This is a genomic window from Kitasatospora sp. NPDC127121, from assembly GCF_042677305.1.
In the GTDB taxonomy this organism is placed as follows: domain Bacteria; phylum Actinomycetota; class Actinomycetes; order Streptomycetales; family Streptomycetaceae; genus Kitasatospora.
Map to the genome: position 1 here is coordinate 1 of NZ_JBHXTQ010000047.1, position 57671 is coordinate 57671.

46 protein-coding genes and 1 pseudogene (1 of these 47 running past the window's edge) are annotated in these 57671 nt (G+C 72.1%); 30 read left to right on the top strand and 17 right to left on the bottom strand.

The features are described from left to right. Positions 1–50 precede the first annotated feature (50 nt). Together ACFVHI_RS22650 and ACFVHI_RS22655 are read right to left on the bottom strand one after the other, a co-directional pair. Positions 51–593 carry an alkyl hydroperoxide reductase gene (locus tag ACFVHI_RS22650; protein ID WP_380342067.1) on the bottom strand — a complete coding sequence of 181 codons (543 nt, stop codon included), beginning with the start codon at positions 591–593 and terminating at the stop codon, positions 51–53. Positions 594–596: 3 nt separating this feature from the next. Next, positions 597–1148, bottom strand: a complete 552-nt coding sequence (locus ACFVHI_RS22655) for a peroxiredoxin (protein ID WP_063347991.1) — start codon at positions 1146–1148, stop codon at positions 597–599. Positions 1149–1340: 192 nt separating this feature from the next. On the opposite strand from ACFVHI_RS22655, the gene ACFVHI_RS22660 reads away from it, so the two are divergent. After that, complete coding sequence (locus ACFVHI_RS22660) at positions 1341–2291, top strand: LysR substrate-binding domain-containing protein (RefSeq protein WP_063347990.1); 951 nt, start codon at positions 1341–1343, stop codon at positions 2289–2291. A gap of 20 nt (positions 2292–2311) precedes the next feature. Here ACFVHI_RS22660 and ACFVHI_RS22665 read toward each other — a convergent pair whose 3' ends face one another. Beyond that, on the bottom strand, positions 2312–2935 hold the full coding sequence (locus ACFVHI_RS22665; RefSeq protein WP_063347989.1) for a TetR/AcrR family transcriptional regulator: 624 nt from the start codon (positions 2933–2935) through the stop codon (positions 2312–2314). Between the two features lie 155 nt (positions 2936–3090). Here ACFVHI_RS22665 and ACFVHI_RS22670 point away from each other — a divergent pair, with 155 nt between their 5' ends. Further along, positions 3091–5277 carry an MMPL family transporter gene (locus ACFVHI_RS22670; protein WP_380342072.1) on the top strand — a complete coding sequence of 729 codons (2187 nt, stop codon included), beginning with the start codon at positions 3091–3093 and terminating at the stop codon, positions 5275–5277. A 68-nt stretch (positions 5278–5345) separates the two neighbouring features. Here ACFVHI_RS22670 and ACFVHI_RS22675 read toward each other — a convergent pair whose 3' ends face one another. From ACFVHI_RS22675 to ACFVHI_RS22685, 3 genes are all read right to left on the bottom strand, one after another. Beyond that, complete coding sequence (locus ACFVHI_RS22675) at positions 5346–7223, bottom strand: SpoIIE family protein phosphatase (RefSeq protein ID WP_380342075.1); 1878 nt, start codon at positions 7221–7223, stop codon at positions 5346–5348. An 80-nt stretch (positions 7224–7303) separates the two neighbouring features. Continuing rightward, on the bottom strand, positions 7304–8068 hold the full coding sequence (locus tag ACFVHI_RS22680) for a class I SAM-dependent methyltransferase (RefSeq protein WP_079135650.1): 765 nt from the start codon (positions 8066–8068) through the stop codon (positions 7304–7306). Between the two features lie 471 nt (positions 8069–8539). Further along, positions 8540–11515 (bottom strand): BTAD domain-containing putative transcriptional regulator, encoded by a 2976-nt coding sequence (locus ACFVHI_RS22685; RefSeq protein WP_079135649.1) that lies wholly within the window; start codon positions 11513–11515, stop codon positions 8540–8542. Between the two features lie 215 nt (positions 11516–11730). Here ACFVHI_RS22685 and ACFVHI_RS22690 point away from each other — a divergent pair, with 215 nt between their 5' ends. Further along, a complete protein-coding gene (locus tag ACFVHI_RS22690) occupies positions 11731–12015 on the top strand; it encodes a hypothetical protein (RefSeq protein WP_380342079.1) in 285 nt (94 codons plus the stop codon). A gap of 246 nt (positions 12016–12261) precedes the next feature. Here the strand turns inward: ACFVHI_RS22690 and ACFVHI_RS22695 are convergent, their stop codons facing one another. Next, the gene (locus ACFVHI_RS22695) at positions 12262–12480 is read right to left on the bottom strand and encodes a hypothetical protein (protein WP_063347984.1); all 219 of its coding nucleotides are present in this window, start codon (positions 12478–12480) and stop codon (positions 12262–12264) included. Positions 12481–12677: 197 nt separating this feature from the next. Here ACFVHI_RS22695 and ACFVHI_RS22700 point away from each other — a divergent pair, with 197 nt between their 5' ends. Beyond that, positions 12678–13436 carry a GntR family transcriptional regulator gene (locus tag ACFVHI_RS22700; RefSeq protein WP_063347983.1) on the top strand — a complete coding sequence of 253 codons (759 nt, stop codon included), beginning with the start codon at positions 12678–12680 and terminating at the stop codon, positions 13434–13436. 84 nt (positions 13437–13520) lie between these two features. On the opposite strand, the gene ACFVHI_RS22705 is transcribed toward ACFVHI_RS22700, so the two are convergent. Further along, on the bottom strand, positions 13521–15188 hold the full coding sequence (locus tag ACFVHI_RS22705) for a fumarate hydratase (RefSeq protein WP_063347981.1): 1668 nt from the start codon (positions 15186–15188) through the stop codon (positions 13521–13523). A gap of 205 nt (positions 15189–15393) precedes the next feature. On the opposite strand from ACFVHI_RS22705, the gene ACFVHI_RS22710 reads away from it, so the two are divergent. Both ACFVHI_RS22710 and ACFVHI_RS22715 read left to right on the top strand, forming a co-directional pair. After that, a complete protein-coding gene (locus ACFVHI_RS22710) occupies positions 15394–16119 on the top strand; it encodes a DUF1707 domain-containing protein (RefSeq protein ID WP_380342132.1) in 726 nt (241 codons plus the stop codon). 313 nt (positions 16120–16432) lie between these two features. Further along, on the top strand, positions 16433–16816 hold the full coding sequence (locus ACFVHI_RS22715; RefSeq protein WP_380342135.1) for a WhiB family transcriptional regulator: 384 nt from the start codon (positions 16433–16435) through the stop codon (positions 16814–16816). Between the two features lie 87 nt (positions 16817–16903). Here ACFVHI_RS22715 and glpX read toward each other — a convergent pair whose 3' ends face one another. Then, positions 16904–17944, bottom strand: coding sequence for a class II fructose-bisphosphatase (glpX, locus tag ACFVHI_RS22720; protein ID WP_063347979.1), 1041 nt, complete (start codon positions 17942–17944; stop codon positions 16904–16906). A 236-nt stretch (positions 17945–18180) separates the two neighbouring features. On the opposite strand from glpX, the gene ACFVHI_RS22725 reads away from it, so the two are divergent. Beyond that, on the top strand, positions 18181–18696 hold the full coding sequence (locus ACFVHI_RS22725) for a DUF4245 domain-containing protein (RefSeq protein WP_063347978.1): 516 nt from the start codon (positions 18181–18183) through the stop codon (positions 18694–18696). Positions 18697–18847: 151 nt separating this feature from the next. On the opposite strand, the gene ACFVHI_RS22730 is transcribed toward ACFVHI_RS22725, so the two are convergent. Beyond that, positions 18848–19450 carry a malonic semialdehyde reductase gene (locus ACFVHI_RS22730; RefSeq protein ID WP_063347977.1) on the bottom strand — a complete coding sequence of 201 codons (603 nt, stop codon included), beginning with the start codon at positions 19448–19450 and terminating at the stop codon, positions 18848–18850. A gap of 114 nt (positions 19451–19564) precedes the next feature. After that, positions 19565–19822, bottom strand: coding sequence for an exodeoxyribonuclease VII small subunit (locus ACFVHI_RS22735; RefSeq protein ID WP_063347976.1), 258 nt, complete (start codon positions 19820–19822; stop codon positions 19565–19567). Between the two features lie 178 nt (positions 19823–20000). Here ACFVHI_RS22735 and ACFVHI_RS22740 point away from each other — a divergent pair, with 178 nt between their 5' ends. Further along, the gene (locus tag ACFVHI_RS22740) at positions 20001–20495 is read left to right on the top strand and encodes a GNAT family N-acetyltransferase (protein WP_380342086.1); all 495 of its coding nucleotides are present in this window, start codon (positions 20001–20003) and stop codon (positions 20493–20495) included. 69 nt (positions 20496–20564) lie between these two features. Here ACFVHI_RS22740 and xseA read toward each other — a convergent pair whose 3' ends face one another. After that, entirely contained in the window at positions 20565–21785 is a 1221-nt protein-coding gene (gene xseA, locus ACFVHI_RS22745) for an exodeoxyribonuclease VII large subunit (RefSeq protein WP_063347975.1), read from the bottom strand. A gap of 172 nt (positions 21786–21957) precedes the next feature. Then, positions 21958–23313 carry an APC family permease gene (locus ACFVHI_RS22750; protein WP_380342090.1) on the bottom strand — a complete coding sequence of 452 codons (1356 nt, stop codon included), beginning with the start codon at positions 23311–23313 and terminating at the stop codon, positions 21958–21960. Positions 23314–23400: 87 nt separating this feature from the next. Between ACFVHI_RS22750 and ACFVHI_RS22755 the strand changes: the two genes are divergently transcribed. Both ACFVHI_RS22755 and ppgK read left to right on the top strand, forming a co-directional pair. Beyond that, a complete protein-coding gene (locus ACFVHI_RS22755; protein ID WP_063347973.1) occupies positions 23401–24375 on the top strand; it encodes a 4-hydroxy-3-methylbut-2-enyl diphosphate reductase in 975 nt (324 codons plus the stop codon). 167 nt (positions 24376–24542) lie between these two features. Further along, complete coding sequence (ppgK, locus tag ACFVHI_RS22760; RefSeq protein WP_063347972.1) at positions 24543–25289, top strand: polyphosphate--glucose phosphotransferase; 747 nt, start codon at positions 24543–24545, stop codon at positions 25287–25289. A 22-nt stretch (positions 25290–25311) separates the two neighbouring features. On the opposite strand, the gene ACFVHI_RS22765 is transcribed toward ppgK, so the two are convergent. Continuing rightward, positions 25312–25950, bottom strand: coding sequence for a DUF6542 domain-containing protein (locus ACFVHI_RS22765; RefSeq protein ID WP_380342094.1), 639 nt, complete (start codon positions 25948–25950; stop codon positions 25312–25314). A gap of 254 nt (positions 25951–26204) precedes the next feature. Here ACFVHI_RS22765 and ychF point away from each other — a divergent pair, with 254 nt between their 5' ends. Then, entirely contained in the window at positions 26205–27278 is a 1074-nt protein-coding gene (ychF, locus tag ACFVHI_RS22770) for a redox-regulated ATPase YchF (protein WP_063347971.1), read from the top strand. Positions 27279–27421: 143 nt separating this feature from the next. Here the strand turns inward: ychF and ACFVHI_RS22775 are convergent, their stop codons facing one another. Continuing rightward, positions 27422–28087, bottom strand: a complete 666-nt coding sequence (locus ACFVHI_RS22775) for an HAD-IA family hydrolase (protein WP_380342098.1) — start codon at positions 28085–28087, stop codon at positions 27422–27424. Between the two features lie 57 nt (positions 28088–28144). Next, positions 28145–29292 (bottom strand): annotated as a pseudogene (locus ACFVHI_RS22780) (dihydrofolate reductase family protein). A gap of 160 nt (positions 29293–29452) precedes the next feature. Between ACFVHI_RS22780 and ACFVHI_RS22785 the strand changes: the two are divergent. The 19 genes from ACFVHI_RS22785 (at position 29453) to ACFVHI_RS22875 (ending at position 56003) form a co-directional block, all read left to right on the top strand. Beyond that, a complete protein-coding gene (locus ACFVHI_RS22785; protein ID WP_063347967.1) occupies positions 29453–30271 on the top strand; it encodes a methyltransferase domain-containing protein in 819 nt (272 codons plus the stop codon). Positions 30272–30497: 226 nt separating this feature from the next. After that, positions 30498–31850: a DUF4190 domain-containing protein gene (locus ACFVHI_RS22790; RefSeq protein ID WP_380342101.1), complete on the top strand. Its 1353-nt coding sequence runs from the start codon at positions 30498–30500 to the stop codon at positions 31848–31850. 162 nt (positions 31851–32012) lie between these two features. Then, complete coding sequence (locus ACFVHI_RS22795; RefSeq protein ID WP_380342104.1) at positions 32013–32207, top strand: SPOR domain-containing protein; 195 nt, start codon at positions 32013–32015, stop codon at positions 32205–32207. A gap of 10 nt (positions 32208–32217) precedes the next feature. Then, complete coding sequence (locus ACFVHI_RS22800) at positions 32218–32634, top strand: NUDIX domain-containing protein (protein ID WP_063347964.1); 417 nt, start codon at positions 32218–32220, stop codon at positions 32632–32634. Positions 32635–32813: 179 nt separating this feature from the next. After that, positions 32814–35567 carry a SpoIIE family protein phosphatase gene (locus tag ACFVHI_RS22805; RefSeq protein WP_380342108.1) on the top strand — a complete coding sequence of 918 codons (2754 nt, stop codon included), beginning with the start codon at positions 32814–32816 and terminating at the stop codon, positions 35565–35567. Positions 35568–35821: 254 nt separating this feature from the next. Then, the gene (locus ACFVHI_RS22810) at positions 35822–38431 is read left to right on the top strand and encodes a SpoIIE family protein phosphatase (protein WP_380342111.1); all 2610 of its coding nucleotides are present in this window, start codon (positions 35822–35824) and stop codon (positions 38429–38431) included. Between the two features lie 102 nt (positions 38432–38533). Continuing rightward, positions 38534–40393, top strand: coding sequence for an ABC transporter family substrate-binding protein (locus tag ACFVHI_RS22815; RefSeq protein ID WP_380342114.1), 1860 nt, complete (start codon positions 38534–38536; stop codon positions 40391–40393). Positions 40394–40665: 272 nt separating this feature from the next. Continuing rightward, positions 40666–42570, top strand: coding sequence for a translational GTPase TypA (gene typA, locus ACFVHI_RS22820; RefSeq protein ID WP_063347962.1), 1905 nt, complete (start codon positions 40666–40668; stop codon positions 42568–42570). Positions 42571–42999: 429 nt separating this feature from the next. After that, positions 43000–44637, top strand: a complete 1638-nt coding sequence (locus tag ACFVHI_RS22825) for an ABC transporter substrate-binding protein (RefSeq protein ID WP_063347961.1) — start codon at positions 43000–43002, stop codon at positions 44635–44637. 140 nt (positions 44638–44777) lie between these two features. Continuing rightward, entirely contained in the window at positions 44778–45704 is a 927-nt protein-coding gene (locus ACFVHI_RS22830; protein ID WP_063347960.1) for an ABC transporter permease, read from the top strand. Then, positions 45697–46641, top strand: coding sequence for an ABC transporter permease (locus ACFVHI_RS22835; RefSeq protein WP_063347959.1), 945 nt, complete (start codon positions 45697–45699; stop codon positions 46639–46641). The genes ACFVHI_RS22830 and ACFVHI_RS22835 overlap by 8 nt, the downstream gene beginning before the upstream one ends. Before the next feature lie 19 nt (positions 46642–46660). Beyond that, positions 46661–47713 carry an ABC transporter ATP-binding protein gene (locus tag ACFVHI_RS22840; RefSeq protein WP_063347958.1) on the top strand — a complete coding sequence of 351 codons (1053 nt, stop codon included), beginning with the start codon at positions 46661–46663 and terminating at the stop codon, positions 47711–47713. Then, positions 47706–48722 carry an ABC transporter ATP-binding protein gene (locus ACFVHI_RS22845; RefSeq protein ID WP_063347957.1) on the top strand — a complete coding sequence of 339 codons (1017 nt, stop codon included), beginning with the start codon at positions 47706–47708 and terminating at the stop codon, positions 48720–48722. Before ACFVHI_RS22840 ends, ACFVHI_RS22845 begins: the two co-directional genes overlap by 8 nt. A gap of 172 nt (positions 48723–48894) precedes the next feature. Beyond that, complete coding sequence (locus ACFVHI_RS22850) at positions 48895–50517, top strand: ABC transporter substrate-binding protein (RefSeq protein ID WP_063347956.1); 1623 nt, start codon at positions 48895–48897, stop codon at positions 50515–50517. A 117-nt stretch (positions 50518–50634) separates the two neighbouring features. Next, entirely contained in the window at positions 50635–51561 is a 927-nt protein-coding gene (locus tag ACFVHI_RS22855) for an ABC transporter permease (RefSeq protein WP_063347955.1), read from the top strand. Between the two features lie 76 nt (positions 51562–51637). Next, positions 51638–52552 (top strand): ABC transporter permease, encoded by a 915-nt coding sequence (locus tag ACFVHI_RS22860; protein WP_063351165.1) that lies wholly within the window; start codon positions 51638–51640, stop codon positions 52550–52552. Positions 52553–52568: 16 nt separating this feature from the next. After that, a complete protein-coding gene (locus tag ACFVHI_RS22865; protein WP_063347954.1) occupies positions 52569–53621 on the top strand; it encodes an ABC transporter ATP-binding protein in 1053 nt (350 codons plus the stop codon). Next, positions 53611–54795 (top strand): ABC transporter ATP-binding protein, encoded by a 1185-nt coding sequence (locus ACFVHI_RS22870; protein ID WP_079135646.1) that lies wholly within the window; start codon positions 53611–53613, stop codon positions 54793–54795. The genes ACFVHI_RS22865 and ACFVHI_RS22870 overlap by 11 nt, the downstream gene beginning before the upstream one ends. A 158-nt stretch (positions 54796–54953) precedes the next feature. Further along, on the top strand, positions 54954–56003 hold the full coding sequence (locus ACFVHI_RS22875) for an ABC transporter ATP-binding protein (protein WP_063347953.1): 1050 nt from the start codon (positions 54954–54956) through the stop codon (positions 56001–56003). 23 nt (positions 56004–56026) lie between these two features. Here ACFVHI_RS22875 and ACFVHI_RS22880 read toward each other — a convergent pair whose 3' ends face one another. After that, positions 56027–57671: the 3' portion of an ABC transporter family substrate-binding protein gene (locus tag ACFVHI_RS22880; RefSeq protein WP_063347952.1), read on the bottom strand. The gene runs 68 nt beyond the window's last position; 1645 of the gene's 1713 nt are visible here — the last part of the coding sequence; its start codon lies beyond the right edge, outside the window; it ends in the stop codon at positions 56027–56029.

Sequence of the window (57671 nt, forward strand, 5' to 3'; positions counted from 1 at the left end):
CTCCCGGACATGGTGTCCGGGAGGGCCCGTCGGCGTTGGTGCGGGGTCCGTCAGGCGCCGGCGGCGGCGAGGGCGGCCTCGGAGTCGAGGACGCCCGCCACGGCCTGGAGGACGGCGGCGATCTTCATCGAGGCCTGGACGACCTCGCGCTCGACACCGGCCTTGCGCAGCACGGCCTCGTGCGAGTCGAGGCACTGGCCGCAGCCGTTGATGGCCGAGACGGCGAAGCACCAGAGCTCGAAGTCGACCTTCTCGACGCCCGGGGTGCCGATGATGTTCATCCGCAGACCGGCCCGCATCGTGCTGTACTCCTTGTCGGAGAGCAGGTGCAGCGTCCGGTAGTAGACGTTGTTCATCCCCATGATCGCGGCCGCGCCCTTGGCGGCGGTGTACGCCTCCGGGGAGAGGTTGGCCTTGGCCTCGGGCTCCAGCTCACACAGCACGGCGGCGCTGCGGGTGGCCATCGCGCAGGACAGCACGGTGCCCCAGAGCTGCTGGGCGGGGAGGTCGGAGTTGCCGATGACCGAGCCCAGGTTGAGCTTGAGGTCCTTGGCGTAGTCCGGGAGGGCGGCCTTCAGGTCGTCGAGGGCCATGGGTCAGCCCGCCAGCAGGGCCTGGGCGTCGAGGGTGTCCTCGCCCTTGGTCCAGTTGCACGGGCACAGCTCGTCGGTCTGCAGGGCGTCCAGCACCCGCAGGACCTCCTTGGGGTTACGGCCGACGGAGCCGGCGGTCACCATGACGAACTGGATCTCGTTGTTCGGGTCGACGATGAACACCGCGCGCTGGGCGGTGCCGTCGGCGCCCTCGACGCCGCAGGCGCGCATCAGGTCGTGCTTGACGTCGGCCAGCATCGGGAAGGGCAGGTCGCGCAGGTCCTTGTGGTCCTTGCGCCAGGCGTGGTGCACGAACTCGGAGTCGCCGGAGACGCCGAGGATCTGGGCGTCGCGGTCCGCGAACTCGTCGTTCAGCTTGCCGAACGCGGCGATCTCGGTCGGGCAGACGAAGGTGAAGTCCATCGGCCAGAAGAAGACGATCTTCCACTTGCCCTCGTAGGACTTGTGGTTGATCTCGGCGAAGGCGTTCGCGGCGTCCAGGTCGACGCAGGCGTTGAGTTCGAACTCGGGGAACTTGTCACCGATCGTGAGCACGTTCGCTTCTCCTGAAGTGAGACTGAGGGGAGTTTTGTCCGGATTCCGGACACGTCCTACGGTTCCACATCGTGGACTGATCAGGGAAATAGCTACACTTGATGTGTCTGATCGGAGATGGCTATCAGTACCGAACCGCCCACGTCGCGGCCCCGCCCCCGCAGGGGTGCCGCCGCCAAACCCGAGGCCGCTGTGGCGAGCGCCACAGTCCGCAGCCCCCGGGCGCCGACCGTCGCCCAGCTCAAGGCCTTCCTCGCGGTCGCCGAGCACCGGCACTTCCGGGAGGCCGCCGCCGCCACCGGGACCAGCCAGCCGGCCCTGTCCGGGGCGGTCGCGGCACTGGAGGAGTCGCTGGGCGCGCAGCTGGTCGAGCGTACGACGCGCAGGGTGATTATCACCCCCCTGGGTGAGCGCGTGCGCGAGCACGCACGCCGGGTGCTCGCCTCGCTGCAAGCCCTCACCGAGGAGGTCGAGGCCGCCCGCCGCCCGTTCACCGGGCCGCTGCACCTCGGCGTCATCCCGACCGTCGCGCCCTACCTGCTGCCCACCGTGCTGCGGCTGGTCCGCGACCGCTTCCCGGAGCTGGAACTGCACGTCCACGAGGAGCGCACCCCCGCGCTGCTGGAGGGGCTGGCCGCCGGGCGGCTGGACGTCCTGCTGCTCGCGCTCCCGGCCGGCGGCACCTCGCCGACCCGCGACATCCCGCTGTTCGACGAGGACTTCGTCCTGGTCACCCCGCCCGACCACCCGCTCGCCGGGCGGATCGACGTCCCGCGCGACGTGCTGCTCGACCTGGACGTGCTGCTGCTGGAGGAGGGCCACTGCCTGCGCGACCAGGCCCTCGACATCTGCCGTGAGGTCGGCGCCGATCCCGGGGGCTCCACCACCCGCGCGGCCGGCCTGTCCACCCTGGTCCAGCTGGTCGCCGGCGGCCTCGGGGTGACGCTGCTGCCCGCCACCGCGCTGGACGTCGAGGCCGGCCGCACCGACCGGCTGGCCGCCGTCCGCTTCGCCGCCCCGACCCCCGGTCGCCGGATCGGGCTGGCCACCCGCCCGGGCTCGGCCCGCAGCGCCGAGTACGAGCGCTTCGCGGCCGCGCTGCGCGAGGTGCTGGCTGAACTCCCGGTCCGGATCGCCTCCTAGCGGCCTGCGGCCTTACGGGGTTACGGCTTCGCCGGGGCGCCGAGGCAGAGTCCGACCGTGGTGGCCACCAGCAGGTCCAGGGCCCGCAGGGTGCCGTGGTCGGGCTGCTCGCCGGGCGCGCGCAGGGCCAGGTAGCGGTCGGTGAGGCCGTCGAAGCCGGTGAGGAAGTGGACGGCGATCTCCTCGGCGGGCGTGGCCAGTTCGAGGCCGTGCGCCTCGGCGAGGGTGGTGAGCATCTCCGCCGCGGTGCGCTCGATCCCGTGCTGGAGCGCCCGCATGATCTCCTGGAGGTCCGGGTCGCGCATCGCCAGCGCCGCGAACTCGCTCAGCAGCAGGCAGCGCCCGTCCGTGCCGGTCGAGCTCTCCCAGAGCGCGTGGACCAGTGTGGCGACCTGCTCGCCGAAGGAGCCGTCGCCCGGGTAGGCGGCGCGGACGTGGCCGATGAACTCGGCGGTCAGCTGCTCGACGACGGCCCGGTAGAGGTCCTTCTTGGTGCCGAAGGTGTAGTGCACCGTCGCCTGCGCCACGCCCAGCTCGGCCGCGATCGCCCGGGTGCTGCCGGCGGCGACCCCCTCCCGGGTCATCAGGTCGAGGGCGGCCTGGACCAGTTGCGGTCGGCGTTCGGAGGCGGGGACATGAGCCATCCAGCCAGGGTATCGCCATGGTCGGACAACTGCGTCGAGAGATTCTGTCGCTCGATTCTGTCGACTAACTTTGTCGCCTGACAAGGTTGCGCGTACGGTGGACCGCGACCTGTTCAGGCACCTGCCTGTCCGACGATCTGACCGAGGGGTCACCCATGGCCGCGTACCTCTACCGACTGGGCCGCTACTGCTTCCGGAGACGGCGGGCGGTGCTGGCGGTCTGGATCGCCGTGCTGATCGCGATCGGCGGGGCCGCGGGTGCCTTCGCCGGCAAGACCAGCGACGAGTTCAAGGTGCCGGGCACCGAGGCGCAGACCACCCTGGACCGGATCAAGGACACCTTCCCGGAGCAGGGCCACGGCTCCGCCCAGGTCGTCTTCGCGGCCCCCGCGCCCGGCGGCGCCACTACGCCCGAGGCGGGCAGGGCGGTCAGCGAGACGGTCGCCCGGATCGCCGCCGTCCCCGGCGTGGCCGCGGTGCCCGACCCGTACGCCACCCACGCCGTCTCACCGGACGGCCGGGTCGCTATCGCCCTGGTCTCCTTCGACCACAAGCTCGCCGACGTCACCGACCAGCAGCGCGAGGCCGTCAAGGCCGCCGCCGAACCGGCCCGCGCGGCCGGGTTGGACGTCGCCTTCGGCGGCGACGCGTACAACCGGATGGCGCAGGTCGACGGCGGCGAGGCGATCGGTCTGGCCATCGCCGGGGTGGTCCTGGTGATCACCCTCGGCTCGTTGGTCGCCGCCGGGCTGCCGCTGCTGACCGCCCTGGTCGGGGTCGGCGTGGCGATGGCCGCGATCATGGCGCTGTCCGGCTCGTTCGAGATCATCACCACCGCGCCGGTGCTGGCCCTGATGGTCGGTCTCGCCGTCGGCATCGACTACGCGCTGTTCATCCTCTCCCGGCACCGCCGCCACCTGGACGAGGGCCTGGAGCCGGACGAGGCCGCCGCCCGCGCCACCGCCACCGCCGGCAGCGCCGTCGTCTTCGCCGGCCTCACCGTCGTCGTGGCGCTCGCCGGGCTCGCCGTCGCCGGCGTCCCCTTCCTGACCGTGATGGGCCTGGCCGCCTCCGGCGCCGTCGTGGTGGCCGTCCTGGTCGCGATCACGCTGCTGCCCGCGCTGCTCGGCTTCGCCGGCCGCGCCATCGACCGGCTGCCGGTCTGGAAGCGGGCGCTGCGCACCGGCGGCCGCACCACCCTGGGCGAGCGTTGGGGCCGCTTCGTGGTCCGCCGCCCGCTGGCCGTGCTGCTCGTCGGACTGGCCGGACTGGGCCTGCTCGCGGTGCCCGCCGCCAGCCTCCAGCTCGGCCTGCCGGGCGGCGGTTCGCAGGCCGCCGGCACCGATGCGCGCAAGGCCTACGACCTGGTCGGCGAGAGCTTCGGGCCGGGCTTCAACGCGCCGCTGGTGGTCGTCGTGGACGCCGGGGGCGCGCCGCAGCCGGAGCAGGCGGTGCAGGGGGTGGCGGCCAGGCTGCAGACCCTGCCGGGCGTGCGGACACTGCTGCCCCCGGCCGTCGACCAGGCCGGTCGCACCGCCCTGTTGACCGTCATCCCGCAGACCGGACCGGACGACGCCGGCACCAGGACACTGGTCAACGAGATCCGCGACCAGCGCGCGCCGCTCAAGACCTCGACCGGCGCGGACATCGCCGTCACCGGCACCACCGCCGCCAACATCGACGTCTCCACCAAGCTCGGCCAGGCACTGCCGCCGTTCCTCGCGGTGATCGTCGGCATCGCGGTGGTGCTGCTGGCGCTGGCGTTCCGCTCGGTGCTCGTCCCGCTCAAGGCGGTGGCCGGCTTCCTGCTCAGCATCACCGCCTCGCTCGGCGCGGTGGTCGCGGTCTACCAGTGGGGCTGGCTGGACGGCCTGATCGACGTGCCGAAGGTCGGGCCGGTGGTGAGCTTCGTGCCGATCCTGCTGATCGGCGTGCTGTTCGGGCTGGCGATGGACTACGAGCTGTTCCTGGTCTCCGGGATGAAGGAGCAGTACGTCCACGGGAAGGCGCCGCGGGACGCCGTGGTGGCCGGGGTGCGCGGCGGCGCCCGGGTGGTCACGGCGGCGGCGCTGATCATGGTGTCGGTGTTCGGCTCGTTCGTCTTCGGCCACGACCCGATCGTGCAGCCGATCGGCTTCGCCCTCGCGGTGGGCGTGCTGGTGGACGCCTTCGTGGTGCGGATGGCGCTGGTGCCGGCCGCGATGGCGCTGTTCGGCAAGGCCGCCTGGTGGTTCCCGAAGCGGCTGGAGAAGGTCGTGCCGCGGGTCGACATGGAGGGCGAGCAGCTGATCGCGCGGCTGGAGCCGGCGGAGCAGCCGGCGAAGGAGCCCGCCGGGGTCTGAACCGCTCCCGGGCGCCCGCAGCCACCCGTCGAGCCGCGGCAGCCGTGGCTCGACGAGCGGCCGGGCGGTTACGGCAGCCGCGACTCGACGGGCGGCTGGGGCAGTCGCTGCTCGAACCAGACGACCTTGCCGGTGCCCAGCCGGGTGGCGCCCCAGCGGTCCGCGCACCGGGCCACTATCTGCAGGCCGCGACCGCGTTCGTCCTCCGGCCCGGTACGGCGCGGCCGCGGCAGCAGCGGGCTGTCGTCGCCGACCTCGCAGCGCAGCCGGGTGGTGCGCACCAGGCTCAGGGTGACCGGGCGGGTCGCGTGCTGGACGGCGTTGGTCACCAGCTCGCTGATCATCAGCTCGGTCGCCTCGCTGAGCTCGCCGAGCCCCCAGCGGCGCAGCGTGTGGGCGGCCAGCCGGCGGGCCCGGCCGGGCGTCTCGTTGCGCGGCTGGAGGTACCAGTGCGCGACGTCCCCGGCCGGGATGCCGTCGAAGCACGCGCCCAGCAGGGCGATGTCGTCGCCGCGGTCGCCGGGCGGCAGGATCCGCAGCGCCTCCTGGCACAACTGCTCGGGGGACTGCCAGCGGGCGGCGGCGATCCGGGCGCGGAGCACCTCCAGGCCGTCGCTGATCGGGCGGCTGCGGGTCTCCACCAGGCCGTCGGTGAACAGGAGCAGGGCCGAGCCGGGCGGGGCGGGCAGCTCGACCGAGTTGAAGTCCACCCCGCCGACCCCGATCGGGGCCCCGGAGTCCAGTTCCACCAACTCGGCGGTGCCGTCCGGCCGGACCAGGACGGGCGGGACGTGCCCGGCGTTGGCCAGTACCACCCGGTTGGCGATCGGGTCGTACACCGCGTACACGCAGGTCGCCAGGTGCTGTTCGCGGCCGAGCCGTTGGGCCTGCTCGTCCAGGTGGTAGAGCACCTCGTGCGGGGGCAGGTCGAGGGCGGCCAGGGTCTGGGCGCTGGTGCGCAGTTGGCCCATGATGGCGGCCGAGGTGAGCGAGTGGCCCATCACGTCGCCGACGATCAGGGCGACCCGGTTGCCGGGCAGTGGCACGGCGTCGTACCAGTCGCCGCCGACCTGCGCGCCGCGCTCGCCCGGCAGGTAGCGCTGGGCGAGGCGCACGCCGTGCGGCTGCGGCAGGCGCAACGGCAGCATGCTGCGCTGGAGTTCGTTGGCTATCTCCCACTCGCGGGCGTACCGCAGGGCGGTGTCCACCGCCAGCCCCGCCTGGGTGGCGAGGTGCGCGGCGGTCGCGGTGTCGGCGGCGTCGAAGGCGGGCCGGCCGGTGCGTTCAGGAGGGCGGCGGATCAGCACCAGCAGGCCGAGCACGGCCTTGCGGCCGCGCAGCGGCAGGGCCAGCACCGACGTGCCCGCGGCCAGCCGGGCCAGCCCGCGGGTGCCGTACAGCTCACGCAGCAGTGCCTCGGTGCGTTCGGCGCCGGGCGAGCCGAGCACCGCGGACTCGGCGGGGCGGCGGCTCAGCAGGGCGTGCGCGAGCGCCCCGCCGCGGGTCACCGGGGTGGCGGGGCCGGTGTCGGCGGTGGAGCGGGAGCCGTACCGGGAGCGGTGCCGGTCGTCTGCTCCGCTGGGCCGGCCGCGCCGCCCGATCCGGGTGCCGGTGCTGTGGTGGATCCGCAGCTCGTCCGGGAAGCCGGGCTCGCGCTCGACGTTGGGCAGCGGATCGCGCAGGTGGACCACGGCGGCGTCGGCCAGCGTGGGGACGAGCACCCGGCCGATGTTGCGCAGCGTCGCGGACAGGTCGAGCGCGCTGTTGATCCGCCGGGTGGCCAGGTCGAGGTAGCCGAGCCGGCCGGCCACGTCCTCGCGCTCCGGGCGCGCGGTCGGTTGGTGTGCCGGTGCCGGCACCGGTGCTGAAGCTGGTGCCAGGGGCAGGCCGCGCTGGCCCGGGACGGCAGGCGGCTGTCCGCCCTCGGTCTTGAGCTGGTCGCGCACGGCTGCCTGTCCTGGATTCGGTGTGGTCTCTGTGGTGGTCTGCGGTGTCCTGCTGGCGGGCCCTGCTGCCGTCCGGTGGGTCAGCCGACGCGTCGACAGCACAGGAACAGCTGTTCCTCCGGCGGCAGCGTGGTGCTGGCCGGCGCGTACGGATGCCCCGAGCACTCCTCGACGGTGAAGCCCGCCGTGACGAGAACCCGCTCCAGATCCTCCCTCAGGTACCCACTGATCCGCAGCTCTCTGCCAAGGAACGGAAGCGGAACGTGATCCAGATCCGCCTCGACCATACCGAGCGCCAGCAGTCCGCCCGGCCGGAGGAGTTCGCGCAGCCGTGCGAGCACGGTCGGGATCTCGTCCTGCGGTAGCAGGATCAGCGAGAAGAACGCGGTGACGGCGGCGAACCCGTCCTTGCCCAGCGGTCCCAGTCCGGGGGCGTTCCAGACCTGCCCGGCGCGCTCGGTGGCCAGATCGAACAGGTCGATCCGATGGAACTCCGGCGGGTGTTCGCCCGGGAACCGGGCCTGCCGGGCCAGCGAGAGCATCACGTCCGAGAGGTCTATCCCGGTCACCCGCAGCCCGCCCGCGACCAGCTGCCGGACCGTCGGGTCCCCGGTGCCGCAGCCCACGTCCAGCACCCGCGCGCCGGGTTCGAGCTCGGCCAGCAGCTGCCGTCCGCAGGCCAGCTGCCCGTCCTTGGCCGGGAACGCCTCGCCGTACCCGGCGCCGATGGTGTCGAAGGCGACGGCTTGCAGGGCACGCGCCGCCCGGCGCCGCCGCACGTCGGGCCCGTCGTCTCCCGCGTCCTCGTCGACGGGGAACGAGTCGGATATCTGTCCGGTCGTCACGATTGAGAGGCACCCTTCCACCCGTGGCCTCCGGCCGGCTGCACGCGGCCGCACGGGAGCGGGATGCCGTCCGCCCCGGCGCCCGTCCTGCCTCGCCGGCCCACACGTTGCCGGCAGACACTCGTGTGTGTACTGGCATCTGAGAATATGCGTGATCTCTGCGCCATGGGGTCCCTTTCCAGCCAACTCGTCATGCTTGGGCCGGTGTGGACGGGGTTGCGGAAGCACGACGGTGCGGGCGGGGGTGGTGCGCGCGGGCTCCGCGCGCCGCATGGCGCGCCGTGGTGGAACGGCTGAGCTGCGGTTTCGCCGGGCCGAGGGCCGGCCGTCGGGCGTTTATCGAACGTCAATCGCCGGAGTGCAGAGTGGAGTCCAGCGCCGGGGAAGCGTTGAGGGCGCTCCCGCAGCCGGGGGGCTGCGGGGGCGCCGACGCGCACAACGGGGGTAGGGGCTCTGCCGGGGGGCGGAGACCTACGGCGCTGGGGAAGATGGGGGAGGCTCGGTGTGCTGTTGGGAAATGAGGTCCGCCACGGGGGAGGCCTCCGGCACACCGAGCCGCGTGAAGATCGCGTGCGCCTCGCGCAGGCAGGCGAGCGCGCGGGCGGGCTGCGCCAGCGCCAGTAGCGCCTCGCCGAGGGTGGCGTTCGCGAGGCCCTGGCAGTAGGCGGCGTCCAGTTCCTGGGCGATCACGAGCGACTCGCCGGCCGCCTCGGCCGCCTCGGCGTGCTGTCCGGCGGCGAGCAGGGCGGAGGCCAGGCGGGCGAGGGTGTAGCCCTCCCAGAGCGGATTCTGCTGGGCCTGGAACAGCTGGTGGGCCTCTCGCAGGTAGCCCACCGCCGCCCTCGGCTCGTCGGTGGAGGCGAGCACCACACCGGTCTGGTACAGGGTGTCGGCGAGGCAGGGGCCGTTGCTCGACGTCCGGGCCGTCGCCACCGCCTCGATGACCGAGCGGACAGCGGTCTCGGTGTCTCCCAGCTTGAGCTGTGCCCGCGCCATGTTGCCGAGCAGCCGGGCTTCGTTGATCGGAACGCGGACCACCCGGCTGATGCCCAGGGCCTGCTCGAAGAGCGGGATGGCCTCGGCGGGGCGGTTCGTCAGGCTGAGGATGATCCCCAGGTCGTTGCTCGCCGCCGACCGCAGGATCGTCATGTCGTCGGAGCGCTGAAGGCTCAGGCTCTTGCGGAGCGACTGTTCGGCGCCCTGGAAGTCATTGGTGATCGACTGCAGTGTGCCGAAGGCGAAGTGCACCCGGGCCAGGGCGGCAGCGTCTCCGTAGGCGGCGGCGTTGCGCTCGGCGGTCACCAGGAACCGGCGCATCCGGGAGCCGTGCGTGGGATCCGTGACCAGGCTGTTCAGGACGATCAGCAGGTCGACGGCCGGGCGCAGCACGAAGTCCGGTCCTCGCACGGCCGCCTCGACGGCGCTGAGCAGGAAGGTGATCTCCGTCCGCAGCCACTGCCGGGCGTCCTGGCTCGTCGGCAGGTCCAGGCCTGACGAGCCCAGGGGGTTGAGCGGTTCCGGGAGCTGGTCGTCGGGCTCGATCACCTGGGCCGCGTTGCGGACGGTCGGGATCAGCAGGTCGAGCAGGCGCAGCACCGCCCGCTCCTGCTCCGTGGTGTCGCCGATCCGCTCGTTCTGCCGCTGGGCGTAGAGCCGGAGCAGGTCGTGGTAGCGGTAGCGGCCGGGGGTGAAGCACTCCAGCATGTTCGCCTCGACCAGCGCTTCGGCGAGGTCCTCGGCGGTGTACTCGTTCGCGCCGAGCAGCGCCGCGGCGGCGGGCAGCGGGATGTCAGGGGAGTCGATCAGGGCGAGCAGCCGAAAGGCGCGGGCCTCGTCCGCCGAGAGCTGGCCGTAGCCGAGTCCGATGGTGGTCTCCACGGCGAGGTTGCCGAGTTGGAGTTCGTCCAGTCGCCGCCGCTGGTCGGCTAACCGTCTGGCCAGGTCGGAGACGCTCCAGCGCGGACGGCTGGCCAGCCGGGCGGCGGCGATGCGGACGGCGAGCGGCAGGAACCCGCAGGCGGTGACCACCTGCATGGCCGCCTCCGGTTCGGCGGCGACCCGCTGCTCGCCGACGATGGCCGAGAACAGCGCCAGCGCTTCGTTCGGGGTCAGCTCCTCGACGTCGAACAATTGCGCACCCGGGATGCCGGCCAGCCGGGAGCGGCTGGTGGCGAGCACGGCGCAGCCGGAGACGCCGGGGATCAGCGGCCGGATCTGCTCGGCGTCGCGCGCGTTGTCGAGCAGGATGAGCATCCGCCGGCTGGCGAGCAGCGACCGGTAGAGGGCGGCGCGCTGTTCGAGGGAGTCGGGGCTGTCGGTGACGCCGAGCGCGTGCAGGAAGTCGCCCAGGACGGCCACCGGGTCGGCCGGCGAGGTGCCGGCGCCGCGCAGGTCGACGTACAGCTGCCCGTCCGGGAACTCGCCGCGGACGCGGTGGGCGACGTGGACGGCGAGGGTGGTCTTCCCGACCCCGCCGATACCGGCCAGCGAAGTCACCACCACGGCCTGGCCGGTGGCGTTCATCAGGACCGTCGAGAGGTCGCTCACCAGGTCGGTGCGGCCGCTGAAGTCCGATACGTCGGCCGGGAGTTGGGCGGGCGCCGGGGGAGCGGCCGGACCGTCCTCGCGGCTCACCGGGGCCGGTACGGCCGGGAGGGCGAGCGTCGGGTCCGCCGCCAGGATGCGGGCGTGCATCGCGGACAGGCCGGCACCGGGTTCGACCCCGAGCTCCTCGATCAGCAGCTTGCGGGTGTCGGTGTAGACGCCGAGCGCCTCGGCCTGGCGCCCGCAGCGGTACAGCGCCAGCATCAGCAGCTCGCTCAGGCGCTCGCGCAGCGGGTGTTCGGCCGTCAGGCTGTTCAGCTCGCCGACGATCTCGGCGTGCAGGCCGATGTCGAGGGCGACGGCGCACAGCTCCTCGGCGGCGGCCACCTGTCGTTCGGCGAGCCGCAGCCGCTGGGTGTCGGCGTAGGGGCCGGGGATGCCGGTGAGCGGTCGGCCGCTGAACAGGTCCAGCGCCCGTGCCAGCAGCCGGTGCGCCTCGTGCTTGTCGCCCGCGGCCCGGGCGGCCGCGGCCTCGGCGGAGAGCCGTTCGAAGACCGTCAGGTCGAGGGCCTCGCCCGGGATGCGCAGCGCGTAGCCGTCGGCGACCGAGATCAGCAGCTCGGAGGGCCGGCGCACCTCCCGCCGGGGCTCGATGACGGAGCGCAGGCGGGAGACGTAGGTGCGCAGTGCCGCCACCGCCTGGGCCGGGTGGCGCTCGCCCCAGAGCGCGTCGACCAGGTCCTGTGTGGTGACCGGGCGTCCGGAATGCAGCAGAAGGGTGGTCAGAACTGCCTGTTGCTGGGGGGATCCGAGGGAAAGGGGCTTGCCGTCGAGCCAGGCCTGGACCGGACCGAGGACTTGGAAGCGCAGCGCAGAGGTCTGCGGCGTCTCCCGAAACTCCATGAAAGTCCCCCGATGGCCTGTGGTGTCGATTCCGTGAAAGGGCGCTCGGCGGTCCGCCGTGGTGCTTCAGCTTAGGCGGACGCCCGACTCTGCCGGACGGCAGCGCAAGCCGCACGGTGTTTATCGGACATTTAATCAACCCTACGATACTGTCCGCACGCCCGTGCCACGGAGGTCGGGCGAGACACATTTGATGACCGAAAGGCGGCCGCCCAATGGCCAACGACCAGAGCGAGACCCCGGTGGCGTCGGCGCCCGAGAACGCGGCGACGACGGATGCCCCGGCCGTCGCTGTGGAGGCGGGCAAGGCTGTCGAGGGCGCGGTGGCCGCGTCCTCGAACACGACCGAGTACACCGCGCCGTCCGACGCGCAGAAGGCGGCGATCGAGAACGACCTGTTCGGGGACGAGGCCGCGCACGTGGTGGAGCCCGTCGCGCCGGCCACGGGCGGGCCGGGCAAGCGGTACGAGCCGGAAGGCATGATCTCCGGCCACCCGTAAGCCGGTCCGGCCGTAGGCCCCGTGCCCCTCGTGTCCCGGTCCGGGCACGGGGGCGCTGTGGGTTTTGGGCGTTCCCCATTCGGCACCGGTGCCCGCCCGGTGGCCGAATCCAGCCCGTGGTGCACTCATGGTGACCGGCGATATCCGTAACGTGCCCGACGGTGGGTGCGGGGCGTTCCGGAATTCCGGATTCACTCGGGGGGATTGCGGGTGGGAATGCTGCTGTTTGCGTGCTTTTTGCCGCAATTAGCGCGGAAGATCGTATTCGGCTGAATCGCGGGGCCCGGGAACGGGCGAGACCCGTCCGGGTTCGGCGGTCCATTCGAGGCCGCCGCCCTCGGGGCGCAGGTAGTGCTCCCCGCCGATGGTGTCCATGTAGATGCCGGTGCGTCCGGTCCTCCGGTCGAGGACGAGTTCACCCACGTGCGGCCGGTAGGCCGCGGAGTCGCGCTGACGGGTGCTCACCGCACTGCTCCTCGCTGTTCTGGTGCGGGTGCGGCGCCGGGTGGGGGCCGCGCCCTGGTCGCTGTCCGTGTGTGTGGTGCTCGGCGACTACCCAGCATCTCTAGAGAAGCTAATATCTCTAGAGATGTCAACAGTCGTAGCCGCTTACCGTCCGCCGCGGTCGCGCCTACGATTTGTCCGAGGGAGAGGGAGCGGCGATGACCGGCAGCAGTGGCGACAAACAGCCCAAGTACCAACGGATCGCCGACACGCTGAAGGCGGCCATCGACGACGGCCGGTACCGCGCGGGTGACCGGCTGCCGGGCGAGAACGACCTCATGGACGAGTACGGTGTGGCCCGGATGACCGCCCGCCAGGCGCTCGGCGTGCTGCAGAGCGAGGGCATCGCCGAGGCGCGCCGGGGAGCCGGGGTCTTCGTCCGGGACTTCCGGCCGCTGCGCCGGCGCGGGATCCAGCGGCTGGCGCAGGGGCAGTGGGGCTCGGGCCGGTCGATATGGTCGGCGGACATCGACAACCGCCTGCTGGTGGTCGACCAGGTGTCCGTCACCGAACGGGGCGCGCCGGAGCACGTCGCCCGGGTGCTGGGAGTGGATCCGGGCGCGTCGATGTGCGTACGGCACCGCCGCTTCGTGCTGGACGGCAAGCCGGTGCTGCTGTCGACCTCCTACCTGCCGGCCGGCCTGGTCGCCGGCACGGCCATCACCCGCGAGGACACCGGCCCGGGCGGCACCTACGCCCGGCTGGCCGAGATCGGCGCGAAGCCCGTCCACTTCCGCGAGGAGGTCCGCTCCCGGATGCCCGGCGCGGAGGAGGCGGCCCGCCTGGAGCTGTCGGCGGGCACCCCGGTCATCCTGATCTGCCGCACCGCCTTCGCCGACGAGGGCCAGGTCGTCGAGCTCAACGAGATGATCCTCGACGCCGCCTCCTACGTCCTGGAGTACGACTTCGACGCGTGAGCACGCGCAACGCGGCCGCCCCGGTCGCGACGAACGCGGCCGGGGCGGTTGAGGAGGCGGGGGCGGCTGGGGAGGCCGGGGCGGTTACTCCTTGGAGCGGACCCGGAGGCTGGTGATCAGCGGGCCCTCGGTGGTCTCGCGGAAGAAGTCGTTGCCCTTGTCGTCGACCACGATGAAGGCCGGGAAGTCCTCGACCTCGATGCGCCAGACGGCCTCCATGCCGAGCTCGGCGTACTCCAGGACCTCGACCTTCTTGATGCAGTCCTGGGCGAGGCGGGCGGCCGGGCCGCCGATGGAGCCGAGGTAGAAGCCGCCGTGGGCGGCGCAGGCGTCGGTGACCTGCTTGCTGCGGTTGCCCTTGGCGAGCATGACCATGGAGCCGCCGGCGGCCTGGAACTGGTCGACGTAGGAGTCCATCCGGCCGGCGGTGGTGGGGCCGAAGGAGCCGGAGGCGTAGCCCTCGGGGGTCTTGGCCGGGCCGGCGTAGTAGACGGGGTGGTCCTGGAGGTACTTGGGCATGCCCTCGCCGGCGTCCAGGCGCTCCTTGATCTTGGCGTGGGCGATGTCGCGGGCGACGACCAGGGTGCCGGTGAGCGAGAGCCGGGTCTTGACCGGGTACTTGGACAGCTCGGCGCGGATCGCGGACATCGGCTGGTCGAGGTCGACGCGCACGACGTCGTCGTCCAGGTGCTCGTCGGTGGTGTCCGGCAGGTACTTGGCCGGGTCGGTCTCCAACTGCTCCAGGAAGACGCCCTCGGCGGTGATCTTGCCGAGCGCCTGGCGGTCGGCGGAGCAGGAGACGGCCATGGCGACCGGCAGCGAGGCGCCGTGGCGCGGCAGGCGGACGACCCGCACGTCGTGGCAGAAGTACTTGCCGCCGAACTGGGCGCCGATGCCGATCTTCTGGGTCAGCTCGGTGACCTTCGCCTCCAGCTCCAGGTCGCGGAAGCCGTGGCCGGTCTTGGCGTCGCCGGAGGTCGGCAGGTTGTCCAGGTAGTGCGCGGAGGCGTACTTGGCGGTCTTGAGCGCGAACTCGGCGCTGGTGCCGCCGATCACGATCGCCAGGTGGTACGGCGGGCAGGCGGCGGTGCCGAGGGAGCGGATCTTCTGCTCCAGGAACGAGAGCATGCTCGCCTCGTTCAGGATGGCCTTGGTCTCCTGGTACAGGTACGACTTGTTGGCGGAGCCGCCGCCCTTGGCCATGAAGAGGAACTTGTACGCGCCGCCGTCGGTGGCGTACAGCTCGATCTGGGCCGGCAGGTTGTTGCCGGTGTTCTTCTCGTCCCACATGGTCACCGGGGCCATCTGGGAGTAGCGCAGGTTGAGCTTGGTGTACGCGTCGAAGACGCCGCGCGCGATGGCCGACTCGTCGCCGCCCTCGGTGAGCACGTTCTGGCCGCGCTTGCCCATGACGATGGCGGTGCCGGTGTCCTGGCACATCGGCAGGATGCCGCCGGCCGAGATGTTGACGTTCTTCAGCAGGTCGAGCGCGACGAAGCGGTCGTTCGGGCTGGCCTCCGGGTCGTCCAGGATGCGGCGCAGCTGGGCGAGGTGGGCGGGGCGCAGGTAGTGCGAGATGTCGTGCATCGCCTCGGCGGTGAGCAGCCGCAGCGCCTCGGGCTCGACCTGGAGGAAGGTGCGACCGCCGGCCTCGAAGGTGGAGACACCCTCGGAGGTCAGCTTGCGGTACGGGGTCGGGTCAGCGCCCAGGGGGAGCAGGTCGCTGTACTCGAAGTCTGGCGTGGGAGCCATGGGGGCGGTCCTTAGGTTTCCAGTGGTCCGGCTGCGTCGGCGAAGCACCCTCAAGGGTAGGACCCGGCTCCGTGTCGCACGCGGACAGGGCAGCCTGCGTGACCGGGCTCACTCGGGCGCACGTGCGAGCGACTAGTCTTGGGCCGTGGACAACTCGCCGTCGCAGGACGATCCGGGGCAGCCGTCCGTGCCGGCGCCCGTACCGATGACCAAGCCCGAGACCCGGCCCGAGCCGCAGCCGCAACTCCGGCCGCTGCCGGAGCAGAAGACCCAGCCGGCGCACGCCCCGGTGGCGCAGGCGGAGATGCGGGTGTCGGACGCCGACCGCGAGCGGATCGCGGAGCTGCTGCGGGACGCCTACGCCGAGGGCCGGCTGGACGCGGACGAGCACGCGGACCGGATCGGGGCCGCGTACGCCGCCAAGACCTTCGGCGATCTGGTGCCGCTGACCAGGGACCTGCCGGGCCACCGGCCGCTGTCGTTCGAGAAGCCGCCGCTGGAGGCCCCGGCGCCGCGTGCGGTGACGCCGGCGCTGCCGCCCGCGCGCCAGGAGTCGCCGTCGATGGTGGCGATCTTCGGCGGCTCGTCCCGCAAGGGCCGCTGGCGGGTGGGGTCGCACCTGAAGGCGTTCGCGGCGTTCGGCGGGGTGGAGATCGACCTGACCGACGCCGTGTTCGAGTCGCCCGAGGTGGAGATCGAGGTGACGGCGCTGTTCGGCGGCGTCGAGATCCGGGTGCCGGAGAACGTGAGCCTGCACGGCGGTGGCGTCGGCATCTTCGGCGGATTCGACGTCAAGGAGCAGACGGCGGCGGACCCGTACGCGCCGGTGGTCCGGGTCAAGGGCGTCGCGGTGTTCGGCGGCTGCGAGGCCAAGCCGCGCCGGGGCAAGAAGCTCAAGGAGTGGGTGCGCAAGCAACTCGGCACCGAGTAGCCGGGGTTGGCGGGTCGAACGCCCGGCCGGGGATCAACTCCCGGCCGGGCGTTCTGCGTTGTCCCCGGTGCGCTCCGTAGTCGATTGCGTGCAGTGTGCATGAATCACGGGCGGGCGGGGTAGTTCCTTCCGCACATCGCTTCTTGTACGGCTGCGCACCGGAGGCGGCCCAGCGGCCGACTCGGGGTTGGACAGCGGGGGCTCGCAGCCGGGCAGGGGAGCGAGCTTCCCCGTGTCCGAGAGTCTCGTCAGGAGTACGGCCGTGCTGCATCCGATCGAGTCCCGCACCACCTCGCCCGTCGCCGCCGCGCAGTTGCTGGAGCGCAGTCCGCAGCCGCACCCCCCGGGCGGCCAGGGCTCCCGGACCGTCGCCCAGGGCGCGTCCTCGGGCGAGGACAGTCCCTGGCACACCGGCGCGGCCTGCCGGCGGGACGAGGTGGGGCTGTTCTTCGCACCCTCGAAGGAGCCGACGGCGGCCCGGTTGTCGCGCGAGGAGCAGGCGAAGCAGGTGTGCGCCCGGTGTCCGGTGCTGCTGGAGTGCCGCGAGCACGCGCTGGCGCAGCCGGAGCCGTACGGGGTCTGGGGCGGGCTGACGGCCGCCGAGCGGCGGGTGGTGCTGGCCCGGCGCCGCCGCCGGGAGTCGGAGCTGCGCGAGGCGACCAGGGTGGTCGCGGGGCAGCGGCGGATAGCGGGTTGACGGGGCTCCGGGTGTGCCCCGGGCCGGACGCGCCGCGGCCTCGGCGGAGGGGGATTCCGCCGAGGCCGCGGGTGCGGTCGCCCGGTGTCAGTTGGCGCGGTCGAAGTCGATCGCGCTGTAGGCCCGCAGCTTCGACAGCTTGTGGACGGAGTTGATCTCGCGGATCGTGCCGCTCTTGGAACGCATCACCAGCGAGCTGGTGGTGGCGGTCTCCTGGCGGTAGTGCACGCCGCGCAGCAGCTCGCCGTCGGTGATGCCGGTGGCGACGAAGAACACGTTCTCGCCGCTGACCAGGTCGTCGGTGGTGAGCACCCGGTCCAGGTCGTGGCCGGCGTCGAGGGCCTTCTGCCGCTCGGCGTCGTCCTTGGGCCACAGTCGGCCCTGGATGACGCCGCCCATGCACTTCATGGCGCAGGCCGCGATGATGCCCTCGGGGGTGCCGCCGATGCCCATCAGCAGGTCGACGCCGGTGCCCTCGCGGGCGGCCATGATGGCGCCGGCCACGTCGCCGTCGGAGATGAACTTGATCCGGGCGCCCGCCTCGCGGATCTCCCGGACCAGGCCGTCGTGGCGCGGGCGGTCGAGGACGACGACCGTGACGTCCTCGACGGCGCTGCCCTTGGCCTTGGCGACCCGGCGGATGTTGACGGCCGCGGGGGCGGTGATGTCGACGAACTCGGCGGCCTCGGGGCCGGCCACCAGCTTGTCCATGTAGAACACGGCACTGGGGTCGAACATGGTGCCGCGGTCGGCGACGGCCAGGACGGCGACGGCGTTGTTCATGCCCTTGGCGGTGAGCGTGGTGCCGTCGACCGGGTCGACCGCGACGTCGCACTCGGCGCCGGTGCCGTCGCCGACCCGCTCGCCGTTGTAGAGCATCGGGGCTTCGTCCTTCTCGCCCTCCCCGATGACGACTACGCCGTTCATCGAGACGGTCGAGACGAGGGTGCGCATCGCCTTGACGGCGGCGCCGTCCGCGCCGTTCTTGTCGCCACGGCCGACCCACCGGCCGGCGGCCATCGCGGCCGCCTCGGTGACCCGGACGAGTTCGAGCGCGAGGTTCCGGTCCGGAGCCTCGGGCGCGACCTCCAGGGCGCTGGGAAGGTGGTTCGGGTACTGCGTGGTCATCGTCGTTACCTCTCTGTACGCGACGGCCAGTAAGCGCCCGACTACTGCCTGGTCGAACGCCGTGGTGAGGGTCCTGCGATCGTATCTGCCTATGGGATGACTGTCTGTGGCGCGGGTCGCCACCCGGCGCCCGACCTGGTCGGTTCGTCCCGCTTCACCCGTACGCGGGCACCCCGGGTGGCCGTACCGCCGTAGGGATGAGTCACCATGTGGGGGTGGCTGGAGAGAGCAAACGCATGAGGGGCCGGGAGACCGTACGGGACATGGTCCTGTCGATGCTGGCGGTCGGCGCCGTGGTCTGGATCGGGTACCTGTTCCTTCCGCACGACGCGAACAGCGACCCGGTGCACGTGGTCGAGTACAAGGTGGCGGCGGCCTCCGCGAAGCGCGGCGCGCCGTACCCGCTGCTCTCCCCGGACGGGCTGTCCGACCAGTGGCGGGCCACCTCGGTCGGCTACCAGCCGGCCGCGATCAGCAAGGGCAAGGGCAACGCCTGGCACCTGGGCTTCGTCACGCCGTCCGGCCAGTACGCGGCGGTCGAGCAGAGCGACGTCCCGCGCGACGCGCTGCTGGCCGACAAGATCGCGGGCGGCAAGCCGGACGGCACCTCCGAGGTAGCCGGGCGCACCTGGGAGCGGGTGCAGGGCGAGAAGTCCCGCGCCCTGACCGTGCAGACCGGTGACGCGACCACCGTGCTCACCGGCACCGCCTCCTACGAGGAACTGGCCGAGCTGGCCCAGGCGCTCAAGTAGCCCGCCCCCCTGGGCCGCCCCGGGGGGAGCGGCTCCGTACGCCCCCGCGGACGCCCCGCGGACGCGCCCGTACGACCCCGTACGCCCCCGTGCGCATACGGAAAGGGCCCGCACCGGACGAACCGGTGCGGGCCCTCGCGCGTGCGGCGGATCAGACCGTGGTGACGACCTGGTCGTACGCCAGGCGCGGCGAGCGCGGGAACCACGCCTCGTCGCCCGGCTTGCCGATGTTGACCACGGCCAGCACCGAGTGCTCGCCGTCGCCGAAGAACTCCTTGTTGATGCCCTCGGCGTCGTAGCCGGTCATCGGGCCGGCGGCCAGGCCGGCGGCGCGCACGCCGATGATGAAGTAGGCGGCCTGCAGCGCGCCGTTCAGCGAGGCGGAGCGCTCACGGACGGTGCGCTCGGAGAAGAACACGTCCTTGGCCTGCGGGAAGTGCGGGAACTGGGTCGGCAGCTCCTCGTGGAACTCGTTGTCCGCGGCGAGGATGGCGACCAGCGGGGCGGTGCTGGTCTTGGCCTTGTTGCCGTCCGCCAGGTGCTGGACGAGGCGCTCGCGGCCCTCGGTCGAGCGGACCAGGACGACGCGCAGCGGCTGCTGGTTGAAGGCGGTCGGGCCGTACTTGACCAGCTCGTAGATGGCCTGGACCTGCTCCTCGGTCACCGGCTCGTCGGTGAAGGTGTTCGCGGTGCGGGCCTCGCGGAACAGCAGGTCCTGAGCGGCGGCGTCGAGTACCAGGGCGTCGGTGGTCATGCTTGTCTGCACCTCATGCGGGAGGGGGGTTCGTCGGATTGACCGGCCGTGGCCGGTCACACCATCTCAACATGGGTGAAGATTCAACGATTCCCCGGCCCGCTGTGAGCCGCGTCACTCCCCGCCCGCGGCCCCGTCCTCCTCGGCGGCCAGCGCCGCGTCCAGCCGGGCCCGGGCGCCGTCCAGCCAGCGCTGGCACACCTTCGCCAGCTGCTCGCCGCGCTCCCACAGCGCCAGCGACTCCTCCAGCGACGTCCCGCCGTTCTCCAGCTGCCGGACCACCTCCAGCAGCGCGTCCCGGGCGTGCTCGTAGCCCAGCGCGTCGTCCGGGGTTGGTGCCGCCGCGTCCTGCTGCTCCTGCTGCTCTGCCATGCGTGCCAGCGTAGGGGCTGGAGCCGACAGAGCCGGCGCGGCACCGACGGAACGGCCGCGGCGGGGCGAAAGCCGGAACGGCCTCGGCGGGGTGAAAGCAGCGAGGCGAAAGCAGCGGGTGAGGCGGCGGGGCGAAATCGGATGCGTCCGGCCGGCCGGCGGCGCTACCCTCCGCCGCATGATCACGGTCCGACCCGCCGCCCCGGCCGACGCCCCCGAGCTCGTCCGGCTGCGCGACCTGATGTTCGAATCGATGCCCAGCATGGCCGGCCTGACCGGGCCGGGGCCCTGGCAGGCCACCGCCGAGCGGATGCTGCGCGAGCGCCTCGCCGCCCCGGCCGGGGAACTGACCATGCCGTCCTTCGTGGTGGACGATCCGCGACGGCCCGGCCGGCTCGCCGCCTGCGCGGTCGGCACGCTGGAGCACCGGCTGCCCGCGCCGGGAAACCCGAACGGCCGGTTCGGCTTCGTCTTCAACATCTGCACCGACCCCGGCCACCGGCTGCGCGGCTACGCCCGGGCCTGCACCGAGGCGCTGCTGGACTGGTTCGACGACCAGCGGGTCGGCCGGATCGACCTGCACGCCAGCAGTGGCGGCGAGGCGCTCTACCGCAGCCTCGGCTTCGGCGAGCACTCCATCGCGCTCTCCCGGCAGCGTTCCTACGAGGCCTGACCGTCGTCCACCGCGGCGCAGGGCGTTCCTACGAGCCCTGACCGTCCGCCACCGCGGCGCAGGGCGTTCCTACGAGCCCTGACCGTCCGCCACCGCGACGTCGAAGGCCCCGCCCGCGACCCGGGCGTGCAGCCCCTCGCCGGCCGTGACCTGCGCCGGGTCGGTCACCACCGTGCCGTCCGTCCGCTGGAGCACCGCGTAGCCGCGCTCCAGGGTGGCCGCCGGGGACAGCGCGACCACCCGGGCGAGGGTGTGCCCGAGGTCGCTCTGCGCGTGGTCCAGCCGGTGCCGCAGGGTGCGCCGGGCCCGCTCCAGCAGCGCGGTGACCTCCTGGCCGCGCCCGTCCAGCATCCGGTGCGGGGCGGCCAGCGCGGGGCGGCTGCGCACGCCGTCCAGCCCGTGCTGCTCGCGCTCGACCCGGCCGAGGACGTGCCGCCGGGCACGGTCCCGCAGCAGGCGGACCTTGGCCAGCTCCTCGCCGACGTCCGGAACCACCCGTTTGGCGGCATCGGTCGGGGTGGAGGCGCGCAGGTCGGCGACGAAGTCCAGCAGCGGCTGGTCCGGCTCGTGGCCGATCGCGCTGACCACCGGCGTACGGGCGGCCGCGACCAGCCGCACCAGCCCCTCGTCCGAGAACGGCAGCAGGTCCTCGACGCTGCCGCCGCCGCGGGCCACGATGATCACGTCCACCTCGGGGTGCTCGTCCAGCTCCCGGACGGCCGCGCTCACCCGCTCCACCGCGCTGACCCCCTGCACCGGGACGTTGCGCACCTCGAAGCGGACGGCCGGCCAGCGCCGCCGGGCGTTCTCCAGCACGTCCCGCTCGGCCGCCGAGCCGCGCCCGGTGACCAGCCCGACGCACTGCGGCAGGAACGGCAGCGGGCGCTTGCGCTCGGCCGCGAACAGGCCCTCCCCGGCGAGCCGCCGCTTCAGCTGCTCCAGCCGGGCCAGCAGCTCGCCCAGCCCGACCGGCCGGATCTCCGAGGCCCGCAGCGACAGCTGCCCGCGCGCCGCGTACCACTCCGGCTTGGCGTGCACGACGACCCGCGCGCCCTCCTGCACCACGTCCGCGACCTGGTCGAACACCGAGCGGAAGCAGGTCACTGTGAGCGACACGTCCGCCTGCGGGTCGCGCAGGGTCAGGAACACCACGCCCGCCCCCGGCCGGCGGCTGAGCTGGGTGATCTGCCCCTCCACCCAGACCGCGCCGAGCCGGTCGATCCAGCCGCCGATCAGCGCGGAGACCTTGCCGACCGGGATCGGGGCTTCGGGGGAGCTGGTGTTGGCCATGCGTATGAGGTTAGGGCCTGTCCGGCGGATCTTGCCGGGCCCGCGACGCCGGGGCACGCACCTCGCCGCGTTGTCGTCGGTCGCCGATGCTCCGCATGGACTCCCTCCTCCGCCTTGCGATGTACGCACCCCAACGCCGCGGTCTGATCCGGCAACATCCGCCGGACAGGCCCTATCGGCGCCGGCCGCCCGGAGCGGGGGAGCCCTGGACGCCCAGCACCACCAGCCCGACCGCCAGCCAGATCAGCCCGACGAGCTGCGCGGTCGGCGAGGCCTCGTAGACCACCGCGGCGATCACCGCGATCCCCAGGGCTGGGACGAGCAGGTGCCGCACCCGGTCCCGGGAGCCGTGCCGCACCGTGTACCAGCCGATCACCGAGGCGTGCAGCAGCGCGAAGGCGGTCAGCGCGCCCACGTTGACCACCGAGGTCAGCTGGTCGAGCCCGTCGTCCCGGTTGGCCGCCCAGACCGCCGCGGCCATCGTGATCACCGCGGCCGCCAGCAGCGCCCGGCGCGGAACCGCGGTGGCCGGGTCGACCGTGCCGAGAACGCGCGGCAGCCGTCCCTCCCGGCCCATCGCGTAGACCAGCCGCCCGGCCGCCGCCTGCCCGGCCAGTGCCGCGAAGGCCGCGCCGATCGCCTTGCTGGCCGCCACCAGGACGTGCAGCCAGTGCCCGACCCCGCTCTCCACCGTGTCGTAGAAGGCCGAGCCCTGCGCCGCCGGGTCGGCCGCCAGCTGCTGCGGGCCCAGCGGCTCCAGCAGTGCCGCCAGGTAGGTCTGGGTGACGAACAGCACCCCGGCCAGTGCCAGGCACCAGAGCACGGCCCGGGCCACCGCCGCCGAGGCGCCGACCGCCTCCTCAACGAAGGTGGCGATCGCGTCGAAGCCCAGGTAGGAGAGCACCGCGACGGACACGGCCGAGATCACCGCGGTCAGCGAGAAGGCGCCGACGGCGGTGAACGGGGTGTCCCAGCCGCGCCGGGCGCCGCCCTGGACCAGGGCCACCACGGCCGCGGCGACGAACACCGCCAGCACCGCGATCTCCAGGGCGAGCACCGCGAAGCCGACCACGGCCGCCGTCCGTACGCCGATCAGGTTGAGCGCGGTGGTCAGCACCACCGCGAGCGCCGTCCAGACCCAGCGGGAGACCCCGGGCACCAGCGAGTTCAGCGCGATCCCGGAGAACAGGTAGGCGACCGCCGGGATCAGCAGGTAGTCGAGCATCGCCATCCAGCCGGCGATGAACCCGGGCCCCTCGCCCAGCCCGGCCCGCGCGTAGGCGAACACCGAGCCGGTCTGCGGCACCGCGCGCACCATCTGGGCGTACGAGAAGGCGGTGAAGCCCATCGCGACGGTCGCGGCCAGGTAGACGGTGGCGACGGCGCCGTGGCTCCTGGCGTCCAGGACGCCGAACACGCCGACCGGTGCCATCGGAGCGATGAACAGCAGGCCGTAGACCATCAGGTCGCGGACGCTCAGGCTGCGGCGCAGGCCGCCCGGTTCCGTTTGCCCGTTCGCAGAGCTCATAGACACCACATTTGAGCACCGACGACCGGGTCTGTCCGGAAAGCGCCTCCCGTCGGCGCGGCTCGGCGCCGCCCGTACGATGGAGCCATGTCCAACACCGCGCCGCGCCGTGTCCTGCTCGCCGCCCCCCGGGGCTACTGCGCGGGTGTCGACCGCGCCGTGATCGCCGTGGAGAAGGCCCTGGAGCAGTACGGGGCGCCCATCTACGTCCGCAAGCAGATCGTCCACAACAAGTACGTGGTGCAGACCCTGGAGAAGAAGGGCGCGATCTTCGTCGACGAGACGGAGGAGGTGCCTGAGGGCTCGATCGTGGTCTTCTCCGCGCACGGCGTCGCGCCGGCCGTCCACGACGAGGCGAAGGCCGGCCGGCTGGCCACCATCGACGCCACCTGCCCGCTGGTCACCAAGGTGCACAAGGAGGCCGTGCGCTTCGCCGACGAGGGCTTCGACATCCTGCTGGTGGGCCACGAGGGCCACGAGGAGGTCGTCGGGACGATGGGCGAGGCCCCGGACCGGATCCACCTGGTGGACGGCGCCGAGGACGTCGCCAACGTGCGGGTCCGGGACGAGTCCAGGGTCGTCTGGCTGTCCCAGACCACCCTGTCGGTGGACGAGACCATGGCCACCGTCGGCGAGCTGAAGAAGCGCTTCCCGGCGCTGGTCAGCCCGCCCAGCGACGACATCTGCTACGCCACCCAGAACCGCCAGGTCGCGGTCAAGCAGATGGCCCCCGAGACCGACCTGCTGATCGTGGTCGGCTCCAAGAACTCGTCCAACTCCGTCCGCCTGGTCGAGGTCGGCCTGGAGTACGGCGCCAAGGCCGCCCACCTGGTGGACTTCGCCGAGGAGGTCCAGGAGGCCTGGCTGGAGGGCGTCGGCACGGTCGGTCTGACCAGCGGCGCCTCCGTCCCGGAGATCCTGGTCGAGGGCGTGCTGGAGTGGCTGGCCGCGCGCGGCTACGACACGGTCGAGACGGTCAAGACTGCCGAGGAGCACCTGATCTTCTCGCTGCCCAAGGAACTGCGCCGCGACCTGCGCGCCGAGGCGGCGGGCAAGCTGTAGGGCCGAGCCTGGGACCGCTCCCGGACCGCTCTCAGGCCCTTCGCGCAGAGCCCGGCACCCCCCTCGGGGTTGCCGGGTTTTCTGCTGTGCGTCCGCCCGTGCCCTCTCGTAGTTTTGTGCACAGGCTGTGGACAAGCGGTCCGCGGCCCCGGCGGAGGGTGGACGTGATGACGGCGGTATTCGGCGTGGACATCGGCGGTTCGGGCATCAAGGGCGCCCCGGTCGACCTCGCCCGGGGCGTGCTGGCCCAGGAGCGGTACAAGGTGCTCACCCCGCAGCCGTCCGCCCCCGAGGCCGTGGTCGCCGCCGTCTGCGAGGTGGTCCGCCAGTTCGACCACCAGGGCCCGGTCGGGCTCACCTTCCCCGGCGTGGTGGTCGGCGGCCGGACCAGAACCGCCGCCAACGTGGACAAGGGCTGGATCGGCCTGGACGCCGCGGGCCTGTTCCGCGAGGCGCTCGACCTGCCCGCGACCGTGCTCAACGACGCCGACGCGGCCGGGCTCGCCGAGACCGTGCACGGCGCCGGGCGCGACCAGTCGGGCGTGGCGCTGGTGCTCACCTTCGGCACCGGCATCGGCAGCGCGCTCTTCGTCGACGGCGTGCTGGTGCCCAACACCGAACTGGGCCACCTGGAACTGCGCGGCAAGGACGCCGAGCGCCGGGCCTCCTCGGCCGCCAAGGAACGGCACGGGCTGACCTGGGAGCAGTGGGCCGGGCGGGTCGACGAGTACCTGGACCTGGTCGAGATGCTGTTCTCGCCGCAACTGGTCGTGATCGGCGGCGGGGTGAGCCGCAAGCACGAGAAGTTCCTGCCGCTGCTGCGGGAGCGGGAGGCGCGGGTGGTGCCGGCCGAGCTGCGCAACGACGCGGGCATCGTCGGCGCCGCCATGGCGGCGGCCCGGGCGGCGGGCTGAGGCCGCCCGCCCGAGGCGCCGCTCAGCGGGAGCGCTGGATCCGACGCTGGGCCACGAACCGGGCGAGCACGATCAGCGCGGCCAGCCCTGTGCCGGAGAACAGCCAGCCGGCCCGCAGCGCCAGCCCGGTCGCCAGCGCCACCACCTGGGCGGTGACGCCCGAGGAGGTGACCGGCCCGAGCAGCAGCAGCGCCAGCGCGAAGGCGATCGGCCCGCTGATCGGTGCGGCCAGCAGGTCGACGTAGCGCACCCGGACGGCCAGCTGGAAGCAGACGACCAGGTAGCCGAGGCCGAACAGCCAGCCGAGGCGGTCGAACAGCAGCCGGTCCAGGCCCGCGACGGCGAGCGTCGCCAGCACGGCGGCCACGCCCGTGCCGATGGCGGTCAGCCGGGTCGGCCGTCCGGTCCGGCGCCGCCCGTACAGCGGGGCCTCGGAGCGTCCGGGCAGCGGCAGCCGCAACCGCAGCCTGGGGGTGGCCGGGCGGGCGGCGGCGGGTGGCCCGGCTACCGGGCGTAGCCGGGCGGCGGGGGCGGCGGCGGGGGCTGCGGGGGCTCCGACGGTCTCGGGAGCCCGGCCGGGCCCGGGGACGGCGGCCCCGGCCGCGCCGTTCGGCGGTCGGCGTCTGGGCCCTGGCGGCTGGGTACGGATGCTCTGCTCCACCCGCCCAACGTACGGTCCGATCATCGCCACACTGTGTAATGGACCGTTCAGGTCTTGTCCCGTGTCTCCTGGCGGAGTGCTGATGTGATCGTCGTTCAGCGGCCTGACCTGTCCGGCCCAGCCACCCCGGCACCCCGCCGGAGTTCCTGAAGCCCCTCCCGGCGGCGACCGGGGCGTGAGGCGCTGCCCGTAGACTTGGGGGTCGGCCCGCACGGTGCCGACCCAACTCCTCCAAGCCCACGGGACTGCGCTTCATGTCGCTCACGATCGGAATCGTCGGCCTGCCGAACGTCGGCAAGTCGACCCTGTTCAACGCCCTGACCAAGAACGACGTGCTGGCGGCCAACTACCCGTTCGCCACCATCGAGCCGAACGTCGGCGTCGTCGGCGTCCCGGACGCGCGGCTGGCCAAGCTCGCCGAGATCTTCGGCTCCCAGCGGATCCTCCCGGCCACCGTCGACTTCGTCGACATCGCCGGCATCGTGCGCGGCGCCAGCGAGGGCGAGGGACTGGGCAACAAGTTCCTCGCCAACATCCGCGAGTCGGACGCGATCTGCCAGGTCGTGCGCGCCTTCACCGACCCGGACGTGGTGCACGTGGACGGCAAGGTGTCGCCCAAGGACGACATCGAGACCATCCACACCGAACTGATCCTGGCCGACCTCCAGACCGTCGAGAAGGTCCTGCCGCGGCTCCAGAAGGAGGCGCGCCTGAAGAAGGAGACCGCCCCCGTGCTGGCCGCCGCCGAGGCCGCGCAGGCGGTCCTGGAGACCGGCAAGACCCTCTTCGAGGCCGGCTTCGACACCACCCCGATCCGCGACCTCCACCTGCTGACCGCCAAGCCCTTCCTCTACGTCTTCAACGTGGACGAGGCCGAGCTGGCCGACGAGGACTTCAAGAACGTCCAGCGCGAGCTGGTCGCCCCGGCCGAGGCGATCTTCCTCAACGCCAAGATCGAGTCCGAGCTGATCGAGCTCGACGACGACGAGGCCCTGGAGCTGCTCCAGTCGATGGGCCAGGAGGAGCCCGGCCTCGCCACCCTCGCCCGGGTCGGCTTCGACACCCTCGGCCTGCAGACCTACCTCACCGCAGGCCCCAAGGAAACCCGCGCCTGGACCATCAAGAAGGGCGCCACCGCCCCCGAGGCCGCCGGAGTCATCCACACCGACTTCCAGAAGGGCTTCATCAAGGCCGAGGTGATCTCCTTCGCCGACCTGGTCGAGACCGGCTCCATCGCCGAGGCCCGCTCCAAGGGCAAGGCCCGCATCGAGGGCAAGGAATACATCATGCAGGACGGCGACGTGGTGGAGTTCCGCTTCAACGTGTAGCCAGGTGTGTGCTGCACCTGACCTGGTTGTCCAGGTGTGCGGGTCGGAAGGGGTCGGGTCCTGCGGGAGCCGACCCCTTCGTCATGCCCGTGTTGGATGTTCCGGTGCGGGATCCGAGCGGGGTGGCCGGGCGGCGGGTTCGGTCAGGGGTGGATGCTGATGGTCAGGGTGCCGTCCGGTGTGGTGGTCACGGTGATGTTGTCGAGGGTGGCGGCATGGGCGTCGGGGCGGTGGGCGGTGGCGCGGGGGCCGATGCCGATGACGCGGATGCCGGCGGCGCGGGCGGCCGTGATGCCGGCGTCGGAGTCCTCGAAGGCGAGGCAGTCGGCGGGGGCGAAGCCGAGGGCGGCGGCGCCCTTGAGGAAGCCCTCCGGGTCGGGCTTGCTGGCGCCGACGGACTCGGCGGTCACCAGGACGGGCGGCATCGGCAGGTCGGCGGCGCCCATCCGGATGCGGGCGAGCGGTTCGTCGGCGGAGGTGACCAGGGCGTGCGGCAGGCCGTTCAGGGCGGCGAGGAAGGCGGCGGCGCCGGGGATCGGGACGACGCCGTCGGTGTCGGCGCGCTCGGCGGCGAGCATCCGCCGGTTGTCGGCGAGGTTGAGTTCCACCGGGCGGTCGGGCAGCAGTTCGGCCATCGTCGCGTGGCCCTGGCGGCCGTGGGCGACGGCCAGTGCGGCGGCGGGGTCGAGGCCGTGCTGCTCGGCCCAGCGGTGCCAGCAGCGCTCGACCACGGCGTCGGAGTTGACCAGGGTGCCGTCCATGTCCAGGAGGAGGGCGCGAGCGGTCAGCTGGAGGGGTGCGGTGGGCATGGGGCTGCTCCTCGGGCAAGGAAGGACGAGCTCTTTGTTCCCCGATGATACAAAAGATCAGCCGAGCAGGTGGGCGTTGACCGCGCGGGCCGCCTCGGCGAGCTCCGGCAGTTCCACCACCTCGACCCCGGCTGCCGCCAGCAGGGCCGTGCCCTGGCAGTCGGTGACGAACAGGTCCGGTTCGCGCCAGGCCACCACCACCCGCGGCACGCCCGCCGCGATCAGCAGCCGGGCGCACGGTGCCGGCCGCGAGGCGCGCTGTCCGCACGGTTCGAGCGAGCTGTAGACGGTCGCCCCGCGCAGCCGCGGGTCGCCGGCCGGGAGCTTGCCGAGGGCCGCCTCCTCGGCGTGGTCGTGCGCGTCGCCCTCCCGGCTGTAACTCTCCGCCAGGACCTCGCCGTCGGCGCCGACGATCACCGCGCCGACCGAGAAGGCCGTCGCGGACGGCGGGCAGCGGCGGGAGAGTTCGACGGCCCGGCGCAGGTGGTCGAGGTCGGTGGTCGCGGGACGGGCTCCGGTCACGGGGCGGGCTCCTTCGGGGCGTACCTGAGCAGGACGACGTCGTCCACCGTACGTGCCTCCAGCAGGCGCATCCGCCGGGCCGGGCCACCCGGGAACGCGGCCGGGCGGACGAACCTCGGCGCCTCGGCCTGGCCGACCAGCAGCGGGGCGACCGCCAGCTGGAGCTCGTCCGCCAGGCCCTGGGCCAGGAACTGGGTGTGCACGCCGCCGCCGCCCTCGACCATCAGTCGGCGCACCCCGCGCGCGCCCAGGTCGTCCAGCACCGCGCCGAGGTCCACCGCGCCGCCGAGCGCGACCACCTCGGCCAGCCCGTCCAGGCGGGGCCGCAGCACGGTCGCGCCGGCGTCCGTGGTGTAGGCGAGTCGAGCGCCGCCGGTGTGCCAGAAGCGCAGGCCGGCGTCGAGCGCGCCGCTCGCGCTGAGCGTCACCTTCAGCGGGTACTCGGCGCGGCCGTCCGCGAGCCGGGCGGCCCGGCGTGCGGGGTCGTTGACCAGCAGGCGCGGATTGTCGGCGCGCAGCGTGTTGCCGCCGACCAGGACGGCGTCGGCGGCCGCGCGCTCGGCGTCGACCCGGTCGAAGTCGGCCCGGTTGGAGAGCAGCAGGCGGTCGGGGGAGGCGTCGTCGAGGTGGCCGTCGAGGGACATCGCGGCGCTCAGCAGGACGAAGGGGCGCTGGCCGGGCATGGGCGGGGGGACCGTTCTCTCGGGTGCGCCCCCACGGTACGGCCGCCGGGGGTGGTGCAGTCGCGGGGTGATCGACAGGTGAGACGAATCTTCTCGGCATCCGGAACGTCCGCTAGCGTCGGAGGCGTCGCGGAAACCGACCACGCCCCAGGGGGACACCATGACCGGACGGCAGCCCGCCACCGTCTACACCCACGGCTACCAGGAGGCGGTGCTGCGCTCGCACCGCTCCCGGACGGCCGCCGACTCGGCCGCCTACCTGCTGCCCGAACTGCGCCCCGGGCAGGCGCTGCTGGACATCGGCTGCGGGCCCGGCACGATCACCGCCGACCTGGCCGAGCTGGTCGGCCCGGGCGGTCGCGTGGTGGCCGTGGACACCTCCGGCGAGGTGCTGGAGCAGGCCGCCGCGTACGTGGCCGGCCGGGGCCTGTCCAATGTCGTGTTCGAGATCGCCGATGTCCACGAACTGCCACACCAGGAAGGTGAGTTCGATGTGGTGCACGCCCACCAGGTGTTGCAGCACGTGGCCGACCCGGTGGCCGCGTTGCGCGAGATGCGCCGGGTCGCGGCGCCGGGCGGTGTGGTCGCGGCCCGGGACGTCGACTACGCGTCGATGACCTGGTTCCCCGAGGCGCCCGCGCTGGACCGCTGGCTGGAACTGTACGAGCGGATCGCCCGCGCCAACGGCGGTGAGCCGGACGCCGGGCGGCGGCTGCTGTCCTGGGCGCGGGCGGCGGGCTTCACCGACATCGCCGCGACCGCCACCACCTGGACGTACGCGACGCCCGAGCAGCGCGCCTGGTGGGGCGGGATGTGGGCGGACCGGGTGACCGGCTCCGCCATCGGCCGGACGGCGGTGGAGCGGGGCTTCGCGGACCGGGCCGAACTGGCGCGGATCGCGGCCGGCTGGCAGGAGTGGAGTGCTGCCGGGGACGGCTGGTTCTCCATGCTGCACGGCGAGATCCTGGCGCGCGGCTGACCGGGGGCAGGGTCGAGATCGGGGCCGGGCCAGGGCGGCCCCGCAGATGGCGGCGAGGCGACGGGGTGGGGGAAACGGTCGCGCGGGCGTTCGGAAAGATCGGGTAAAGTCGCGCGTCCGCTCGTACCGGGGCCGTTCGGGCCCGTCCGGCCCGCTGCTGGAGGGGGCGAGCCGACGAGTCGAGCTGCCGAGTCGATGCCCGTACCGGCGGGCCGGGGGAGTCCACGTGTCCAAGCCTGCGTCCGAGCCGCCCGCGGCCGATCCCCGCATACCGGCCCACGAGGCCGCGACGGCGAAGCAGGCCGAGCGGACGGGGCAGTCGGAGCATGCGGAGCAGCAGGCGCAGCCCGAGCCGCCCGCGCCCGCCGCCCCGCCCGTGCCGACCGCCCCGCCCGCGCCCGCCAACCCGTGGGCCGCGCCCCTGCCGTCGCAGGCCCCGCCGCAGCCCCCGCCCCCGCCGCTGCCCGCCGGCGGCTGGGCATCGGTGCCGCCCGCCGCACAGTCCGGCCTCCAGCCCGGCTTCCCCTACCCCCGGCCCGCCCCCGTCACCAACGGTTTCGCGGTCGCCGCCCTGGTGACCGGCCTGGTCGTGGTGGCGCCGGTGGCCCTGGTGTTCGGCATCATCGCGCTGGTCCAGATCAACCGCCGCAAGGAGCGCGGCTTCGGCATGGCGGTGACCGGCCTGGTGCTCGGCGTGGTCGGCACGGTGCTGCTGTCGCTCGCCGTGGCCGGTTCGACCTTCGAGTTCCCCGGGGGCGGCAGGTTCGACCAGTCCACGAAGGCCCCGGCCGGGTCCGTCCCGTGGGCCGCGCTGAAGTCCGGGGACTGCTACAACACCCCCGAGAACGGCAGCCGGGCCGACCCCGAGGGCGGCGACGAGACGCTCTACTGGGTCCGCCGGGTGCCGTGCTCGGCCGCGCACCACGGCGAGGTGGCCGGCACCGCCCGGATCCCGGCGAGCGACGGCCCGTCCTACCCGGGCGAGGCGACGGTCCGCCTGCGGGCCGCCGACCTGTGCCGCACGGTGCTCGACGACTACGCCCTCGACCAGTGGGCGATCCCGGACGGCATGGACGACGTCTACCTCTACCCGACCCGGGGCAACTGGAGGTCCGGCGACCGCTACGTCACCTGCGCGTTCGAGGACCGCGACGGCGAGCACCTGGGGACGGTCCGCACCGACCGGGGCAGCCTGAACCCCGCCCAGCTGGCCTACCTGGAGGCCGTCCGGGGCTTCAACGACGCCTACGCGGAGCAGCCGAGCAAGGGCTTCGCGGACGCGTCGTCCGAGTACCGGACGTGGGCCCGGCGGATGTCCACCGCCTCCCACGCGGAGGCCGCGGCGCTGAACAAGGCGTCGGCGGCGTGGCCGGCCGAGGTCAAGCCGGCGGTCCGCAAGCTGGCCGCGGCCCAGGAGGCGGCCGCGACCGCCTGGGACGCGGCGGCCTCCGGCGACGACCTGGAGGGCGACGTCCGACGGGCCCGGGCGCTGGTGACCAAGTCGGTGCCGCTCAGCATCGAGATCCGGCGCGGGCTCGGCCTGTCCACCGGCGAGCAGGTGCCCGACCTCCAGGTCTGAGCCGCCGAGGGGTCTGAGCCGCCGACGGTTCTGAGCCGCCGGGGGCGGCCGGGTTACCCGCCGTTAACCGCGCCCGTACCTGCCGGTAGCGAGCCGTCCGTAGCGTCGTGGGGGCGGATCCCCGGCCCGACCCCCACGCAGGCCGGGGATACGCTCCCCGCCATGAGCGCCTTTCGGGTGATGCGGCAGGACGACAACGGCAACCGCTTCCTGGTCGCGGGCGGGCTCGACCGCCTCGCGGCGGGGCGGCTGGCGGCCGAGTTCGAGGCCCGCGGCCACAAGCAGCTGTACTGGGTCGAGGCCGAGCCCGAGCCCGAGCCCGAGGCTGCGGACGGCGCGGGGGCGGACACGCCCTAAGGTCGGGCCCATGGACAAGGCCAGCGAGAACCCCGTCGAGCCCCGGATCGTCGTCGGCGGCGCCCTCATCCACCGGGGCCGGGTGCTCGCCGCACGGCGCAGCGCGCCCGCGGCGGTGGCGGGGCGCTGGGAGTTCCCGGGCGGGAAGGCCGAACCCGGCGAGACCGAGGCGCAGGCGCTGGAGCGGGAGCTGCTGGAGGAACTGGGTGTCCGGGCGCGGGCGCTGGAGCGGCTGCCGGGCGCGTGGAGCGTCCGGCCGGGTCTGGAGCTGCGCTTCTGGGCGGCCGAGCTGCTGGCCGGCGACCCCCGTCCCCTGGAGGACCACGACGAGCTGCGCTGGCTCGGCCCGGCCGAGCTGGACAGCGTCGACTGGATCGAGCACGACCGCGACGTCCTGCCGCACGTCGCCCGGTTGCTCCATGCATAGGGCGGCCTGAGCCGGTGTGCGACGCGCGGGGTACGGGGTAGGTCAATCAGACAAGACGACCCGGCGACCGGGATAGCCTGGGTTCTGCTGGGTATGTCACTTTTCGGCACTATTCGTCACCATCGGTGAGCCGCCCCAGCCGGCGACGCCGATCCCGACCAGAGCCGGAGGCCCCGTCGGTGTCGAGTACCGGGAACGGCGGCGGAGGAGCACGGCGGACAGGCGCCGCGGGGAGCGCAGCCGCCCGCGCCCGGCTGCGCCGGGGTGCCCAGCCCGCCGCCCCGCAGCCGCCGGCCGGCCGCCGTCGGCGGGACGCCGCCGATGCCCCCGACGTCCCGCGGCCCGACCAGCCGGCGCCGGCCCTGGCTGTCCCCGTCTCCGACCCGGGCCCCCAGCCCGGCCTGCGCAGCCGGCCCGCCCGACCGTTCCCCGGCGGGCCGTCCGACGCCCCGTACGGCCCCGGCGTACCGGGCGAGGGCAGCCTGCTCGACATGCTGAAGGTCGCCATCGCGATCCTGGACACCGCGGGCCGGGTGGTGCTCTGGAGCCCGGCCGCTGAGGAACTGCTCGGCTGGCCGAACGAGCTGCTGGTCGGCCGCCGGATCGACGAGCTGATCCCCGACGAGGAGCAGGTCGGCCGGATCCGGGCCGCGATCCAGGACACCCTGCGCCACGGCCGTTGGGCCGGCAGCGCCGAACTGCGCGACCGGGACGGCGTGCCGATCGCGGTGGACGCCCGGATCTCCCTCCTGGTGGACGGCGACGGCACCCCGTTCCTCCAGGTCAACATGGCCGAGGCGGCCGCCGTCCGGGCCGTCGAGCACGACCTCGCCGTCCGTGACGCGCTGTTCGAGCAGTCCCCGCTGGGCATCGCGATCATGGACACCGAGCTGCGCTACACCGCCGTCAACCAGACCCTGGCCGAGATGAACGGCGTCGCCCTGGAGGACCACGTCGGCCGGACCACCGGCGAGACCCTGCCCGAGCGGGCCGCCGACGAGGTCACCGCGATCCAGCGCCAGGTGCTGGCCACCGGCGAGCCGGTCATCGACGTCACCCTGGCCTCCCCGGTCACCGCCCGCTCCGGCTACCGCTCGATCTCCTACAGCCGGATGACCGACCGCTCCGGCCGGGTGCTCGGCATCTCCGGCACCGTGATGGACGTGACCGAGCGCTACCGCGCCGTCGCCAAGGTCGAGCACGCCCGGCGCCGGCTCTCGCTGCTCAACGAGTTCGGCTCCCGGGTCGGCGACCTGCTCGACGCCGCCAGGATCGCCCAGGAGCTCGCCAGCTCCGTCGTCCCCCGGCTCACCGACCACTCCGCGGTGATCCTGCTGCAGGCCGTCGCGCACGGCGACGACCTGCCCCGGCACGGCCACGACCGCCGCACCTCGCTGCTCCAGCTCGGCACCGCCTCCGTCCAGGACGGCCCCGAGGTCGAGGTGATGCTCCGCCGCGGCGCCCGGATCACCTTCGCCGAGGACTCCGCCTGCGGCCGGGTGCTGCGCACCGGCGTCCCCGAACTGCTCTCCGGCGCGGACCAGCTCGACGACGTGACGTACCCCGGCGACCCGAAGACGCAGGCCGCCCACGACCTGGGCGTGCACTCCATGCTGGTCGTCCCGCTGCGCGCCCGCGGCATCGTGATCGGCCTGCTGCTGGTCAGCCGGGGCGGCTACCGGGAGGGCTTCGACCGGGACGACCTGGCCTTCACCGTCGAGCTGGCCGACCGGGCCGGCAGCTCGCTGGACAACGCCCGGCTGTACGCCCGCGAGCGCACCGCCGCGCTCACCCTCCAGCGCACCCTGCTCCCGCAGCAGGTCCCGCAGCCCACCGGCGTCGAGGTCGCCTACCGGTACGTGCCCGGCAGCAGCGGCGCCGAGGTCGGTGGCGACTGGTTCGACGTCATCCCGCTGCCCGGCGACCGCACCGCGCTGGTGGTCGGCGACGTGATGGGCCACGGACTGCGGGCCGCCGCCACCATGGGCCGGCTGCGCACCGCCGTCCGGGTGCTGGCCGCCCTCGACCTGCCGCCGGACGTCCTGCTGCGGCACGTCCACGAACTGGCCGACGACCTGGCCCAGGGCCCGGACGAGGCGCTGCTCGCCACCTGCGTCTACGCGGTGTTCGACCCGGGGACGGCCAGACTGACCGTCGCCAAGGCCGGGCACATCCCGCCCGTCCTGGTGGTGCCGGGCGAGGAGGGAGGGGAGCCGACCCGGACCGGCGGCCCACTGCGCGGCGGCGCGGGCCGGATCCTCGACCTCCCCTCCGGCGCCCCGCTCGGCGTCGGCGGCGTCCCGTTCGAATCCGTCGAACTGAAGATCCCCGAGGGCAGCCTGCTCGCCCTCTGCACCGACGGCCTGGTCGAGTCCCGGGACAAGGACCTCGACGTCGGTCTCGGCCGGCTGGTCACCGTGCTCCAGGAGCCGCACGCCTCCATCCAGGCCGCCTGCGAGGCCGTGCTCGGTACCATGGAGCAGGGCCGCGAGCCGGACGACGTCGCGCTGCTGCTGGCCCGGCTCGGCCACGGCCAGGCCGGCACCCCGACGGTCGGCTGGACCCTGCCCGCCGAGCCCACCGCCGTCTCCCGGGCCCGTCGGCTGGTCCGCTCCGCGCTTGCCGAGTGGAGTGTCGAGGAGCTCACCGACACCACGGAGCTGCTGGTCAGCGAGCTGGTCACGAACGCCGTCCGGTACGCCAGCGCCCCCATCGGCGTGCGGCTGACGCTCGGCGAGACGCTGCTGGTCGAGATCTCCGACCCGCTGCCCGACCCGCCCCGGGAGCGGCACGCGGCCGAGGCCGACGAGGGCGGCCGGGGCCTGGAACTGGTCCGCCGCCTGGCACTGCGCTGGGGTGCCCGGGCCGAGGGCATCGGCAAGGTGGTCTGGTTCGAGCAGACGCTGCCGGGTAATGAGCCCGACGAGTCATAGGGAGCGCAGCGGGTCGGGGGCGTGAGCCCGAGCGGGGGCGAGGAGGACGGAACCGCATATGCCAGCAGGTGGCCGGGGGGAGCGCGCAGCCCGGAAGGGGGCGCGGACGTGGCATTGTGGTTGCGCGGGCGGTAGGACAAAAACCTTCGCCCGATCTGATGTTGTGATGTTGAGGGCGTGTGAACGTACCCCTCGATGATGAATACTCGGTCTTCTCGACATCCGGACGGTCGCGGGTTGGAGGGGTCGGTCCGTTGAACAGCACCCCGGCGCGGAACGCGCCGAGCAGCAGCGGTCATGCTGTCGTGCCCGGGCAGGCCGGTTCACCGCACCTGCCCGTACCGGCGGACCCGCCCGGCGCCGGCCCCGTGGGCCTCGGTCACCACGCCGGGGCCGCGGACCACCCGTGGGGCGCGGGCGGCCCCGGGTCGATCTACGACTACATCCGGGTCGCCACCTTCACCATCGGCCCCGACGGCCGGATCAGCCAGTGGAGCGAGCGCGCCGCCGAGTTCTTCGGTGTCCCCGCCCCCGACGCCGTCGGCGCCGACCCGATCACCACCTTCGTCCCCCGCGAACTCTGGCAGCGCGGCCGCGCGCGGCTGGAACGCGCCCTGGCCGGCGAGGAGTGGGTCGGCACCGCCCCCTACCGGGACGCCGCCGGCGGCGAGGGCCTCGCCGAGCTCTACCTGATGCCCGACAGCGCCCTGCCCACCGCCGGCGCCACCTGCCTGGCCGTCGACCTCGGCCGACTGCGCCGGGTCGAGACCGACCTCGCTGCCTCCGAGGCCGTCTTCGGGCAGACGCCCACCGGCTTCATCCTCTTCGACGACCGGCTGCGCCTCCAGCGGGTCAACGACGCCTTCGCCTCCGGCATGGGCCTGGCCCCCACCGACCTCGAAGGCCTCACCCCGCACGACCTCTTCCCGCCGTCCGAGGCCGACCGCCTCACCGCCGCCCTGCGCAAGGTCCTCGCCACCGGCGAGCCCGTCTTCGACCTGCGCTTCCACGGCGCCGTCCCCACCCGCGAGGGCAACCGGCTCTGGGCCGTCTCGCTGTACCGCCTCAACGGCGCGGCCGGACAGCCGATCGGCCTCGCCGGGCAGGTCTCCGACGTCACCAGCCGGCACGTCGCCGAGCGCGAGGCCGACGGCGTCCGCCGCAACCTCGCCCTGCTCAACGAGGCCAGCGCGCACATCGGCTCCACCCTCGACCTGGAGACCACCGCCAAGGAACTGCTCGACGTCGTCGTCCCGCCGTTCTGCGACCTCGCCACCGTCGACCTGTACACCGCGCTGCTCTCCGGCGAGACCGTGCCCAGCGCCGGCCGGCTCGGCGACACCGTGCTCACCGACGGCAGCGGCGAACTGCGCCGGGTCGCCGTCTCCAGCGTCATCGGCGGCGCCTCCTCGGTGCTCGGCTCGGTCACCGGCCTGCCCATCGCCGAGGCCGGCGGCACCCTCTGTTACCCGCGACGCTCCCCGCACGCCCGGGCGCTGCGCACCGGCCGCAGCGTCGTCCCCGAGCCCGGGCCCGACCCGCTGCTGCGCTCCACCCTGATCGTCCCGCTGGTCGCCCGCGACCAGGTGCTCGGCCTCGTCCAGCTCTCCCGCGCGATCGGCAGCGAGCCCTTCGACGCCCGCGACGTCGCCATCGCCGAGGAACTCGTCGCCCGCGCCGCCGTCTGCATCGACAACGCCCGGCTCTACCGCCGCGAGCACGAGCGCGCCCTGATCCTCCAGCGCAGCCTGCTGCCCCCGGGCAACCCGGCCGCCAGCGGCCTGGAGATCGCCTGCCGCTACCTGCCCAGCAACAACAACACCGAGGTCGGCGGCGACTGGTTCGACGTCATCCCGCTGCCCGGCAACCGCACCGCCCTGGTCATCGGCGATGTGATGGGGCGCGGCCTGCGCGCCGCCGTCGCCATGGGCCAGCTGCGCACCGCCGTCCGCACCCTCGCCATGCTCGACCTGGAGCCCGGCGAGGTGCTCACCGCCCTCGACGAGATCGCCCGCGGCCTCGGCGGCGACACCGTGGCGGCCGGCCCGCCCACCCCGTACGGCCGGCTCACCTCCGCCGCCGACGAGGAGGCCCGCGAGGTCTACCTGGCCACCTGCGTCTACGCGGTCTACGACGCCGTCACCCGGCGCTGCTGGATCGCCAACGCCGGCCACCTGCCGCCCGTCCTGCTCAGCCCCGGCGAACCCGCCCGGATGCTCGACGTCCCGCCCGGCCTGCCGCTCGGCGTCGGCGGCGAGCCCTTCGAGGAGGTCGAGCTGACCCTCCCGGACGGCGCCATCCTCGGCCTCTACACCGACGGCCTGGTGGAGAGCCGCAAGCACCAGCTGGACGAGGGCCTGCGCGGCTTCCGCGCCGCGCTGTCGGCCAAGGGCAAGGGCCTCGAAGAACTCTGCGAGCACGTCCTCGGCGAGCTCAACCCGCACCACGGCGAGGACGACATCGCCCTGCTGATGGCCAAGGTGCACGCCTTCCCCGAGGACGCCGTCGGCAACTGGTTCCTGCCGCCCGAGCCCACCTCCGTCGCCAAGGCCCGCGAGCTGGCCTGCAGCTGGCTGCTGACCCGCGGCCTGGAGGAGCTCGTGGACACCACCGAGCTGCTGGTCAGCGAACTGGTCACCAACGCGCTCAAGCACGGCCGGGGCGAGATCCGGCTGCGGCTGCTGCGCGATCGCGGCCTGGTCTGCGAGGTCTGGGACGACGGCTACGCCCAGCCCCGGCAGCGGCGCGCCCAGGAGACCGACGAGGGCGGGCGCGGCCTGCAACTGGTCAGCCTGCTGGCCGAGCGCTGGGGCAGCCGGCGGACACCCAAGGGCAAGATCGTCTGGTTCGAGCTGGGGCTCTAGGGCGGCTGGAGGCCCCGGCGGTTCGGCCGTCCGGGTGCAGTCGGCGGGCGGTCCGCCGTGTCGGCCCGGGCCCGGGCACCCGGACGGCGTTCCATGGCCGCCATGCGCGTCCGCCAGCTCACCACCGCAGCCGTCGCGCTGCTGCTCGCCGCCGGCCTCGGCGGCTGCTCCGACGGCCCGGATCCGGCCCGTACCCCCGACCCCGCGCCGGCCTCGGCCGACCCCACCTCCGGCACCGGGGACGTCCGGACCGCCGACCGCACCGCCGTCCGGGGCGGCGGCAAGCTGCGCTGGGCCGTGGACGGCGTCCCGGCCACGCTCAACGTCTACCAGGGCGAGGCGACCGCCGACTCGGCGCTGCTCGCGCACGCCCTCTACCCCTCGCTGTTCCGGCCCGACGGGCACGGCCGGCTCGTCCCCGACCCGGACTACCTGGTCGGCGCCGAGTCCACCCCGCCCGGGAAGCAGCCGCAGGTCGTCACCTACCGGCTCAACCCGCGCGCGGTCTGGAGCGACGGCAGCCCGCTCACGGCGGCCGACCTGACCGCCCAGCGGGCCGCCCTCTCCGGCCTCGACCCGGCCTACCAGGGCGGCCGCCCGGCCGGGTACGACGCCATCGAGGCGATCGCCCAGGGCGCCGACCCGCACGAAGTCCGGGTGACCTTCCGGCGCCCGTACGCCGAATGGCGCTCGCTGTTCGGCCCGCTCTACCCGGCGGCCGAGACGGCCACCCCGGCCGCGTTCAACCGGGCGCTGACCGGCGGCGAGCACCTGAGTGCCGGGCCGTACACCGTCTCCGGGTACGACGCCGCGGGCGGGCAGGTCGTCCTCGCCCGCAACCCGCGGTGGTGGGGGGACCAGCCGAAGACCGACCGGATCGAGTTCATCGCCGCGCCGCCGGAGGGCCGGCTGGACGCGCTCGACCAGAACCGGCTGGACATCGCCCCGCTCACCGCGGCGGTGGACCAGGCGGTGCCCGCGCCCGCTCCGGCCGCCTCCGCCACGCCCACCGCCTCCGCCACGCCGACCGCCGCGCCGACCGACACCCCGGCCGCCTCCGGCACGCCGACCGCCGAGGCCGCGCCCCCGGGCGCCGCACCCGAGGCCGCGGCGCTGGCCCTGCGGCGGGCCGAGGGACTGCGCGGCGTCATCGTGCACCGGGCCGTCGGCGCCTCGCTCACCCAGCTCACCCTCAACTCCGCCCACGGCCCGCTCGCCGACCCGGCCCTGCGGCTCGCCCTGACCCGCGCCGTCGACCGGCGGCGGATCGCCGACGCCGCGCTCACCCCGCTCGGCCTGCCCGGCGCCCCGCTGGGCAGCCACCTGCTCGCCGGCGACCAGGACGGCTACCGCGACAACAGTGCGGCCGCCGGCCCGGCCGACGCCGCCCGGCTGTTCGACGAGGCGGGCTGGAAGCGGCCTGACACCGGCGGCACCCGCACCAAGGACGACAAGGAGCTCACCCTCACCCTGCTCGTCCCGGCCGGCTCCGCGACCGCCAAGCGGACCGCCGACGCGCTCACCGCCGACCTCGGCGAGTCCGGTGTCGAGGTGAAGGCCGTGACGGCGTCCGCCGACACCTTCGTCCAGGACCAGTTGGCTGCCGGGGAGTACGACCTCGCCCTGTTCTCCTGGCCCGCCGGCACCAGCCCGGCGAGCGAGCAGCGGCCCGTCTACGCCAAGCCCCGGCCCGACGCCGACGGCACCCTCGACCTCGGCAGCAACTACGCCCGCAGCGGAACCGAGGAGATCGACCGGCTCTTCGACCGCGCCACCGCCGAGCTCGACCCGGCCGCCCGGCTCGGCCTGCTCCAGGAGGCGGACGTGCGGATCTGGCAGCTCGGCCACTCGGTGCCGCTCTACCAGCGGCCCGAGCTGGTCGGCGTCCGGGCGGGCGTCGCGGGCGCCGGGGTCTGGGGGTACGGCTGGCCGCGCTTCCAGGACGTGGGGTGGAGCGGCTGAGCCCGTTCCCCGGGCCCGTCGGAGCCGGTCGGAGAGCGAACACCGGGTGACGAACGGGTGACCTGTCTGTGATCTTGATCCCGCCCGACCTGCCCGTTTCTGCTCACCTGGGCGCTTCCCCGTACGATAGGAGGAAGCCGAGGCATGTCCGTTGCCACGGCGGGTGGACCGGTAGTAGCAGGCGGAACGGGCGGCGGCGATCCAAAGGGATCGCTGGTCGGCGTCTCGCGGCCGGGCGCCGCAACCCACGATTCCAGGAGAATCAGCTAGGCATGCCCACGCGCAACGACATCCGCAACGTCGCTATCGTCGCCCACGTCGACCACGGCAAGACCACTCTGGTCGACGCCATGCTGAAGCAGGCCGGCGCCTTCGCCGCCCACCAGCACCTCGACGACCGGATGATGGACTCGAACGACCTGGAGCGCGAGAAGGGCATCACCATTCTCGCGAAGAACACCGCCGTCAAGTACCACCCGAAGGATGGTGGCGCGCCGATCACCATCAACATCATCGACACCCCGGGCCACGCCGACTTCGGTGGCGAGGTCGAGCGCGGTCTGTCGATGGTGGACGCCGTCGTCCTGCTGGTCGACGCCTCCGAGGGCCCGCTGCCGCAGACGCGCTTCGTGCTCCGCAAGGCGCTCACCGCCCGGCTGCCCGTCATCCTCTGCATCAACAAGACGGACCGCCCGGACTCCCGGATCGACGAGGTCATCAACGAGACCTACGACCTGTTCCTGGACCTGGACGCGGACGAGGACCAGATCGAGTTCCCGATCGTCTACGCCTGTGCCCGTGACGGCGTCGCCTCGCTGACCAAGCCGGAGAACGGCACCGTCCCGGCCGACAGCACCAGCCTGGAGCCGTTCTTCTCCACCCTGCTGGAGCACGTCCCGGCCCCGACGTACGAGGCCGACGCGCCGCTCCAGGCCCACGTCACCAACCTCGACGCCGACAACTTCCTCGGCCGCATCGCGCTGCTGCGCGTCGAGCAGGGCGAGCTGCGCAAGGGCCAGACCGTGGCCTGGATCAAGCGCGACGGCACCATCTCCAGCGTCCGCATCTCGGAGCTGCTGATGACCGAGGCGCTCACCCGCAAGCCGGCCGAGGTGGCGGGCCCGGGTGACATCTGCGCCGTCGCCGGCATCTCCGAGATCATGATCGGCGAGACCCTCGCCGACCCGGAGAACCCGATCGCGCTGCCGCTGATCACGGTGGACGAGCCGGCCATCTCGATGACCATCGGCACCAACACCTCGCCGCTGGTCGGCCGTGGCGGCAGCGGCAAGGGCGCGGACGCGAAGTCCAGCGGCAAGGTGGACCGCAAGGTCACCGCCCGCCAGGTGAAGGACCGCCTGGACCGCGAGCTGATCGGTAACGTCTCGCTGCGCGTCCTGGAGACCGAGCGCCCGGACGCCTGGGAGGTGCAGGGCCGCGGTGAGCTGGCGCTGGCCATCCTGATCGAGACCATGCGCCGTGAGGGCTTCGAGCTGACCGTCGGCAAGCCGCAGGTCGTCACCAAGCAGGTCAACGGCAAGACCCACGAGCCGGTCGAGCGCCTCACGGTGGACGTGCCGGAGGAGCACATGGGCGCGGTCACGCAGCTCATGGGCGTCCGCAAGGGCCGGATGGACAACATGTCCAACCACGGCTCGGGCTGGGTCCGGATGGAGTTCGTCGTCCCGTCCCGCGGTCTGATCGGTTTCCGGACCGAGTTCCTCACCAGCACCCGCGGCACCGGCATCGCGCACTCGATCCACGAGGGCCACGAGCCGTGGTTCGGCACCCTGACGACCCGTAACAACGGTTCGCTGGTCGCCGACCGGTCCGGTGTGGTCACCGCCTTCGCGATGACCAACCTCCAGGAGCGCGGCGTGCTCTTCTGCGAGCCGGGCACCGAGGTGTACGAGGGCATGATCGTCGGCGAGAACTCGCGCGCCGACGACATGGACGTCAACATCACCAAGGAGAAGAAGCTCACCAACATGCGTTCCTCGAACGCAGACGTGGCCGAGTCGATCGTCCCGCCGCGCAAGCTCTCGCTGGAGCAGTCGCTGGAGTTCTGCCGCGAGGACGAGTGCATCGAGGTGACCCCGGAGACGGTTCGCATCCGTAAGGTCGTCCTCGACGCGAAGGACCGCGGCCGCACCGCCTCGCGCGCCAAGAAGGCGTGATCCGGACGGCTTGACCGGCCTTTGGCCGGAATGCTTCGCCCCCCTTTCCCATGGAGAGGGGGGCGAACTTTTTCAACTACTCCAAGTTGTCGACGGGCGTATTAACGGAATAGCGCTCATCACTCCCAGGTGTCCGCTGAGCGAACGTGACAGTTCGTCATTCATGACGACTGTCCGTTTGGTGCCTGTCTGGCTATGTCTCTTATGTCCGGTTTTCGAAACTTACCGACTGTTCATGTGACCTAATTGAGATCGTCACTGGTCACTTTCGTGTCCGTGCGTGACGGATAGTGGGTGCAGTCAGGCTCGGGTCAAGGGTGACGCGCAGGGGTGCGCGCCGAAACCACGAGCGCGGACGGCACAGCGGGCCAGGTAACACCCGTCCGCAGTGCCCTCCTCGTTGCAACGTCGAATTCAGGAGGCACACCGATGCGTGGTGGGAGCCAGGCCAAGTGGGTTGTCGCAGCTGTTGCGGTCGCCCTCGCCGCGACTGCTTGTAGCAGTGGCGGTTCCACCGGTGGGAGCAGCTCCGATGGCGCTGCGGTCAACGCCCAGGGCGTGTTCAGCTACCAGAGCGGCGAGCCGCAGCGTCCGCTGCAGCCGGCCAACGCCATGGAGAACCAGGGCGGCCGCATCGTCAAGCAGCTCTTCCAGGGCCTTGTCGACTACGACCCCGCCACCGGCGCCCTGCGTAACCAGGTGGCCGACAAGATCGAGACCACTGACTCCAAGAGCTACACCGTCACGCTGAAGTCCGGTTGGACTTTCCACGACGGCACCCCGGTGACGGCCAAGTCCTTCGTGGACTCCTGGAACTGGTCGGCGAACACCAAGAACAACCAGATCAACTCGGACTGGTTCTCCGACATCGTCGGCTACGACGCCGTTCACCCGGAGAAGGGTGACCCGACCGCCGACACCATGTCCGGTCTGAAGGTCGTCGACGACACGCACTTCACCATCGAGCTGACCAGCCCGGTCTCGTACTTCACGTACAAGCTCGGCTACTCGGCCTTCTACCCGCTGCCGACCGGGTTCTTCTCCGACCCGGCGGGCTACGGCCAGAAGCCGGTCGGCAACGGCCCGTACAAGTTCGTCTCGTGGGAGCACAACAAGGCCATCACCCTGGCCGCCTACGACAAGTACGCGGGCGTCAACAAGGCCAAGAACGGCGGCATCGTCTTCCGGAACTACACCTCCGGTGAGGCCGCGTACAAGGACCTGATGTCGGACACCCTCGACGTCCTGGACCAGGTCGACTCGACCGACCTGCCCAAGTACAAGGACGACCTGGGCAAGCGCGCGGTCGACCAGCCGCAGGGCGCCATCCAGAACATCTCCTTCGCGCTGTACAACGCCGAGTGGAACGCTCCGGAGAAGGCCAAGGTCCGCCAGGGCCTGTCGATGGCCATCGACCGTGACACCATCACCAAGACCGTGCTGAACGGCACGCGTCAGCCCGCCGACGCGTTCGTGGCGCCCGGCGTCATGGGCTTCAAGGCCGGCAGCTGCGGCGACGCCTGCAAGTACGACCCGGCGAAGGCCAAGCAGCTCATCGCCGAGGGCAACGGTGTCCCCGGTAACAAGATCACCATCCTGTACAACTCCGATGGCGGTCACAAGGAGTGGGTCGACGCGGTCTGCAACTCGATCCGCCAGGCCACCGGCGTCGAGTGCCTCGGTGACCCGAAGCCCGACTTCAAGACCTCGCGCGACCTGGTGACCAAGCGTCAGGTGTCGAGCATGATGCGTACCGGCTGGGTGCAGGACTACCCGCTGAACGCGAACTTCCTGCGCGACGTCTACGGCACCGGTGCCGCCGCGAACGACGCCGGCTACTCCAGCCCGGAGTTCGACAAGCTCTCCAAGGAGGCCGACGCGGCCACCTCGGTCGAGAAGACCGCGGAGCTCTACCAGCAGGCCGAGGCCGTCCTGGCCAAGGACATGCCGGCCATCCCGCTCTGGTACTACAAGACCAGCTCCGGCTGGTCCAACAACGTCCAGAACGTGAAGTTCGACTCCTTCGGCAACCCGGTCTACACCGACGTCGAGGTCAAGAAGAAGTAATCGGTCGGCACCGCCTGACCCGGTGACAACGGCCGGTGCCCGTCCATCCCCACAAGGGCGAGGACTGGCACCGGCCGTTGGCACGCCGACTTATCTCTGGCCGGGATGACGGGCCCGGCAGAGTCATACATGGAGGCACGATGGGGCGCTTTGTCGCGAGGCGACTGCTCCAGATGATCCCGGTCTTCTTCGGAACGACCTTGCTCATCTTTGTCATGGTGCACTTGCTGCCGGGTGACCCGGTGGCCGCGATGTGGGGCGACAAGGCGCCGGACCCGGCCCAGCTCGCCGCACTGACCCACCAGATGGGCTTCGACAAGCCGTGGTACGAGCAGTACGTCGATTACATGGGGAAACTGCTCACCGGTGACTTCGGAACCACCCTGGCCGGACGGCCGGTGCTCGATGTGATCACCGAGGCGCTGCCGGTCACGGTCCGGCTGGCGCTGCTGGCCTTCATCATCGAGATCGTGCTGGGCGTCTCTGTCGGCCTGTTCGCCGGTCTTCGCCGGGGCAAGGCGTTCGACAAGGGCACCCTGGTCATGACCCTGCTGCTGATCTCGATCCCGGTTCCGGTGCTCGGCTTCATCTTCCAGACGGTCTTCGCGGACGACCTGAAGTGGGTCACGCCGACCGTCCAGGACTCGAACGACATCACCCAGCTGATGCTGCCGGCCATCGTGCTCGGCTCGCTGTCGCTGGCGTACGTGGCGCGCCTCACCCGTACTTCCATAGCCGAGAACATCAAGGCCGACTACGTCCGCACCGCGGTGGCCAAGGGCCTGCCGCGGCGCAAGGTGATCGGCACCCACCTGCTCCGCAACTCGATGATCCCGGTGGTCACCTTCCTCGGCACCGACCTCGGCGCCCTGATGGGCGGCGCGATCGTCACCGAGGGCATCTTCAACGTCAAGGGTGTCGGTAACGCGCTCTTCCACGCGATCAACCTGAAGGAGGGCACGACCGTCTCCGGCTTCGTGGCCTTCCTGGTGCTCGTGTACCTGGCCGCCGGCCTGATCGTCGACCTGCTTTACGCGGTCCTGGACCCGAGGATCCGTTATGCCTGACCTGACCGAGAAGAAGACGGCCGAGGAGATCCCGGCCCAGCGCGCCGCCGACACCGCGGCGGCCAAGCCCGAGAAGGCCCGCAGCCTCGGCTCCGACGCCTGGCACGACCTGCGCCGCAAGCCGATCTTCGTGATCTCCGCGCTGCTGATCCTGCTGCTGATCGTCATCGCGATCGCCCCCGGGCTGTTCACTTCGGCGGACCCGCGCGCAGGCGACCTGCGCGCGCACTACCTGACGAAGCCGAACTACAGCCACTTCTTCCAGGCCGACTGGTTCGGCTACGACCTCCAGGGCCGCAGCATCTACGCCCGGGTGATCTACGGGGCCCGTGCCTCGGTCGTCGTCGGCATCTGCGTCACCGCGGGTGTGACCATCCTCGGCAGCATCACCGGCATGCTGGCCGGCTACTTCGGTGGCTGGGTCGACACGATCATCTCCCGGGTCACCGACATCTTCTTCGGCATCCCGCTGCTGCTCGGCGCCCTGGTGATCCTCAACGCCTTCACCTCGCGCACCATCTGGAGCGTGGTGTTCGCACTGGTCGCCCTGGGCTGGACCCAGATGACCCGTGTCATGCGCGGTTCGGTCATCACCATCAAGCAGGCCGACTTCGTGACGGCGGCCAAGGCGCTCGGCGCCGGCACCAGCCGGATCCTGTGGAAGCACATCCTGCCGAACGCGGTCGCCCCCGTGATCGTCGTCGCCACCATCGCGCTCGGCGGCTACATCGCCACCGAGGCGACGCTGAGCTTCCTCGGCATCGGTCTGCAGGACCCGACCATCTCCTGGGGCATCGACATCAACACCGCCCAGAAGGTGATCCGGACCGCTCCGTTCGCCCTGTTCTTCCCCGCCGGAATGCTGAGCCTCACGGTTCTGGCCTTCATCATGCTCGGCGACGCGGTGCGCGACGCCCTCGACCCGAAGCTCCGCTGAGAGAAGAGGTGACGACCCGATGACCACCGTGATCGAGAACAACAACCAGAAGAGCGGCCGACTCGAAGTTGGCACCCCGCTGCTGGAGGTCAAGAACCTCCACGTGGAGTTCCACACCCGGGACGGCATCGCGAAGGCCGTGAACGGCGTCAACTACTCCGTCGCGGCGGGCGAGACGCTCGCCGTGCTCGGAGAGTCCGGCTCCGGCAAGTCCGTGACCGCCCAGACCATCATGGGCATCCTGGACATGCCGCCCGGCAAGGTGACGCAGGGCGAGATCCTGTACCGCGGCCAGGACATGCTCAAGATGGGCAACGAGGAGCGGCGCAGGATCCGCGGCCAGAAGATCGCGATGATCTTCCAGGACGCGCTGTCCTCGCTCAACCCCGTGCTCAGCGTGGGCTACCAGCTCGGCGAGATGTTCCGGGTGCACCAGGGCGCTTCCAAGAAGGACGCCAAGGAGAAGGCCATCGAGCTGATGGACCGGGTGCGCATCCCGGCCGCCAGGCAGCGCGTCGGCGACTACCCGCACCAGTTCTCCGGCGGCATGCGCCAGCGCATCATGATCGCCATGGCGCTCTCCATGCAGCCCGACCTGATCATCGCGGACGAGCCCACCACCGCCCTGGACGTCACCGTCCAGGCCCAGGTGATGGACCTGCTCGCGGAGCTCCAGGCCGAGTACAACATGGGCCTGATCCTGATCACCCACGACCTCGGCGTGGTCGCCGACGTCGCGGACAAGATCGCCGTGATGTACGCCGGCCGGATCGTCGAGACCGCCCCGGTGCACGACCTGTACGCCAACCCGGCGCACCCGTACACCAAGGGCCTGCTCCGCTCCATCCCGCGCCTGGACCAGAAGGGCCAGGAGCTGTACGCGATCAAGGGCCTGCCCCCGAACCTGCTGAAGGTCCCGGCCGGCTGCGCGTTCAACCCCCGCTGTGACGTCGCCACCGACCTGTGCCGCACGGAGATCCCGGCGCTGCACCAGGTGGCGGACAAGGACGGCAAGGAGCTCACCGGCCGCCGCAGCGCGTGCCACCTCTGGAAGGAGACCCTCCATGGCTGAGCCCATCCTGGAGGTCAGGGACCTGGTCAAGCACTACCCGCTGAGCCAGGGCATCCTCTTCAAGAAGCAGGTCGGCGCGGTCAAGGCGGTCGACGGCATCTCCTTCGAGCTGGCGAAGGGCGAGACGCTCGGCATCGTCGGCGAGTCCGGCTGTGGCAAGTCCACGCTGGCCAAGGTGCTGATGAACCTGGAGCGGGCCACCTCCGGCCAGGTGCTGTTCAAGGGCGAGGACATCTCCAAGCTGTCCGGCCAGGCCCTCAAGGCCGTCCGCCGGAACATCCAGATGGTGTTCCAGGACCCGTACACCTCGCTGAACCCGCGCATGACGGTCGGCGACATCATCGGGGAGCCGTTCGAGATCCACCCCGAGGTGGCGCCCAAGGGCGACCGCCGCAAGGCCGTCCAGGACCTGCTGGACGTCGTGGGTCTGAACCCGGAGTACATCAACCGGTACCCGCACCAGTTCTCCGGCGGCCAGCGCCAGCGCATCGGCATCGCCCGCGGTCTCGCGCTCAAGCCCGAGATCATCATCTGCGACGAGCCGGTCTCCGCCCTGGACGTGTCCGTCCAGGCGCAGGTGATCAACCTGCTGGAGAAGCTGCAGGGCGACTTCGGCCTGTCGTACATGTTCATCGCGCACGACCTCTCCATCGTCCGGCACATCTCCGACCGCGTCGGCGTGATGTACCTCGGCAAGATGGTCGAGATCGGCACCGACGAGCAGATCTACGAGAACGCCACCCACCCGTACACCCAGGCGCTGCTCTCCGCGGTGCCGGTGCCGGACCCGACGGCGCGCGAGAACCGCGATCGGATCATCCTGACCGGTGACATCCCCTCGCCGGCCAACCCGCCGTCCGGCTGCCGCTTCCGCACCCGCTGCTGGAAGGCGGAGGACCGCTGCGCCGAGGAGATCCCGCTGCTCGCGGTGCCCTCGGTGCTGAAGGGCCCGGCCGCGCACGACTCGGCCTGTCACTTCGCCGAGGTCCGGGAGCCGGCCGCCGCCTGACTCCCCGTGGCATCCCCGGAAGGGCCCGTGGCTTCGCGCCGCGGGCCCTTCCGTCGTTCCGTCAACTCACGGGGCGCTCAACGCACCCGTCCGGGTGCATTCGACTCGCGCCGTCGACCGGGCGCGCTTCTCATGGGGTGTGATGCGACACACACCACGAGGAGGGACCACCATGCCCGTAGCCGCCCGTGCTCGCTGGGTCCTCGCCGCTGCGACATCCGTGGCCCTGGTGGCCACCGGGTGCAGCGGCGGCGGCGCAAGCAGCAACAGCTCGCCGGACAGCAGCAAGAGCTTCAGCTACCAGAGCAGTGAGCCGCAGAACCCGCTGCAGCCCGCCAACGCGAACGAGGTCGGCGGTGGTCGCATCATCCAGAACCTCTTCAAGGGGCTGGTCGACTACGACCCCGCCACCGCCAAGATCCGGATGCAGGTCGCCGACAAGATCGACACCAGTGACTCCCAGACCTTCGACGTCACGCTGAAGGACGGCTGGAAGTTCCACGACGGCACGCCGGTGCACGCCAAGAACTTCGTGGACTCCTGGAACTGGAGCGCGACCACCAGCAACAACCAGATCAACAGCTCCTGGTTCTCCGACATCGAGGGCTACCAGAACGTCCACCCCGTCAGCGGCCAGCCGACCGCGACCAAGATGTCCGGCCTGACCGTGGTCGACGACCTGCACTTCACCGTCAAGCTCAGCAACAAGGTCTCGTACTTCGAGTACAAGCTCGGCTACATCGCCTTCTCCCCGCTGCCGGACGCCTTCTTCAACGACCCGACCGGGTACGGGCAGAAGCCGGTGGGCAACGGCCCCTACCAGTTCGTCAGTTGGAACCACAACTCCGAGGTCGTCACCAAGGCCTTCCCGGACTACCAGGGCGTCGACAAGCCGAAGAACGGCGGCATCGTCTTCAAGATGTACACCACGTCCGAGGCCGCCTACGCCGACCTCCAGTCCAGCAACCTGGACGTGATGGACCAGGTGCCGCCGTCCGCGCTGGCGACGTACAAGAGCGACCTCGGCGACCGGGCGATCGACGCCCCGCAGGGCGCCATCCAGAACATCGGCTTCACCCTCTACCAGGCCGACTGGGCCGCGCCCGACAAGGCCAAGGTGCGCCAGGGCCTGTCCATGGCGATCGACCGCGACACCATCACCAAGACGGTGCTGCAGAACTCCCGCAAGCCGGCCACCGCCTGGGTGGCCGAGGGCGTCGAGGGCTACAAGGACGGCGCCTGCGGCGACTTCTGCAAGTTCGATCCGGCGAAGGCCAAGCAGCTGATCAGCGACGGCGGCGGCGTCCCCGGCAACAAGCTGCTGATCACCTACAACTCCGACGGCGGCCACAAGGAGTGGGTCGACGCGGTCTGCAACTCGATCCGGCAGAGCACCGGCGTCGAGTGCCTCGGCGACCCGAAGCCCGACTTCAAGACCGCGCGCGCCGCGATCACCGGGCACCAGGTCAACGGCGCCTTCCGCACCGGCTGGGTGCAGGACTACCCGCTGAACGCCAACTTCCTGTCCGACGTGTACCGCACCGGCGCCGCGTCCAACGACTTCGGCTACAGCAACCCGCAGTTCGACCAGGCGGCCACCAAGGCCGACGAGGCCGCCAGCGTCGCCGACACGGTGACCGGCTACCAGCAGGCCGAGGCGGTGCTGCCGAGCGGGATGCCGGCCATCCCGCTCTGGTACTACCGCACCAACTCGGGTTACTCGACCAAGGTGCAGAACGTGAAGTTCGACTCCTTCGGCAACCCGGCCTGGACCCAGGTCGAGGTCAAGGGCTGATCCCCCGACCCCTCGCGCCGGCCCCGCCCTTCCCGCACGGAGGGCGGGGCCCGGCCCTCCCGGCCGACCGTCCCCGGCCGGCCGTGCACCCAGGGCACGTCTAGGAAGGAGGCTCGGATGGGCAGTTACGTGCTGCGGCGGGTGCTGCAGATGATCCCGGTGTTCTTTGGCACCACGCTGCTGATCTTCCTGATGGTCTACACGCTGCCGGGCGACCCGGTGTCGGCGCTGTTCGGCGAGAAGGCCGCCGACCCGGCCATCGTGGCCAGCATCAAGCACAAGTACTTCCTGGACCAGCCGGTCTGGAAGCAGTACCTGCACTACATGGGGAACCTCTTCCAGGGGGACTTCGGGACGAGCTTCACCGGCCGTCCCGTCTCCGAGATCATGGCGACCGCCTTCCCGGTCACCATCCGGCTCGCGCTGATGGCCTTCGTCTTCGAAGTGGTCCTCGGCCTCGCCCTCGGCATGGCCTCCGGCCTCCGGCGCGGCAGCATCCAGGACACCCTGGTGCTGATCCTCACCCTGGTGGTGATCTCGATCCCGGTCTTCGTGCTGGCCTACATCGCGCAGACGATCTTCGCCACCAACCTCGGCTGGGTCACCCCGACGGTGCAGGACTCCACCGACCTCTCCCAGCTGATCCTGCCCGCGATCGTGCTGGGCTCGCTCTCGCTCGCGTACGTCGCCCGGCTCACCCGGACGTCCATCGGCGAGAACCTGCGGGCCGACTACATCCGCACGGCGGTCGCCAAGGGCCTGCCCCGGCGGACCGTCATCTCCCGCCACCTGCTGCGCAACTCGCTGATCCCGGTGGTCACCTTCCTCGGCACCGACCTCGGCGCCCTGATGGGCGGGGCGATCGTCACCGAGGGCATCTTCAACGTGCAGGGCGTCGGCAACGTCCTGTACCGGGCGATCAACCAGAAGGAAGGCCCCACCGTGGTCGGCATCGTGACCGTCCTGGTGATCGTCTACCTCGTCGCCAGCCTGCTCGTCGACCTGCTCTACGCGGTCCTGGACCCGAGGATCCGCTATGCCTGACATCCACGACGAGAACTCCTACGAGCCGCACCCCAAGCCCGGGGTCTCACACCTCGACTACGCCGGGGAGCAGGGCATGGCGGTCGAGCAGGAGACCCTGGTCGAGCCCGACCCGGCCAAGCGGGAGGAGGCCCGCAGCCTCTGGGGCGACGCCTGGCGGGACCTGCGCCGGCGGCCGATCTTCCTGATCTCCGCCGTGCTGATCCTGCTGCTGGTCGTCATGGCGATCTTCCCCTGGGCGTTCACCGACGCCGACCCGCGCAAGGCCGACCTGATCCACGACTACCTCAGACGGCCGGACTGGACGGACTTCTTCGGCGCCGGCTGGTTCGGCTACGACGGGCAGGGCCGGTCGATCTACGCCCGGGTGGTGTACGGCGCCCGGGCCTCGATCACCGTCGGCATCTGCGTGACCCTGGCGGTCACCGTGCTCGGCGGACTGGCCGGCATGGTCGCCGGCTATTTTGGCGGCGCCGTCGACGCGGTGATCTCCCGGATCACCGACATCTTCTTCGGCCTCCCGCTGCTGCTCGGCGCCCTGGTGCTGCTGAACGCCTTCACCACCCGCACGGTGTGGAGCGTGGTCATCGCGCTGGCCTTCCTCGGCTGGACCCAGATCGCCCGCGTCATGCGCGGCGCCGTGCTGACCGTCAAACAGTCCGACTACGTGGTGGCCGGCCGGGCGCTCGGCGCCGGGACGGGGCGGCTGATGTTCCGGCACATCCTGCCGAACGCCATCGCCCCCGTGATCGTCGTCGCCACCATCGCGCTCGGCGGCTACATCGCCACCGAGGCGACGCTGAGCTTCCTCGGCATCGGTCTGCAGGACCCGACCATCTCCTGGGGCATCGACATCTCCTCCGCCCAGAAGGTGATCCGGACGGCGCCGTACGTGCTGTTCTTCCCGGCGGTGGCGCTCTCCGTCACCGTGCTGGCCTTCATCATGCTGGGCGACGCGGTGCGCGACGCCCTCGACCCGAAGCTTCGCTGAGCGAGGGGAGCGCAACGTGAGTACAGCCGTGGACGCCACCAGGTCCGAGCGGGCCGCGTCGTACGAGGGGCCGCTGCTCGACGTCCGCGACCTGCACGTCGAGTTCGTCACCCGGGACGGCGTGGCCAAGGCGGTCAACGGGGTCGACTACAGCGTCCGGGCGGGGGAGACGCTCGCGGTGCTGGGCGAGTCCGGTTCGGGCAAGTCGGTGACCGCGCAGGCGATCATGGGCATCCTGGACATGCCGCCGGCCCGGATCCCGCGCGGGGAGATCCGCTTCCGCGGCCGGGACATGCTGAAGATGGGCAACGAGGAGCGGCGCAGGATCCGCGGCCAGAAGATCGCGATGATCTTCCAGGACGCGCTGTCCTCGCTCAACCCCGTGCTGACGGTGGGCTTCCAGCTCGGCGAGATGTTCCGGGCCCACCGGGGGGCGTCCCGCAAGGAGGCCAAGGAGAAGGCCGTCGAGCTGATGGAGCGGGTGCGCATCCCGGCGGCCAAGCAGCGGGTGAACGACTACCCGCACCAGTTCTCCGGCGGCATGCGCCAGCGCATCATGATCGCCATGGCGCTGGCCCTGGAACCGGACCTGATCATCGCGGACGAGCCCACCACCGCGCTGGACGTCACCGTGCAGGCCCAGGTGATGGACCTGCTCGCGGAGCTCCAGGCGGAGTTCCACATGGGCCTGATCCTGATCACCCACGACCTCGGCGTGGTCGCCGACGTCGCCGACAAGATCGCCGTGATGTACGCCGGCCGGATCGTCGAGACCGCCCCGGTGCACGACCTGTACGCGCGCCCCGCGCACCCGTACACCCGCGGCCTGCTGGACTCCATCCCGCGGCTGGACCAGAAGGGCCAGGAGCTCTACGCCATCAAGGGCCTGCCGCCCAACCTGCTGCGGATCCCCCAGGGCTGCGCCTTCAACCCGCGCTGCCCGCGGGCGCAGGACCGCTGCCGGGCCGAGGTGCCGGAGCTGTACCCGGTCGCCGAGGACGACGGCGCCCCGCTGGCCGGGCGGGGCAGCGCCTGCTTCTTCTGGAAGGAGACCCTCCATGGCCGCTAACGGGTCCAGCGCACTGGGCGCCGCGGTGCCGGAGAAGGACGCCTTCGCCCAGGAGGTGCCGCGCGGCGAGCCGATCCTCGAAGTCCGGGACCTGGTCAAGCACTTCCCGCTGACCAAGGGCGTGCTGTTCAGGAAGCAGGTCGGCGCCGTGAAGGCCGTCGACGGGGTCTCCTTCGACCTGAGGCAGGGCGAGACGCTGGGCGTCGTCGGCGAGTCCGGCTGCGGCAAGTCCACGCTGGCCAAGGTGCTGATGAACCTGGAGCCGGCCACCGGGGGATCGGTCCGCTACAAGGGAGAGGAGATCTCCCGGCTGTCCGGGGCGGCGCTGAAGGCCGTCCGCCGCAACATCCAGATGGTGTTCCAGGACCCGTACACCTCGCTGAACCCGCGCATGACGGTCGGCGACATCATCGGGGAGCCGTTCGAGATCCACCCCGAGGTGGCGCCCAAGGGCGACCGCCGCAAGGCCGTCCAGGACCTGCTGGACGTGGTCGGGCTCAACCCGGAGTACATCAACCGCTACCCGCACCAGTTCTCCGGCGGGCAACGCCAACGCATCGGCATCGCCCGCGGTCTCGCGCTCAAGCCCGAGATCATCATCTGCGACGAGCCGGTCTCCGCGCTGGACGTGTCCGTCCAGGCGCAGGTGATCAACCTGCTGGACAAGCTGCAGGGCGAGTTCAACCTCTCGTACATGTTCATCGCGCACGACCTCTCCATCGTCCGGCACATCTCCGACCGCGTAGGCGTGATGTACCTCGGCAAGATGGTCGAGATCGGCAGCGATGCCGAGATCTACGACCACGCCACCCACCCGTACACCCAGGCGCTGCTCTCCGCCGTCCCCGTGCCGGACCCGACGGCCCGGGAGTCGCGGGACCGGATCGTGCTCACCGGGGACGTGCCCTCGCCGGCCAACCCGCCGTCCGGCTGCCGCTTCCGCACCCGCTGCTGGAAGGCGCAGGACCGCTGCGCGGCCGAGATCCCGCTGCTCGCCTCGCCGTCCTGGCTGGGCGGGGCGGCCCGGCACGACTCGGCGTGTCACTTCGCTGCGGAGCGCGAGATTGGGCAGAGTGCGGCGGAGCGCGAGATCGGGCAGGGCGCGGCGGAGCGCGAGGTCGGGCAGGGCGCTGCGGAGCGCGAGGCTGGGCAGGGGGATGCCGGGCCCGGTTAGCGGCTCGCGGGATCCAGGGCGCGCCCCCGCACCGGGGGTGCGCCCTTTCTTGTGATGGAAAAGAGACGTGCCGCGCAATTCCGCAAGTGGGGTCGGGTCGTTGATAGTTGCTCTGCGCGTATAGGTGCTCGCTGCCGCGCTGGGGGAGGGCTGCTCGGATGGACATGGTGGAGGTGATCGGCGGCGGTCGGGAGGACCTGGTGCCCGGGACCCCGCTGCTGGAGGTCGACGACCTGCACGTCGAGTTCCGTACCCGGGACGGCGTGGCCAGGGCCGTCAACGGGGTGAGCTACTCGGTGTCGGCCGGGGAGACGCTGGCGGTGCTGGGCGAGTCCGGTTCGGGCAAGTCGGTGACCGCGCAGGCGATCATGGGCATCCTGGACGTGCCGCCCGGGCGGATCACCGGCGGGCGGATCCTCTACCGCGGCGAGGACCTGCTGACCATGGGCTCCAAGGCCCGGCGGTTCGTCCGGGGCCAGAAGATCGCGATGATCTTCCAGGACGCGCTGTCCTCGCTCAACCCGGTGCTCAGCGTGGGCTACCAGCTCGGCGAGATGTTCCAGGTGCACCGCGGCGCCAGCCGCAAGGAGGCCAGGGAGAGGGCCATCGAGCTGATGGACCGGGTGCGGATCCCGGCGGCCAGGCAGCGCGTCGGCGACTACCCGCACCAGTTCTCCGGCGGCATGCGCCAGCGCATCATGATCGCCATGGCGCTCTCCATGGAGCCGGACCTGATCATCGCGGACGAGCCGACCACCGCGCTGGACGTCACCGTGCAGGCCCAGGTGATGGACCTGCTGGCCGAGTTGCAGCACGAGTTCCACATGGGGCTGATCCTGATCACCCACGACCTCGGCGTGGTCGCCGACGTCGCGGACACGATCGCGGTGATGTACGCGGGCCGGATCGTCGAGACGGCCCCGGTGCGCGACCTGTACGCGCGCCCCGCCCACCCGTACACCCGGGGCCTGCTCGACTCGATCCCCCGGCTGGACCAGAAGGGGCAGAACCTCCACGCCATCAAGGGCCTGCCGCCCAGCCTCCTGGAGGTCCCGCAGGGCTGCGCGTTCAACCCGCGCTGCAACCGGGTGCAGGACCGCTGCCTGAGCGAACTCCCGCCGCTGGTACCGGTGGTGGACGCCGAGGGCGCCGAACTGCCGGGCCGTCGCAGCGCCTGCCACTTCTGGCGGGAGACCCTGCACGGCTGAGGGCGCCGGGGCGTCGCCGCCGCCTACCGCTCGAAGCCGACGTTCTCCCAGACGATGTCGGACAGCCCCTGGGCGCCGATGTTGGCGAGGTTGGCGCGGGCGCCGTACAGCTGCGGGCGCTGGTAGAGCGGCAGCACGCCGGCCACCTTCCACAGCTCGCCGTCGGCCTGGTTGATCGCCTCGGAGGCGGTGGCCGCGTCGGGTGCGGCGGCGGCCCGGTCGAGGGCGGCGTCCACCGCCGGGCTGCCCGCGCCGACGTGGTTGGTGCCGCCGTTCTGGACGAAGTCGGCGCGGTTGCCGCTGGCCGGGAAGGGCGTGCCGAGCAGCGAATAGGCGGTGATGTCGAAGTCGCCGCGGTTGACGTACTTGTCGAAGAACTCGTTGGCGGCGGCGGTGACCGTGGTGACCTTGATGCCGATGTCCTTGAGCGTCCTGGTGGCGCTGTCGGCCTCGCTCTGCGCCTGGGTGACGCCGGCCGGGATGACCATCCGCAGGTTCAGCTCGCGGCCGTTGCGCTTGCGGACGTCGCCGTCGAGCCGCCAGCCGGCCGCGTCCAGCTTGCGGGCGGCCTCGGCGGGGTCGTAGCGGCTGAGGCCGAGGGAGTTGTCCCGGTAGGCGTTCTGGTTGGCGACCAGCAGGTGGTTGTTGAGCGGGGCGGCGGGCCAGTCCAGGCCGTTCAGGTCGGAGCGGATGACGGCGTCCCGGTTGATGGCCTGGAAGATGGCCTGGCGGACGGTCGCGTCGCTGAGCGCCGGGGTGCGGGCGTTGAGGGTGAGCTGGCGGAAGTCGGGCCCGCCGGCCCGGCGGACGGCGGCGCCCTTGGTGCTCTTGATGGTCTGGTAGCCGGCGACGTCCGGGCCGTTGTTGAAGAGGTCGATCTCGCCCTTGGCGAAGGCGGGGGCCATGGCGTTGGGCAGCATGGCGTGGAAGACGATCCGGTCCAGCATCGGCTTGTCGCCCCACCAGGCGGGGTCGGCGACCAGGGTGATGGTCTGGGCGGCGCGGTCCAGCCGTTCGACCTTGAACGGGCCGGCGGTGACCGGGATCGCGTCCAGGTAGGCGGAGTTGAACAGCTCCGGGGTGGCGAGCCGGCTCGCGGGCAGCAGCGGGGCGTTGGCGGCGCCGTTGAACATCGACTGCCACTCGGAGAACGGCCGGTCGAAGGTCATCACCGCCTGGAAGTCGTCCTTGCCCCGCTCGACCGAGGAGACCTGTTCGAAGCCGGTGTTGCTGGCGGGCCGGTAGGCCGGGTCCTTCCCGTTCAGCGCGCGCCAGTTGGCTTCGAGGTCGCGCCAGGTGATCGGGGTGCCGTCGGACCAGTGGGCCTTCGGGTTGAGCGTCCAGACGACGACCTGCCGGCCGTCCCGCAGCTCCGCGTGGGCGTCTTGCAGGTAGGCCGGGTTGACGGTCTGGGTGCCGGCCGCGTCGGAGCGGAAGAAGGTCGGCAGCAGCGGCTTGCTGACGCTGATCGTCGAGGACTCGCTGCCGTCGGTCTGGATCGGCGACCACTGGCGGGAGAACTGGGCGATCGCCAGGTGCAGGGTGCCGCCCTGGCGCAGCTGGGAGCGCTCGCGCGGGTTGACGTCGATCGAGGTGAGCTTGGGGGCCCCGGTGGCGGACGGCCCGTCCGCGGCGGCGCCGCCCTGGCCGGAGGCGCACGAACAGAGC

Bases quoted from the DNA above. Each gene is read 5' to 3' on its own strand.
- ACFVHI_RS22650 (WP_380342067.1), bottom strand. From the start codon at position 593: ATGGCCCTCGACGACCTGAAGGCCGCCCTCCCGGACTACGCCAAGGAC.
- ACFVHI_RS22665 (WP_063347989.1), bottom strand. From the start codon at position 2,935: ATGGCTCATGTCCCCGCCTCCGAACGCCGACCGCAACTGGTCCAGGCC.
- ACFVHI_RS22670 (WP_380342072.1), top strand. From the start codon at position 3,091: ATGGCCGCGTACCTCTACCGACTGGGCCGCTACTGCTTCCGGAGACGG.
- ACFVHI_RS22685 (WP_079135649.1), bottom strand. From the start codon at position 11,515: ATGGAGTTTCGGGAGACGCCGCAGACCTCTGCGCTGCGCTTCCAAGTC.
- ACFVHI_RS22690 (WP_380342079.1), top strand. From the start codon at position 11,731: ATGGCCAACGACCAGAGCGAGACCCCGGTGGCGTCGGCGCCCGAGAAC.
- ACFVHI_RS22700 (WP_063347983.1), top strand. From the start codon at position 12,678: ATGACCGGCAGCAGTGGCGACAAACAGCCCAAGTACCAACGGATCGCC.
- ACFVHI_RS22705 (WP_063347981.1), bottom strand. From the start codon at position 15,188: ATGGCTCCCACGCCAGACTTCGAGTACAGCGACCTGCTCCCCCTGGGC.
- ACFVHI_RS22710 (WP_380342132.1), top strand. From the start codon at position 15,394: ATGACCAAGCCCGAGACCCGGCCCGAGCCGCAGCCGCAACTCCGGCCG.
- glpX (WP_063347979.1), bottom strand. From the start codon at position 17,944: ATGACCACGCAGTACCCGAACCACCTTCCCAGCGCCCTGGAGGTCGCG.
- ACFVHI_RS22725 (WP_063347978.1), top strand. From the start codon at position 18,181: ATGAGGGGCCGGGAGACCGTACGGGACATGGTCCTGTCGATGCTGGCG.
- ACFVHI_RS22730 (WP_063347977.1), bottom strand. From the start codon at position 19,450: ATGACCACCGACGCCCTGGTACTCGACGCCGCCGCTCAGGACCTGCTG.
- ACFVHI_RS22735 (WP_063347976.1), bottom strand. From the start codon at position 19,822: ATGGCAGAGCAGCAGGAGCAGCAGGACGCGGCGGCACCAACCCCGGAC.
- ACFVHI_RS22740 (WP_380342086.1), top strand. From the start codon at position 20,001: ATGATCACGGTCCGACCCGCCGCCCCGGCCGACGCCCCCGAGCTCGTC.
- xseA (WP_063347975.1), bottom strand. From the start codon at position 21,785: ATGGCCAACACCAGCTCCCCCGAAGCCCCGATCCCGGTCGGCAAGGTC.
- ACFVHI_RS22750 (WP_380342090.1), bottom strand. From the start codon at position 23,313: ATGAGCTCTGCGAACGGGCAAACGGAACCGGGCGGCCTGCGCCGCAGC.
- ACFVHI_RS22755 (WP_063347973.1), top strand. From the start codon at position 23,401: ATGTCCAACACCGCGCCGCGCCGTGTCCTGCTCGCCGCCCCCCGGGGC.
- ppgK (WP_063347972.1), top strand. From the start codon at position 24,543: ATGACGGCGGTATTCGGCGTGGACATCGGCGGTTCGGGCATCAAGGGC.
- ychF (WP_063347971.1), top strand. From the start codon at position 26,205: ATGTCGCTCACGATCGGAATCGTCGGCCTGCCGAACGTCGGCAAGTCG.
- ACFVHI_RS22775 (WP_380342098.1), bottom strand. From the start codon at position 28,087: ATGCCCACCGCACCCCTCCAGCTGACCGCTCGCGCCCTCCTCCTGGAC.
- ACFVHI_RS22785 (WP_063347967.1), top strand. From the start codon at position 29,453: ATGACCGGACGGCAGCCCGCCACCGTCTACACCCACGGCTACCAGGAG.
- ACFVHI_RS22795 (WP_380342104.1), top strand. From the start codon at position 32,013: ATGAGCGCCTTTCGGGTGATGCGGCAGGACGACAACGGCAACCGCTTC.
- ACFVHI_RS22800 (WP_063347964.1), top strand. From the start codon at position 32,218: ATGGACAAGGCCAGCGAGAACCCCGTCGAGCCCCGGATCGTCGTCGGC.
- ACFVHI_RS22815 (WP_380342114.1), top strand. From the start codon at position 38,534: ATGCGCGTCCGCCAGCTCACCACCGCAGCCGTCGCGCTGCTGCTCGCC.
- typA (WP_063347962.1), top strand. From the start codon at position 40,666: ATGCCCACGCGCAACGACATCCGCAACGTCGCTATCGTCGCCCACGTC.
- ACFVHI_RS22825 (WP_063347961.1), top strand. From the start codon at position 43,000: ATGCGTGGTGGGAGCCAGGCCAAGTGGGTTGTCGCAGCTGTTGCGGTC.
- ACFVHI_RS22830 (WP_063347960.1), top strand. From the start codon at position 44,778: ATGGGGCGCTTTGTCGCGAGGCGACTGCTCCAGATGATCCCGGTCTTC.
- ACFVHI_RS22835 (WP_063347959.1), top strand. From the start codon at position 45,697: ATGCCTGACCTGACCGAGAAGAAGACGGCCGAGGAGATCCCGGCCCAG.
- ACFVHI_RS22840 (WP_063347958.1), top strand. From the start codon at position 46,661: ATGACCACCGTGATCGAGAACAACAACCAGAAGAGCGGCCGACTCGAA.
- ACFVHI_RS22845 (WP_063347957.1), top strand. From the start codon at position 47,706: ATGGCTGAGCCCATCCTGGAGGTCAGGGACCTGGTCAAGCACTACCCG.
- ACFVHI_RS22850 (WP_063347956.1), top strand. From the start codon at position 48,895: ATGCCCGTAGCCGCCCGTGCTCGCTGGGTCCTCGCCGCTGCGACATCC.
- ACFVHI_RS22855 (WP_063347955.1), top strand. From the start codon at position 50,635: ATGGGCAGTTACGTGCTGCGGCGGGTGCTGCAGATGATCCCGGTGTTC.
- ACFVHI_RS22860 (WP_063351165.1), top strand. From the start codon at position 51,638: ATGGCGGTCGAGCAGGAGACCCTGGTCGAGCCCGACCCGGCCAAGCGG.
- ACFVHI_RS22870 (WP_079135646.1), top strand. From the start codon at position 53,611: ATGGCCGCTAACGGGTCCAGCGCACTGGGCGCCGCGGTGCCGGAGAAG.
- ACFVHI_RS22875 (WP_063347953.1), top strand. From the start codon at position 54,954: ATGGACATGGTGGAGGTGATCGGCGGCGGTCGGGAGGACCTGGTGCCC.